This is a genomic window from Ectobacillus antri (assembly GCF_003852715.1).
In the GTDB taxonomy this organism is placed as follows: Bacteria; Bacillota; Bacilli; order Bacillales; family Bacillaceae_G; genus Ectobacillus; species Ectobacillus antri.
Map to the genome: position 1 here is coordinate 1 of NZ_RIAV01000017.1, position 57,671 is coordinate 57,671.

Here is a 57,671-nt window from a genome sequence, read left to right on the forward strand (position 1 = left end):
AGCTGGACATCAAGAAAAGCGGATGCGGCTCGCTCAGCTCCATAGGGCTGAGGTTCTCGACAAAAAAACTTGCGCCGCAGCGCAAGTTTTTATTCTTCAAATAACAATTGCTCTAGCTCATCTAATTTTTCAGCGAATACTTGAAGTGCATCTTGCATTGGCTTAGAAGATGTCATATCCACACCGGCTTTTTTCAACACTTCGATTGCATAATCAGAGCTACCCGCTTTTAAGAAGTTATCAATGTAACGTCTCACCGCAGGCTCGCCCTCTTCTAAAATCTGCTTAGATAGCGCAGTTGCCGCACTAAAGCCTGTTGCATATTGATATACATAGTAGTTGTAATAGAAATGCGGAATACGTGACCACTCAAGACCGATTTCTTCATCGATGACAAGATTATTTCCAAAGTACTTCTTATTGAGATTATAGTATAGTTCCGTTAATAAATCAGGTGTTAACGCCTCGCCTTCTTGTGCCTTCATATGAATAAGGTGCTCAAACTCAGCAAACATTGTTTGACGGAACACTGTACCGCGGAATCCTTCTAAATAATGATTTAACAAGTACAAACGTTTCTTCTTATCATCTGTCGTCTTAAGCAAGTAATCGTTTAACAACGCTTCGTTGCATGTGGATGCAACCTCGGCTACAAAAATAGAATAGTCTCCATACACGTAAGGCTGATGCTTGCGTGTGTAATAGCTGTGTACAGAATGACCGAACTCATGCGCCAATGTGAACAAGTTATTCACGTTGTCATGCCAATTCATTAAAATGTACGGATTTGTACCGTATGCACCTGAGGAATAAGCACCACTACGCTTACCTTTGTTTTCATACACATCTACCCAGCCATCGGCGTATGCTTGTTTCAAAATTTCTACATACTCGTCTCCTAATACAGCAAGAGACTTCAATAGTAATTCTTGTGCTTCTTCATACGACACTTCCATCTTAACTTCCTTAACGAGAGGCGTGTACAAATCATACATATGCAGTTCATCTACACCAAGCGCACGTTTGCGAATGTCGATATAACGATGCAAAAGGTGCAAATTATCGTTTACTGTGTCGACTAATTGGTCGTACACACTTTCCGGAATACTATTGTTCGCAAGAGCTGCTTGTCTAGCCGAACCATACTTACGAACACGCGCATAAAAGTTATTACGCTTTACAGCGCCGCTCAATGTGCTAGCTAACGTATTTCGATACTGATCATACGTATCATATACAGCTTTAAATGCATCATGACGTACACGTCGGTCTTCGCTTTCTAAAAAGCGAATATAGCGTCCATGCGTCACCTCGACCTCTTCACCGTTTTCATCCGTAATTTCTGGAAACTTCAAGTCCGCATTGTTTAACATCCCAAACGTATTGCTCGCAGTGCGTAGCGCGTCAGATGCTTGCGCTAAAATTGCTTCCTCATTTTCAGACAATACATGTGGGCGCTGACGATTAATTTCCTCTAAATAATGTGCATACAGAGCCAAGTCTTTATTCTCTGTCAAAAATGCCTGCAGCTTTTCCTCTGGCACAGCTAAAATCTCCGGCACAATATATGCCGTGCTGCTGGAAAGCTCTGTATACAAATTCGTCGCCCGGTCATTAAGAGCCTGATAAAAAGAATTCGTTGTGTCTTGATCGTATCGCATATGTGCGTATGTATATAGCTTACCGAGACGAAGCGATACCTCATCTTGATACTGAAGCATCTCAAGCAACTGTTGCGAGGATTCACCAAGCTTTCCTTTAAAATCAACAAGCTTAGGCAGCAACCCTTTTACTTGTTCAAACTCTTTTTCCCACTCTTGATCAGATGCGAAAATATCTTCAAGCTTCCACATATAAGCCTTGTCTAGTTCCTCACGGCGCGGCAACTTATTCACTGTTTTTTGCTCTGACATAATAAATCCCTCCTTTTTTCTTACCATTCGATTTTCTTTGTCTTATTCCTGCCAGACGCTTCTATTATATCCTATTTTCTTCTAGTAATGTTGTAGGAAACAAGGCAGCGGTATGTTGTATAACTGCTTTATCCATCTCGTATGCTTCCGTTTCTCCAAAAGGGAGAAGAGGCTCTCGCAGCTTTTGATATGTATACGTATCTCGCTGTGCCAACATGCCCGTTCCACAAAGAAATTGAAAATACTCCAGCAAAGCCTTCTTCGGTAAAGCAGGTGATAAATATGGCAACCGCCTTATCTTCACCATTTTCATTAGACGATTATATATATAGGATGCAGCAAACGTATCTCCTGTTGAGAAACATCCTAGCTCTTCTAATAAAATATGCGTTTGCCACAATAGTGGAGCTGTATGAAATCCTATAAGTGATGGTAGGGGAATCAAAACTTCAGGAGGAAAACAAGAAGGAGAAATTCCTTTTTTGTAGAGATACTTTAAAAAGGGAGATTGAGAATGCTTTAGATAGAGACCATGATGACGCCATATTTTCTTTTTTCGGTTCCATTCGTTTAGTAAAGTACTCACATCTAAGCGCTGTTGCAACATTACGCCAGAGAATTGTGAAGTTCGTAATGAATGAGGAATAATATGAGAGAACGCTGTAGCGGATGAAAACGGAATGAGAGGTGTACACTGCATTATAGTCATTGCTTCAGGACAAAAATAAAGAATACCGCTTTGTTGCACAGATAAGGCTTGCATATCTGATAGATGTAACCAATGGGAGCCTCGGCGTTTCAATTGATTGCCACCCCAAATCCATATTACTCGAATGCCTTGCCGCCAATACGACATTGTACGCTTTACAAGCAATTCACAAGATATCGTCGAACATTGATACTCAATTGCCATGCTAACATCTTGCTTAGAAGCCATCAAATCCGGACGCTGCGCAATATCCGGTATATATTTCTCTATTTCCACATTAAATTTTTGCCTATGCAACCATTGATAGAGCTTTTCTTTTCCTTTCAAATGATAAGCTGACTCTCTCTCGAATTCTGGACAATTGCTTGTACGAATATGCGCAAAATGGGGTTGATTGTGGCTACCTATCTTTAGACGTACAGGTTCATTACATACTGGACAGAAAAAAGTCGTTTGCTGCCGTAAAATCCGGAGCTGCGCTTTACTAGTAGCGTGCAGCACGTTATAGGTTCGTTTCTGCGCATCTATTGCGACAAACACGTTATCACACTCCTTTTCGCTTTCCTTTCGACACAATCTTTATTTATCCTCTTTGACAATAAAAAATATTCAGCCTGTCCGTACTAACAGGTTGAAGATAACGAGCATATACTAGTACATGCTTATGGAAAGGAATGAATGACTTTGCTTCAACCCCCTCGACTCAAAGCAGCGAGCCGTGTGGAAGGAACACTTCCTGCCACAACCTCCTCTGTACTTTCAATAACAGTACAGCGCTTCTTTGCTAATGTTCTTCTGAGCATCGGCACAACCAATATTAACGCTCCTAGCTTTCAAACAGATAGCGGCGCTTATCTCCCAAGTGGAGGCTTACCAAGCGTTCCTGCGAATGGATACATGAACGTGTTTGTAGGTGGCGAACTGCAGCCAGCTAGTCGTGTATCATTAACATCTATCCGTCTGACGATAGCAGGTACGTCCTTATCATTAATTGCTGTGCCGGTTTCACTTATTGTTTACACATTTACAGTTGTGTCGTCTTCTTCCGTACAAAACGATTTATCCGTACAAACAGATATTTACACGTAAGGAGTGAACACATGGGACTTCAAAAATTGAATGCTATCGCAACAAGTACAATTCAGGGTACTGTTACAGTAGCAACAACAACAACGATTATCCCCAGCGTACAAAGATTTTTTGCCTCTGTCACGCTATCGTTAGGCTCATTTACAATTGGTGCTAGCAATTTCAGGAACGATAATGGCAATACTGTTTCAGCACTGCCATCTCCCCCTACGTATGGATACTATAATGTATATATAAATGGGAATCTTCAGCCTGCTGGAAGTATCACTTTGGCAACAACAGGCCTAACGATAGCAAGCACATTATCGGCGCTTTCCTCTATTGCTATTGAGGTAGTTGATTTGTCAAACGTTACTTCCAGTTCAAACGTCTCTAATAATTTCACCGTAACAACCGATATTACATCTTAGTTATGTTTCCACTGTCGTATCAATAACTAAGCTGCCCGTATTAATAGTGGATGTAGAAATCGCGGTTGTTTGGACACTTTCAATGACCACAGGAACGCCACTCAAAACTTCAGCGCCAATACGCACATTCGTCGTTGTGAGTACCGTTAAGCTTCCTTGCTGTAACACACCGTTCACATATACATTAACAAATACATTCGTCCCAGGAACAGGCAATACAGTTGCTGGATTACCTGCATCATCCTCAAAACTTGCAACCGAAATATTTGTTTCACCCGTTGTAACCATTCCTGCATCCACAATAGCCACATACCTTGAGGCAACAGGTGTTACAGTTGTCGTTGTATCTGCTACTGCATTTCCTTGAAACGTGCTGTTCGCCTGCACAAATAACTTCACCAGTCTAGGTGGCATATGCATCCCCCTATTTTAAAATTTTCACAAACTGCAAAATAATTGGAACACCTTTAGCTGGAATATCTTCTGTACACAACAGTAACCTACCTTTTTTCACAAGGTAGTTACAAGTAGGTTGCAATACCCCATTAATAAATACATTCAGATATGATACTTCTCTAGGATCATAAATACGTTGTTCTGTGACCCCGTCACAATCTGTATATACCCTTTTTTGTCCATCTGAGTATGTGTAATAGCCCATAGTTTCCACGCAAGCTAGGGGTTTTACCTTAACCACACAATCAGGTATCACATGTGCAGGTAAAAAAGGCGGAGGAGCCAAACAACTTCTATGCCGATCCATCGTTATGCCTCCTTCTGCATTGTATTGTTACATGCAAACCAACAGATTATAACTATAAACAAAGTACTCACTTTGGAGAAAATGGTGCCTGTTCACCTATAATAATGGAGAAAGCAAGCGGTACGCTGATTCAACAATGCGCATGACAAATCGCCTGTTTTGAAAACGCGTAATATGAATGTTGCGCGAAACCGTTAAATCTGTTTCAAAGTCTGTAACAAGTTTCTGAATACTCTCTGTTCCATATAAGAAAGCATTCACTTCAAAATTTAAGTGAAAACTACGCATATCCATATTTGCAGTTCCAATAGAAGCAATACTTTTATCCACAATTACAATTTTGCTATGCAAAAACCCTTTTTCATATTCATATATCCTCACACCTGCTTCAAGTAACTCAGGAAAGTAAGAACGAGAAGCATAAAATACAGTTCGTTTATCTGGCTTTGCAGGCATTAAAAGCCGGACATCCAGACCTGCTAATGCTGCGATTTTAAGCGCCGATAAAATATCATCATCCGGAATAAAATAAGGAGTGGCGAGCCAAATCGATTCTTTTGCGGACGTAATCATCGCAAAATACAAGTGTTTAATTGTTTCCCACTTACTATCTGGTCCACCCGCTATTAATTGCACCCCACCATCCTTTCTTGGTAAACGCTCTGCTGACATGTAGATTGGATTTACTAACGTTTCTCCCGTCATATAAAACCAGTCTTGCAAAAAAATAAGCTGTAAGCTTTGCACCGCTTCTCCCTTCAGGTACAAGTGCGTATCACGCCAAAAGCCAAAATACTCATTTTTACCCAAATACTCATCACCAATATTCAGTCCACCAATAAAACCTTCATTTCCATCTACAACAATGATTTTTCGGTGATTTCGATAATTAATTTTATCGTTTAAAATAGGAACACGCACAGGAAAAAAGGGTACCATCTCAATACCTGCATCCGTCATATCCTTAATATATTTTTTCGAAAGCCGAAAACTTCCTACTGCATCATATAAAAATCGCACTTGCACGCCTTGTCTTGCTTTTTTTATTAACAGCTCCTTAATTTGCGTACCAATTCCATCATGACGTACAATATAGTACTCCATATGTATATGATGCTCTGCTTGTTCCAACGTTTCTAAAATAGCTGCAAATGTTTCCGCACCATTTGTTAATACAGTTGTCTCTGTACGAAAGGATACATGCGAAGTTCCGATGCGTTCCGCCAATTGCAACAACACACTTTGCTCTTTATGTGATTCAAGATAGGCATCTCTCTCTTGCATACTTTCCTTATAACGAGAAAACGCCTGTTCATCTAATAACCCTTTACGTGCAAAAATCCGCTTTCTGCGAAAGTTTTGTCCAAACAATAAATACGCAAAAAAACCAATAACCGGAAAAATTCCTAATACAATCAACCAAGTCAAGGTTTTCGATGGTTGTCTATTCTCAAGAAAAATGACAAAACCAATTAATACACCCGAGATTGTAAACAAAGTACTAAATATCCCAAACAAAGAAATATTTTCAATATATATATTCAGCGCTTTTTCGTGTTGAACAATAACGAAAAGGACAAACAGTATAATAAACAAAAAAACTAACTTGACAATTTTTTTCATGAAACTCCCCCCTGTTTCTATTATGCCACAAAATGACATAAGTAAGAAAACCACAAACAAAAGTTGCCTTATAAAAAGAACACACTGGCATTTTGACATAAAAAAACCGATTCCAGGAAATAGAAATCGGTTTAACTTAGCGGTGGAAAGTGCTGACGAATAGTATCTAGCGCTTGTTCCGCAATAATTTGTTTACCGTACTCTTGTACGCGATGAACGGTCATAGCAGACTCTTCTCCGTATTCCAAAATTATACTTAGAATCGTGTCCATTTCCTCTTCATCATGTAACATTTCATCAAATTCTACATATAAATAGTATCGTTCGTCAAATACATACAGTTCATTTTTCACATCAATTAGTTCCATTCGATGACTTAAGGCGATAACGTCTTCAAAGCTTGCAAATTTAACAAGAAACTCTAAAATCCCCTCTTTACTTACATAAGAAAAATCTTCTTCTTCAAGCTGTTGATCAAACAGTGCCTCCAAATTTTCATCCAATGGAATATCAATAATTTTATCTAAAAGCGGTAACTCAAGCTTCTGCCCATTTTTAGAAAGCTGCGCTTTGGTTACAACTACCTCAATTCCTTTTTCGAGAGCCTGCACTTGAATCCACAACGGACCATCAGCAAAGAAATCATCTTGATCACGCGCTTCATCCATCATCTCCCAAAATAACTGTTCACTACGCTCTCGATCTTGCCATATCTCATCTCGGCTAAAACCGCGCTCTTCAATATCTACATATGTTATATAAAACTTGACCGTATTTTCATTTACTCTTTCAATTTCCATTTCAGTCTCTCCCTTCTTATCTTATGTTGTTCTATGAAGGGACCCCTTCTAGAATGTGTCTCATTAATCATATCATGTTTAGGGAAAATCACCTAAAAATCTTGTACTCTCATTTTATGATAACAAGACGCAGAATGGAAATAAAATAACTGTTTTTATGAAAAACAATTATTTGCCTATTCGACAAACTTAGAACGATTCCGATTCTTGACAGGGTCAACCTATTATCTTATAGTGAGTAAAGTAATTGTAATCTCACAATGCTTGCACGCGGACGTCTTTCATCCGTACGCATATAGAGGAATAAACGGGGGAAATTGCTATGGAATTAGATTTTCTGATGTCCGTATTGGTCATTATCGGTATTGATATTGTCTTAGGCGGTGATAACGCCATCGTTATCGCTCTAGCTAGCCGTAACTTGCCAGTTCAACAGCGTAATACAGCTATTTTTATTGGAACAGGATTAGCAATCCTTATTCGTATTTTACTTACTATTGTCGCCGTATACTTACTGAAAATTCCATTCCTGCAGCTTGTTGGAGGTATATTGCTGTTGTTTATTGCCTATAACTTGCTGACAGATGACGGTGATGATTTATCCAATATTAAAGCAGGGGCGACTCTTGGTGCTGCCATTCGCACAATCGTTTTCGCTGACATTGTCATGGGATTTGATAATATTTTAGCGATTGCTGGTGCGGCTAATGGACACATTATATTAGTTGTACTTGGACTATTGGTCTCTGTACCTATTATTGTATGGGGCAGCAAAATTATCTTGACACTTATGGAGAGATTTTCTTCTTTAGTATATGTCGGTGCGGGTATTTTGGCATATACTGCTGGCACAATGATGCTACATGAACCAAGATTAGCAGACTTCTTTACAAAGTATCCAATTGTAGACTATGCATTACCAATTGGTATGGTTATTCTTGTACTATTAGTAGGTTACACAATGAATCAAATAAAAATGAAAAAAGCTCATCAATAAACATATTCGAAAAAAAAAGGATTTTTTCCTTGTGAGGAGAAATCATATCGTATAAAAAAATCGGACAAGAGGATGTCCGATTTTTTTATATCTATTTAATTTACAAGCTTTTGTGCTTCACGCAATTGGAATGTACGAACAGTACGAGGTAAGAAACGACGAATTTCATCTTCGTTATATCCCACTTGCAGACGCTTTTCATCAATAATAATTGGACGGCGTAAAATGCCAGGGTGATCTTGAATTAGCTTATACAAATCTTGAAGCGGCATAGATTCTACTTGCACATCAAGCTCTTGAAAAATTTTAGAACGAGTTGAAATGATTTCATCAGTTCCGCTTTCTGTCATACGAAGAATTTCTTTAATTTCGTCAACCTTTAATGGCTCCGAAAAAATATTTCTCTCTGTATAAGGAATATGGTTTTCCTCTAACCATGATTTTGCCTTCCTACAAGACGTACAACTTGGCGAACTATATAACGTTACCATCATGCACTCACTCTCCTTTGTCGAGTATAGAATTGCCATTCTAACGTAATGAACACCTAAGTGAAACTCATTTTCAAATTACAATTACTTTAAATAAGTAACTCAATACTCATTATACAACAAGTTAATCAGGAAATATATATTAATTTCTTTAAAAATACAGGAAAAAACTTATACAAAATTTGTACAAAACGTAAGATATTTAAAAACATCGTTGTTAATTGTCGATATTTTAAAAAATTTAATCTTCTATTTACAAATTAACTCAATTAAAATAATAAATAAACCTATATGGGATAGGAGGGTATGAATGATTACTTATATGATAGACTTTATAGTAGTAGCAATTCTTGTAATTGGGCTGACGGCAACAATTGGTATCTTAACGAACGGCATTGGCGAAGCAATTGGTACAAAGAATAAAAAGAAATTTGTAAATAAAAGCGCATCAATCCAAACAAATTGGAAGATGGTGGGCGGAAACGGCATTTACAAGAAAAAAACATATTAAAAAGCCACCAAAATTTGGTGGCTCTTTCTTATTGATACAATTCTTTATATCTCTTATATTCTGCTTCAGAGCACAATACAAAGTGCCCAGGACGAATTTCACGCATAACCGGCTCTTCTCCACCGTAGTTGTGCTGAGAAGGATCATATACAATACGCTTACGATTACGCTCATAATCTGGATCCGGAAGTGGAATCGCAGAAAGAAGAGATTTTGTATATGGGTGAATTGGGTGTTCATACAACTCTTCACTTGTCGCCAACTCAACGATTTTACCGTGATACATAACACCAATGCGATCGCTGATATATTTAACCATGGACAAATCGTGGGCGATAAATAGGTATGTTAGTCCCTTTTCTTTTTGCAATTTTTTCAGTAGATTAACAACCTGCGCTTGGATGGAAACGTCCAATGCGGAAATTGGCTCGTCGGCGATGATGAACTCTGGTTCAACAGCTAGCGCACGTGCGATACCGATACGCTGTCTTTGACCACCGGAGAACTCATGCGGATAACGGCTTGCATGCTCACGGTTTAGACCTACTGTTTCCAACAGCTCGTAAACGCGGCGCATACGATCTTCTTTGTTTTTGGCAAGACCATGAATGTCAATGCCTTCTGCAATAATATCAGCAACTGTCATACGCGGATTTAAAGATGCATACGGATCTTGGAAGATCATTTGCATTTTACGATTGAACTTCTTCAAATCTGCCTTAGATTTTTTGCCGTGAACATTTTCACCGTCAAATAATACTTCACCAGCAGTTGCATCATACAAACGAATGATAGTACGACCTGTTGTAGATTTACCGGAACCGGATTCCCCTACAAGACCGAACGTTTCACCCTTGTAGATATCGAACGTAACATCGTCAATTGCTTTGACAACGCCGCCGCCTACTTTAAAGTATTGCTTTACGTTCTTAACTTCAATCAATTTTTCGCGATTGTTAGACATTACGCTCCCCCTCCTTCATTTGACGAATACGGCTTTGTACAATTTCAGGAGGCGCAACGTGCGGTGCATCTTCATGAAGCAACCAAGTTGCCGCATAATGTGTATCGCTAACTTTAAACATCGGCGGCTCCATTTCAAAATCAATCTTGAGTGCCTGTGGGTTACGTGCAGCAAATGCATCACCTTTTGGCGGCTTAATCAAGTCAGGTGGTGAACCAGGAATTGCATATAACTCTTCATCTTTACCATCAAGACTTGGCATAGAAGCTAACAGCCCCCATGTATATGGATGCTTTGGATTGTAGAAAATCTCATCGACCGTACCGATTTCTACAATTTTTCCTGCGTACATAACTGCAACCCGGTCAGCAACGTTCGCTACTACACCAAGGTCATGTGTGATAAAAATGATGGCAGCTTCTGTTTTTTGCTGAATATCCTTCATTAGCTCTAGAATTTGCGCTTGGATTGTTACATCTAGTGCAGTTGTTGGCTCATCAGCAATTAACAGCTTTGGATTACATGCAAGTGCAATCGCAATTACAACACGCTGTCTCATACCACCAGAGAATTGGTGCGGATATTGTTTTAGACGTGCTTCAGGGTTTGGAATACCAACCAAGTCAAGAAGTTCAAGCGCTACCTTACGAGCATCCGCTTTGCTCATATTTTGATGCTTGATTAAACCTTCCATGATCTGATTTCCGATTGTCATCGTTGGATTTAGGGATGTCATCGGATCTTGGAAAATCATCGACACTTCTTTCCCACGAATTTGTTGCATTTCTTTTTCACTTAGCTTTGCCAAATCACGACCGTCAAACAAAATTTCACCATGCTTGATGCGTCCTGGTGGGTTAGGGATTAACCCCATTAACGCTTTAGATGTTACTGATTTACCTGAACCGGATTCTCCTACAATTGCAAGCGTTTCTCCTTTTTTCAGGTCAAAGCTGACACCGCGCACTGCGAATACTTCGCCGGCATGCGTATCAAAGGAGACATGCAGATCTTTTACTTCTAATAATTTTTCCATTCCACTCTCTCCTTTCTATTTTACTTACGCATTTTCGGATCTAGAGCATCGCGCAATCCGTCTGCCAACAAGTTTAAGCTCAAGATCAATAAGCTGATTACAATTGCCGGAACGAACATAACGTGTGGATATGTTTGAATGGATTTGTAACCATCGTTTACAAGAGATCCAAGAGATGCGAACGGCGGACGAATACCAAGACCGATGAAGCTTAGAAACGCTTCTGCGAAAATCGCACCTGGAATCGTAAACATCGCCATAACGATAATTGGACCCATTACGTTTGGAATTAAATGTTTTGCAATTAATTTACCGTTAGATGCACCCAATGTGCGGGAAGCCAACACGTATTCTTGCCCTTTTAGCTTCAATACTTGACCACGTACGATACGTGACATACTAATCCAGCCGGTAATAACGAGAGCAAGTGAAATCGAGATAACACCTGGCTCCAAAATGATAACGAACAAAATGACTATAATTAGGAACGGAATACCGTTCAAAATTTCAGCAAAGCGCTGCATGATATTATCAACTCGACCGCCATAAAAACCGGAGATCCCCCCATAGGTGACACCGATAATCATATCAATGGCTGCTGCCAATAAACCGATATATAGAGAAACACGAGTTCCTTCCCATGTTCTTGTCCATAAATCACGTCCAAGATCATCTGTTCCAAACCAGAAGTATTCTTTAATACCACGCTTTTCGTATTGGTCTACCCCATACTGATCTACACCGTCAAGTCCAAGAAACGCAACATGCTCAAGAACAGGTACTTTAGGAGGTAATTTAGCACGGTTCAAATCTTGATCCTTGTATGAGTACTTGCTCATCATTGGACCAAATGCTGCAAAAAACACAACAAGTAAAAATACGATTAAACCGGCAGTTGCACCTTTATTTTTAAACAAACGTCTTCTAACATCTTGCCAATAAGTTAAGCTTGGACGAACAATTTTTTCATGGTCACCCGCTTCTCTGTTTGCGGGTTGAAACAAATCCGGAGACAGGTTTTGTAAATCTTTCATTATTTCTTACCTCCCGCTAAACGAATGCGTGGATCAACAATTCCATACAACAAGTCCACGATGAAAATAACGATGATGAACAACGCACTATAGAAGATGGTCGTTCCCATGATAACTGAGTAGTCGTTCAATGTAATAGAGTTAACGAACTGCTCACCAAGACCTGGTACGGAGAAAATACGCTCAATAACAAGTGTTCCTGTCATCAAGTTAACTGCCATTGGCCCTAAGATTGTAATAACTGGAATTAAAGCATTACGCAATGCGTGCTTAATTACGATTCCTGTTTGACTTACACCCTTTGCTTTTGCCATTAAGATGTAGTCCGAATTCATAACTTCAAGAAGCTCTGTACGCGCGAAGCGAGCGATATTTGCTGTTACCGCAACGGATAGTGCAATCGTTGGTAAGATTGTGTAAGAAAAACCTTTCCAGAATGCAACTGGTAGCCAGCCCAGTTTTACCCCTACATAGTACTGCAATAGTGCAGCGAACACAAAGGATGGAACTGAGATACCTAGCACAGATACAACTGTCGCACCATAATCAGCCCATGTATTATTTCTTAATGCGGCAATAATACCAAGCAATAGTCCAAAGAATGTACCTAGAATTAGGGCTTGCAAACCTAGCTGTGCAGAAGGCCCGATACGAGTGCTAATCATTTCTGTTACAGGACGATTGTCGTATTTAAAAGATATGCCTAAATCACCTTGCACCAAATTCGCCATATAACGTGCATATTGCACAGGTACAGGGTCATTTAGTCCATATTTTTCCAAGATAATTGTTTTTTGCTCCGGTGTCAGCTTTTCTTGGTTTTGCAATGGAGAACCCGGAAGCAGCTTCATTAAGAAGAATGTGAATGTTGTAATCAAAAACAGAGTAATAATCATGTAAATAAAACGTTGTAAAGTATAACGTCCCACACCAGCACCCCCTCATATTTTACGAAATGTTCAAATAATTCACCTTTAGAAAATACCCTTCCCTTATAAGTAGGAAAAGAAGAGTACATGCCCTTGGCATATACTCTTTTTGAACATGCGTTCCGTATTTTCTTATTTTTCGATGTAAGCCCACTTAAAGCTAAACTCGCCGCCAAACTTATGATCGATCACATTCTTTACATACTCTTTTTGAACGAACGCTTTACCACGTTGATATACAGGTGCGATAGCTGCGTCTTCAAATAAAATTTTCTCTGCTTTTACTAGGTTGTCCCAGCGCGCTTTTAAATCGGACATATCCGTTTTAGCCTTCTCGATCAACGCATCGTATTCTGCATTAGAGTAACCCATTTGGTTGTGAGAACCGTTTGTCACAAACATATCCATGAATGTCATTGGATCTGGATAATCCGGTCCCCAACCAGCAAAGGAAAGATCGTATTGACCATCAGATTCAAGCTTTAGCTTTTGTGCAAAAGGTTGTTGCTTAATCGTTATTGTTAAACCAGGTAAATTCTTCTCAAGCTGCTCTTTCAGGTATTCGCCAATTTTTTTGGCATTCTCATTATCAAAGTTTAGCAACTCTAGTTGAACTGTGTCAACACCAACTTCTTTTTTACCATTTTCCCACAGTTTTTGCGCTTCTTTAACATTAGTTTTTGCAAACTTACCGCTTGTTTCACGGAAGTCTTTTTTATCAGGGCCGGAAACAAAGTCTTTTGGTACCAATCCGTATGCACCGATAGAACCATTATTTAGCAATACGTTTGCAATTCCTTCTTTGTCGTATGCCATTGAAATTGCTTTGCGAATATCTTTATTCGCAAGAGCTTTATTCTTCTGGTTCAAACGCATAAAGAATAGTGTTGGATCTTGTGTTGTTTTGAATTCTGGATTGCTTTTGTACTTATCCACAAATTCAGCTGACAAACGAGCACGGTCAACTGCATTTGTCTCGTACAAGTTAACTTCTGTTGCCGTATCTTTTACAATGTTGAAGTTGATTTCCTCAAGCTTAACTGTTTTGTTATCCCAGTAAGTCGGATTCTTCTTCATTTGGAAGCTTTGCTCATGCTTCCAATCACTTAGAACAAACGGACCATTGTAAAGTGTAGTATTTGCTTCCAGACCAAATTTTGTGCCTTGTTCTTTTACATACTTCTCATTTTGCGGATAGAACGTTGGGAACGCCGTTAAGCTTACGAAATAAGGAATTGCTGTTTCTAATTCAACTTCTAACGTATAATCATCAACAGCTTTTACGCCAAGTTGATCTGCAGGCAATTCTCCTTTGTTTACCTTTTCAGCATTCTTAATGTCAAACATAATGTAAGCGTATTCAGCTTTTGTTGCTGGATCTAACGCGCGCTTCCAAGCAAATACAAAATCCTTTGCCGTTACAGGATCGCCGTTGGACCACTTTGCATCCTTACGTAACTTGAATACGTATTTTTTGCCGTCATCTTTCTTTTCGTAAGACTCGGCTACACCAGGTACTTCCTTGTCATTTTTACCAAGTGTGTAAAGACCTTCCATTGTGTTATTCATTACGTTAAAAGATACTGCGTCTGTCGCCAATGCTGTATCCATGGAAGGAATCTCGGATGTTTCAACCAAGTTCAATACTTGCTTGTCCGTCCCTTTTTTTGTTTCTGTTGTTTTTGACTGTTTTTCTCCGCCGCATGCACCAAGCAACATACTTGCTGCTATCGTGGACGCAAGAACTGCTGTTTGTTTCTTTTTCATCTTGTTGTAACCTCCTCGCGTTGTTTCAGAAACACTCTCGCTGCCTTCGCAATCACTGTTACTCGTCGCTATAAATAAAAAAAGTGCGAACTTATCGGCAATAGTGATTACGAAAACAGCGCACAGATGTTTATTACTGATTTGTTTCATAAGGCTGACGAAATTTGTCGTCTGGTCTCTACATGTTCAATTATACATATAATCCGACAATTGTGAATATGCTTTTTATACTTTTTATTAAAATTCTTAAGATATAATGTGTTTTTTAGATTTTTTGTAAATATTTGTGTTGATTTTCTCATAAACCTTATACTTTCACCCTTAAGTTTCGCTGTTGCGTCTATAAAATGATATAGTATAATGAACTACAACATACATTTTTCGGAGGTAAACACTTTGAAACGCACCTATTCTCTGTTTGGCTGGCTGATAGGAAGCAGCCTACTTGTGGTAAGTATACTTGCTTTTTTGGCAGGTAACCATGATTTCTTGTTGAATTTTGTCGATTTTTCTTTTCTTGTTGCATTGCCTTTTTTAATCGTAGGTGGATTTATGTTTATCATTGAACGAGGCGCTTTTAATGTGACACGCTATGCATTTCGCAAAGTATTTAAAACGACCCAAAAAGAATCTGCCTTTATTGAAGATGAAGAAGGACCTCTTGATAATAAAGATATTTTATATCGAACCTACTCATTCAAGCCGACCTATCCTATTCTGTTAACGGGCGTAGCCTTGGCGATTTTATCCACTCTTCTCAGCTTTCTTTTTTTCGTATAAATATAACGTGTCTGTCTGAGAATCTTCTTCCTAATTTCTTTATCAGTTGCATTGTTTTCTGTGAATTTGCTATAATGTACGCTATACAATACATTGCGTTGATAAAGAGTAGTACATGTCGAGGCAGTTTCAGAGAGCTTGTGGTGGGTGAGAACAAGTACTTGCGCGATATGGAATGGACTTTTGAGCACCAAACCGAACAGTGCAGTAGGCTTTGGCGTTCTCCGGCGTTATCGGAGTAAGAGATTTCGCATATGCGAAATAATTAGGGTGGTACCGCGGTCCATTCGTCCCTAGATTAAGGGATGGATGGGCCTTTTTATTATGTTTAGGAGGTTTTTTTATGGCAGTTATTTTTTCAGGCATTCAGCCGAGCGGAACGATTACAATCGGTAATTATTTAGGAGCGATGAAACAGTTTACAGAGCTACAAAATGAACATGATTGTTATTTCTGTATTGTAAACCAGCATGCAATTACAGTAGCACAAGATCCTGTGGCGCTACGTAAAAACATTCGCAGCCTTGCAGCATTGTATCTGGCGTGCGGCATTGATCCGGATAAATCCACGCTATTTGTACAATCTGAAGTTCCTGCGCACGCGCAGCTTGGATGGATTATGCAATGCGTATCCTATATCGGCGAGCTAGAGCGGATGACACAATTTAAGGATAAATCAAAAGGAAAAGACGCTGTATCTGCAGCTTTGCTTACTTATCCGCCGCTTATGGCAGCCGATATTTTACTGTATGGCACAGAAATTGTACCAGTTGGTGATGATCAAAAGCAGCATATTGAGCTAACACGCGACTTAGCAGAGCGCTTTAATAATCGTTACCGCGAAGTATTTACCATTCCTGAAATTCGAATTCCTAAAGTTGGCGCTCGTGTAATGTCATTAACAGAACCGACAAAGAAAATGAGCAAATCTGATCCAAATGTAAAGTCTATGATTAGTTTGCTTGATGAGCCGAAGATGATTGAAAAGAAAATCAAAAGTGCAGTTACTGATTCAGATGGTATTGTGAAATACGATAAAGAAAACAAACCAGGTATTTCAAACTTACTCACGATTTACTCATCTTTCGCAGGAAAAACGATTGAGGAATTAGAAACGCAATACGAAGGTAAGGGCTACGGAGAATTCAAAGCGGATTTAGCGCAAGTTGTCATCGATGCATTAAAACCAATTCAAGATCGCTACCATGAACTAATTAACTCTCCTGAGTTGGATGATATTTTAGAACAGGGTGCGGAAAAAGCAAACCGCGTTGCGATGAAGCAATTACGCAAAGTAGAAAACGCAATGGGACTCAGCAGAAAACGCAGGTAACAAGAAAAGCGGAAGCGCCCTGTTTAGGGGCAGAAGCGGAGGTTCCTTCCCCTGTAAAGGCGCTTTTTGCCTTGCAAGGGGGAGGGTTATCCGCTGGCAGCACCTGGGCGCTGGAGCTAGACACAAGAAAAGCGGAGCTGGCTCGTTTAGGCGCAAAAGCAGAGGTTCTCCGATCGAAAAGGCGCTTTTTGCCTTTATGGGCGGAGGTTCTCTGATGGCAGCGCCTAGCCAGCATAGCTAGACACAAGAAAAGCGGAAGCGCCCTGCTTAGGGGCAGAAGCGGAATAAAAAGCTGTTCCGGAAATGCCGGAACAGCTTTTTAATTTACTTTTTCCTCTTTTTCAATCTCCCACAACTTCTCGAAAAAGGGTTGTCCTTTAACAAGGCGTTCACATAGGCTTTCATGCTTATCTGTCCAGCCGTACTTCGTTTCTTCATATAAGCGCGTCCAGATGTCATCAAAGGCTAAGTTTTGCACATCATTGTAAGCGCTTGGCTCCCATTCTGTATACCAATAGCGTATTTCCGATGTGTTCTTCGCTGTTCGCAATTGATCTAGTGCCATGAATAATAGCTGTTTGAGCTGTCTCTCTTTTCTTGTTAGTCCGTTCATTATGTAAGGAGAGGGCGATAAAATATGATGTTCCTTCTTGTCTGCTGTAGCTCGCAATTCATAGCTATGCGTTTGCGCATTTTCGATCATTTCATACACCATTTGTTCTTGGCGCGGAATAAGCCTACTTTTGCGAATCGGTACATTATAACCGATTGTATCGACTGCCAGAATGCCTTTACCATCAGAAACAACAAAGCAATAATCTAATTGAATTCGCTCGTGATTTTTACGGATATACGCCTTTTGGTGTATGTCCTCGAGCAAGCGCGGCGGAAGCTCTGAAAGCTCATTCTCAATGTAATGATACAAAACAGAGTCAACTTTCAAAAGTGGCACTTGATCTAGCAATTCAATCGTGTCATCCTTGCGCCACTCATAGAAATGACATACATTATAACCATTTTCTTCACCTTCAAACCAGTTTACCCATACATCATGCAGATACAACATGTCTTACCCCTCACTTCACAACTGTTTGTAGATATCAGTATGGTCACGCGCCGGTAAGTTTATTCCACGAATGGGAATATATTCTGATATTGTATAAATTCTGCATTACTTTTCGTTTTCATTCTGAAATTCCTCATATTCGTATCAAATAATCTGACAGCAATTTAATCTTTGGTAGAAAATCCCTCCGCATATTGTAAAATTTTGCGTGAATCGATACCAAGTAAACGTGCTGTATTCAGCTTATGATGTGCAAGACAATCCTGTACGATATGGTAACCTACACAGTACCCTAGTAACCTTGGATAACGTCCAAGTCCGTTGACAAGTTCTTCGTGTAACTTCGTACCTTTTCTTACGTCTATATGTCCTTTTATATAACGATGCCACAAGCGGATAGCTTCTTCCTTTGTATAATACGAAACCCATGCTGCATGCATCTCAGGTGTATGACGCGCAGCTACCGCCGCTTCTGCTAATCCCTCCAATACCATTGTATCTAACAACGTATACTTCTCTTCTTCTTTATAAAATGCCGCCAGCCGGCATACGTGATGATATTCATGAGTCAACATTGCCCGAAGCTCATCTGTACTGTTATTACTGGAAACAAATAAAAAGATGCAAGTCCGAAATGCTAAACCTGATTTTCCATTGTATTGCCGCTGTATATACCGATTAAAACGGTCTGCTGGTAAAATATATACGGGCACATCTGGACCTTTTAGCCAGCGGCGCAGCGCTGCAAATTCAGATTGCAGAATATGCCATACTTCTTTACGCTCACGAAGCTCATTTCTTCTTCCTTTGACTGGCCGGTACATACCCCGAGATTGTAGAAAATGATAAATATCCATTGGCTTTAACGGCATATATTCTGTGAAATGGCGACAAATTTCCTCTGGCTTTTCATAATGTTCTTCTAGCCAACTATACGTGTCTATAATTGCCATAACAGTCCCTCCTCCTTTCTCTTTTATACATATGAAAGAATGTGAGGGATTACTCTATAAGTACAAGCAGAAAATTAATATTGTTTTTAATGCAGCTACCATTCGCTCCTAAAGATGAATATTGCGCTTATGGTCTGTTACTGATAAAACAAATAAGGATGTCCTCTTAGGGACATCCTTATTTGTTTTATGCTTCGTATTTTTTGAATACTAATGCGGCATTATGACCGCCAAAACCTAGAGAGTTGCTAAGAACCGCTCGCACCTCTTGTCTTCTTGCTACATTTGGTACATAGTCCAAGTCACATTCCGGATCTGGTGTTTCATAGTTGATAGTAGGTGGTATAATGCCATCTTCAATGGCTTTAACGGAGAAGATAGCCTCAACAGCACCTGCTGCTCCTAGTAAGTGACCTGTCATAGACTTCGTTGAACTCACCGCTACCTTGTATGCATGTTCGCCAAATACTTCTTTAATAGCCATTGTTTCATACTTTTCATTGGCTTCTGTACTTGTACCATGTGCATTGATATAATCCACATCCTCTGGTTGCAAACCTGCATCCGCCAGAGCTTGACGCATCGCACGAACGCCGCCTTCTCCGCCCGGTGCCGGAAGTGTAATATGAAACGCATCTCCTGTCGCTCCATAACCTGCAATTTCCGCGTAAATATGCGCGCCTCGTGCAAGTGCGTGCTCAAGCTCTTCTAACACCAAAATACCTGCGCCTTCCCCCATAACAAAACCGCTACGGTTTTTATCAAACGGGCGACATGCCGTATTCGGATCATCATGAAATGTCAGCGCCTTCGCTGAGCTAAAGCCCGCAAATGCCATATGCGTAAGCGGCGCTTCTGTTCCTCCAGTTATCATCGCCACTGCATCACCGCGCTGAATGACTTTAAAGGCATCACCAATAGAGTTCGCACCAGATGCACAAGCAGTAACCGAGCAAGAGTTGATTCCCTTTGCCCCTAAAGCGATGGACACTTGTCCTGCAGCCATATCTGGAATCATCATTGGTACAAAGAATGGACTAACGCGGCGCGGTCCTTTTTCAAGAAAGATACGGTACTGCTCCTCATATGTCTCCATACCGCCAATTCCAGAACCAATCCAAACACCAATGCGCGGTGCGTTTTCATCTGTAATTTCCAATTTTGCATCCTGTACAGCCATTTTTGCAGCCGCAACTGCATATTGTGTAAAGCGATCCATACGGCGCGCTTCTTTCTTATCAATGTATTCTTCCGGGTTAAAATCATGGATTTCCGCAGCGACTTTAGCGGGATACATCTCTTTATCTAACCTCGTTAAATAGCCAATTCCTGATTTACCTTGTATAATATTTTCCCAAGATGTTTGCGCATCCTTACCAACTGGTGTAAGCGCACCTAATCCTGTTACTACAACTCGCTTCTTTTCCATATTCAGCTCTCCTTTACTTTATTTGCCCCAACGAAGAGCCACAGCTCCCCATGTTAAACCGCCGCCAAAACCGACGAGTACAATCAAATCATCGTCTTTAATTTTACCATTATTCAGCTCTTCCACGAGCGCAATGGGAATAGACGATGCTGACGTATTACCAAATTTCGCAATCGTTTTACTCATTTTTTCATCAGGCAAATCTAAACGTTGTCTCGCTGCCTCCATAATGCGAATATTCGCTTGATGTGGAATAAGGAAATCAACATCTTCTTTTGTTAGCCCTGCCTTTTCAAGAACGCGCACAGATGAATCGCCCATCTGACGCACGGCAAATTTAAATACTTCTCTACCATTCATCATAACATATTCATCCTGATACAGATGCATCCCTCCAGAGCCATCAGCACCAAGTTCGAATGATAAAATACCACGCCCTTCAGAAACAGGACCCATTACCGCAGCTCCGGCACCATCTCCAAATAACACAGCGGTATTTCGATCCTTCCAATCTACTATTTTTGAAAGCTTATCGCTCCCCACAACTAATACATATTTATATGTGCCCGTTTTAATAAACTGCTGTGCTGTAATCATACCATACATAAAACCAGCACATGCTGCGCTCACATCCATCGCAGCTGCCTGTTTTGCACCCAGTTCCTCTTGAATCATACATGCGACTGTCGGAAATGGATAATCGGGCGTTACGGTAGCCACTAAAATTAATTCAATTTGCTCCGCACTAATTCCTGCATCACGTATGGCTTCACGCGCTGCTTCGACTGCCATGTGTGATGTATTTACTGCATCATCCGCGATACGACGTTCTTCGATGCCTGTGCGTGTACGAACCCATTCATCTGAAGTATCGACAATTTTCTCCAGATCTGCATTGGTGACAATCCGTTCCGGTACATACCTTCCTACACCTAAAATACCTGCGTTCATCCGGAATCCCTCCATTTTATATCAATTATTATGACTTGGTACTAATTTTAGCGTATGCTCTGCAATTTGTCTATATGCAAATAGAAAAGCGGAGCCAACCGTTCAGGCACAGAAGCTAAGGTTCTCACCAAAAAAAATCCTTTTTTGGATTAAATAGAACTGGGAACACATAAAAAGCATAATCATCTCATTTAGCTACTACAGCTAAACAACACCCAAAAAACTCATACTTTTTTAACTGCAAAAAAGCCGGCATATGCCAGCTTAGTTTTGTGCGTCCTGTTTTCCCAATTCGTACGCCTCATTCATTACTTTAATAAGCAGATCCATAACGGGTTGCGCCATGGACATATCAAGCTCCACTCCACTTTTTTCGAGTAAAGCTTTTGCTTCTGGCAAATATTGAAAGGCGATTTGCATAAACTGCATGCTTCTTTGTTGATCCATATGTATGCTCCTTTTCCTTATAATGCACATTCATTATAGCAAATAGGAGCATAAAAAGAGAAGCGACTTACACATTGTACAAGCTCTCATATATTTTCACATGCCGTTTTTGTAGTTCCAACCCTTCTTGCAGCGTTCTCTTTGCTCGAAGTGGATATGACGAACCAGTTTTTTTGACTATACGCTTACTTATTGTCATAATGTTACGATTTCCATTCAACAGTTCTATCCCTCTGTCCCAGGTGTTTGCCTCGCCACTCTCCACATAGTACATACCGAGAACATTGTTTTTTCCAAGCTCATATAAGCACGTTACTACATCTTCTACGTATACGGCATCTGTGTTATTTTCAGAAACGGTCACAATAGGCTCTCGTTTTGAAATAGCAGCGACAATCAGCTGTTGATACACCATGAACTGAGGTTGCCACGGACCGTATACAGCTGGTACACGAAGCACCGACGAAAACTCATATGATTGCACCTCTGTTTCGACCTGCATCATGGTATCACTCGGGCTGATACTTGATATCAAAATGAGCTGTAGCCCATATTTCCTACAAATTCCAATGACTCTTTGCAAATGCACAATTGTATCTTGAGAAAGCTGTGCTTCATTTGGGTCACACAAACAAAAATATACCGTTTGCGTATGATTTGCTTCTACCTCTTCTCTCTCGCCCAAGCTATGATAAGAAAATCCTGCATGTCGACCAATAAGCAACAACTTTTCTTCACTGATACGCGTTGCTGCAAGCAAATCCTCTGTGTCAAACGCCAAAACTTCTACCCCTTCTTTTAACAGTGTTTGAACAAGATGATAACCGATAAATGATAACGCACCTATGACGACTGCACCTTTCATTATCATCCCTCCTCTGAACTACTAATCCTTTATAGGGTTTCATGCTTTTTAAAAAATTGAATGATAGATCGCGCTGTTTTATATTTATGCTCTTTCAGATGAAACGATAAGGCAATTGGATTTCCACTTTTAGCGCGCATCTGCTCAAACTCTCTATATATTGCTTTTCGCTCTTTCTTTTCATGAATAGGAATCAACATTTTAACAGGCACTGATGAATGATAATTACGAAACGAGTGCTTTTTAATATGAGTCAATATATTCTCTTCTTTCATTTCATATGAGTACGTTAGCTCCTTAACAAGTCGACCATAAAAAAATTTATGTTCCTTTTCCGCATGGAGATGAGCAGGTAAATCTAGGCAAGGATTAAACATAACCGCTGAGCGCACCGGCATATCTTGCATCATATCAAGCGCAATAAGAGCGCCCATCCCTTCTGCTATCATATGAATTTTATCGTTTAAAATTTCCTTTTTCATCACAACATGATACAAACGCTTTGCAAGTCGCATCGCTTTTTCTGCTCCCCAATGCCGCCCATACAAATTAGATGTGAAAAGGGTATAGCCCATATTGCGCAGTTCTTCAAGAAGACGCGATCGGCCGCTATGCTGCAACCACAAACTTGTACCACTCTCAACAAAATGATGATAATCGCCCAATATCATAATTCCAAAACCGTTTGGCTTTTCGGGCAGATGAATAACACATGGCTCTTGTTCCAAATAAAAAAATCGTTCTGTGACACACATATCTCCCCCGCCTTACTGTTAAAATACATTCTTCTATACTGTATGTAGCGAAGTTTCATTTGCCCTAACGTTAAAAATATTTTCTATGCTAACGGTTTCTTTATGATACAATAAGAATGAATTGAACAATAGGAGTGTGAATCACATGCAATTTATCACGGCGTTCCTGTGGTCATTTTTCTTAATGCAAATGGCCAGCTACGTAATCTCCTCCATGACAGACAGTACATATGACTTTATACAAGCTACAATCTTGTCTGTTGTTGTGGGTGTAATTGTTGTTGCGATGACCGCTTTAATTCCAAATGAGCCGGTAGAGCATCACTAAGAGCGACCTTGCGCGGGATTGAACTGCACCTCGATTGTTAGACGTGTCTAACAACCGGAGGTGCAGTTCAAAACCCATGCTTTTTCATCATACTGTTTTTACAACCAATTCTCCGTTTTCTACCTCAATAGAAACAGTACTGTTGTCAGAAATAGTACCTGCAATAAGAGCGCGTGCTAACTTCGTTTCAATTTGACGCTGCATATAACGCTTCAATGGTCTTGCCCCGTATGCCGGATCAAATCCCGCATTCGCCACAAATGCTTTTGCCTCTTCACTCAAATGAAGTACAATGTTTCGTACATGCAAGCGTTCCTGTAGTTCACTTGTAATTTTATCTACAATACGCGTAATTTCCTTCGTTGTTAACGGCTTAAATAAAATAATTTCATCTACGCGATTTAAAAACTCCGGACGGAAATGATTGCGCAATTGTCCCATGACATTTTCACGCGTATCTTCTCGAATAAGACCTTTTTCATCTAATCCTTCAAGTAAATAATGCGAGCCAATATTAGATGTCATGATAATGACCGTATTTTTAAAATCAACGGTTCGGCCTTGCGAGTCAGTTACCCTTCCGTCATCTAGCATCTGAAGTAAAATATTGAATACCTCCGGATGCGCCTTTTCAATTTCATCCAACAAAATAACAGAATACGGCTTGCGGCGTACGGCTTCAGTCAATTGACCACCTTCTTCATACCCAACATATCCTGGAGGAGCTCCGATAAGCCTTGATACCGCATGCTTTTCCATATACTCTGACATATCAATACGAATGATTTGCTCTTCGCTATCAAACAGCGATTGTGCGAGTGCTTTAGCAAGTTCCGTTTTACCAACACCGGTAGGTCCAAGGAAAATAAAGGAGCCGATTGGACGATTTGGATCTTTAATACCGGCACGCGCGCGCAGTACCGCATCAGAAACAAGCGCAACTGCTTCTTCTTGTCCGACAACACGCTCAGATAAGATGTTCTCTAAGCGCAGCAATTTTTCTCGTTCACCTTCTACTAGCTTCGTTACTGGTATGCCTGTCCATCTTGATACAATGGTCGCAATTTCCTCTTCCGTTACCTCTTCCCGAAGCAAGCGATTTTCCATTTGCTTTTGATTTGCTTCTGCTTCTGCTAAATAAAGCTCTTTCTCAAGGGCCGGAATACGTCCGTGGCGAAGCTCAGCAGCTTTATTTAAATCATAGTTACTTTCTGCTTCTTCCAACTCGCGGCGCAACTTCTCTAACTGTTCACGCATATTGCGAACGGCTTGAATTCCTTCTTTTTCAAGTTGCCACTGCGCGCGCATCGCATGTGCTTTTTCCTTTAGTTCGGCAAGCTCGCGCTGCAGCGTCTCCAGACGGTTTTTACTAGCAGCATCCGTTTCCTTACCAAGTGCTGCTTCCTCAATTTCCAGCTGCATCATACGGCGCGTAACCTCGTCTAACTCTGTTGGAAGTGAATCAATTTCAGTTCGAATGGTCGCACAGGCTTCATCCACTAAATCAATAGCTTTATCGGGCAAAAAGCGATCAGAAATATAACGGTCGGACAATGTGGCAGCCGCAACCAAGGCACGATCATGAATATTTACGCCATGATGAATTTCAAATCGTTCCTTTAAACCGCGTAAGATGGAAATCGTATCCTCCACAGTTGGTTCTTCGACCTGCACCTGTTGAAAGCGGCGTTCCAGTGCAGGATCTTTTTCAATATATTTACGGTATTCATCTAACGTTGTTGCACCGATACAATGTAATTCCCCGCGCGCTAACATCGGCTTTAGCATGTTTCCGGCATCCATCGCACCTTCCGTTTTACCGGCACCAACAATAGTATGCAGTTCGTCAATGAACAATAAAATGCGGCCTTCACTTTTCTTCACTTCGTGTAAAACAGCTTGCAATCGTTCTTCAAACTCCCCGCGAAACTTTGCACCTGCCACAAGTGCGCTCATATCAAGTGCAAATACTGTCTTATCTTTAAGTCCTTCTGGTACGTCTTTCCGTACAATGCGCTGTGCTAATCCCTCTACAATAGCCGTTTTACCAACACCTGGTTCACCGATAAGAACTGGATTATTTTTCGTTTTTCTTGATAAAATACGAATGACGCGGCGAATTTCATGATCGCGTCCAATCACAGGATCAATTTTCCCTTGCCGTACTTCTTGTACGAGGTCACGCCCATATTTTTGTAATACTTCATATGTTGCTTCCGGATGTTGGCTGGTCACGCGTTGATTCCCCCTTATTTCCATTAGTACATGTAGCATCCGATCTTTTGTTAGACCGTGCTTTGTTAATAGTTCGCGCATGCTACCGTCTGTGCTTGCAAGCAGAATATGCTCTACTGACATATACTCATCATGCAGCTGCTTGCGCTCTTCTTCAGCTTTCGTAAACATCTGACCAAGAGCTGCTGAAACATATTTACCATGTTCTACACCCGTCACACGAGGCTTCTTATCGAGTTGTATCTCCAAATCTTTTTTCATGTGTCCAGAATTGATCTGCAGCTTTTGCAGAATGCGCTGTGCCACACCGCCTTTTTGTTCAAACAAAGCCAACAGCATATGAACGACATCGATTTCCTGATGCTGATAATTATTTGCAATCGTCTGTGCTTGTCCTACTGCTTCCCGGAGCTTTTCTGTCATTCGATTAACATCCATATCACCATCTCCTTTGACCTTTTTTGACCTTTATTTATTATTATATGTACCAAAAGAAATTAAGCAAGTGCTAGAATCTTTAGATTAGAAAAAAGCTCACGCTTTAAAAAATAGTAATTTGAGATGTGCTGTACTTGTCTACATACAAAAAGCGCAGGAAAATCCTGCGCTTAGGTAATTATGGTTTTCGTTTATATGTCCACTGACGATTATGGTTAGATGTTTGTGGAAATGCATCTCCCGCGTTTAGCTTAACCATTTTCGGATGCTTCACCATGCTGCCCGTTTCGCCGATTTCCACGTATGTTCCGTCATTGGGCGCCTTTTGTCCTGGACGGAATCGATGATTTTGACCCATGTGCATCTCTCCTTATGGGGAAGTTGTTACGCATTTATTATGTCCTTGATGGGCAGGTTTATGCTCTTTAAAAACAGATACAGAAACGAAATTTTGCTACTGTCACAAAAAAACTGGCCACTTCGGCCAGCTAACAAGGAGAGTCAAACAACTTATACGAGAAGATTACATACATTATTATAAGCGCTTTCTTTTCTTTATGAAACCCTTTTCACAAATTGTACATATTTTTCTGATTTTACAAAAATTCACCTATGTTTCCCTTGACTTTTTCAATCATGAGTAGACAACCTTATGGAAAAGAGCGTAAGATGGAATTGTAAAAATATTTCAGATAAAAGGTGAAACTATGCGAAACCAACATCTTATTGCAGTAGATTTAGACGGTACTTTGCTGAAGGACAATAAAACCATTTCGGCTCGAACGAAAAGCGCCCTGCAAAAGGCGCGCGCTCAGGGACATTTGGTGGCGATTTCAACAGGCCGTCCTTACCGGGCAAGCAGTTTGTATTATCAAGAACTGCAGCTTGATACACCTATTGTTAACTTCAATGGTGCATACGTTCATCACCCGTTAGACGCATCATGGGGTAGCTATCACACACCACTTGAATTGCAAACTGCAAAAGCAATTGTGGAAGCTTGTGCATCGTTTGGCATTAAAAATATCTATGCTGAAGTTATTGATGATGTATATGTAAAACAAATTGATGAAGGCATGAAACATATTTTCCAATTTGGTTCTCCCAAAGTGTATACAGGCGACCTGTTACATATTTTAAACCATGATCCAACATGCTTGCTTATTGATGCGGATGAGCATATGGTAGAAGAAATTCGAGCGCATCTAACAGATGTGCATGCAGAAGTTATTGATCATCGCCGCTGGGCCGCACCATGGCATATTATTGAAATTGTCAAAACCGGCATGAACAAAGCTGTTGGTCTTAAAATGCTAACGGATTACTACAACATCTCTCCTGAACATGTTATTGCTTTTGGAGATGAAGACAACGATTTTGAAATGATTGAATTTGCCGGACGCGGCGTCGCCATGGGCAATGCCATTGATGAACTGAAAAGCTTGGCCAATGATGTGACGCTAACAAATGAAGAAGACGGCATTGCTTTGTATTTAGAAGATTTGCTTGGCTTATAATTTCCATTCATAGCTCTCCTCCTTTAACACATACTACAAAAGACACCACAAGTGTCAGCCAATGTAGAGGGGGAATATATGATGGGCAAAAAGAACAAATCAAAACGTTTCGTACAACAAGGATCTGATGCTGTTATGAAACATGATGAGAAAATCCCGTATCATTTAACCCTGGCCGAGGCCGAAGCACAAAAAGAACGCAATAACTCTTCTTTAGGAGGGATATAATGGGTAACATGCTATTTCAACAAGCACGAGATGCAGTGACCCAAGCCGTTCAGTGCACCGGGGCCGAACAACCGCAGATGGTAGAGAAGGCAAAAAATGCTCTCTCATCCGCCTATGCAAATTCTTCTACAGCGGAAAAAGCACAGCTGCGTGAAATGCAGCAGCAATTACAAGATTTACAATAGTAAAAAGGAGAGTCGCCTGACTCTCCTTTATTCTTTTCGAAACAACCCTAGCACAGTCTCCGTATGTACAACATTCGTAAATGCCTTCGGGTCCACCTCATGGATAATGCGCTGTAAATCATATAACTCATAGCGTGTTATCACAATCATCAGCATTTCTTTGTTTTCATTTGTAAACGCACCTGTTGCAGGAAGGCTTGTAATGCCCCGCACAAGGTGGGCATGAATGGCTTTACGCAGCTCTGGTCCATGCTTCGTTACAATAAATGTTGTCAGCTTAACGTGCCGTGTGTGAATCGCATCGATTAAGCGCGTCGAAGCATATAAAGACACAAGGGTATATAATGCTTTTTCCCAGCCGTACAAATAACCTGCTGTTAAAATAATAAACGCATTAAATGTAAAAAAGTATGTACCCAATGGCTTATCTTTAATACGAGACAAAATCATCGCGATAATGTCCAGTCCACCTGTTGAAGCGCCCCATTTTAATGTTAAACCAATACCAATTGCCGCAATCACACCACCAAATACCGCATTTAATATAATATCAGTCGATACAGTTTTAATAGGAATAATTTCTAAAAAAAGTGTGGTAAACGCAATGCTAATAAAGCTAAAGATTGTAAACGACCGCCCTACCTTCAACCACGCTAAAATAACAACGGGTATATTAAATGCGATATATAAAATACCGGTAGAAATACTAACTGGCGTAAAATCCCCAAGTACGCGCGACAACAGCTGCGCCAATCCCGCAAACCCACTGGCATATACGTTTGCTGGAATTAAAAACAAATTCATAGCAACTGCATTTAAAACGCCGCCAAGCATCACAATAAACAACTTCTTCACTAACTCTGTATAAGGTAATTTCAGGTCCAAAACACTCGCTCCTTCCTCATACATAGTCTGTACGGAAACGGGAAAGCTAAACCCATAACCTACAAGGAGGCATTTCTATGTCTAACACAAGCGACAACGATAAAAAAGCAAAAGACAACAACGCAAAGCGTCGCCAAAAAAACCTAGAGCGCGCTAAAAACGCCACGAACGGCAAGCACTCCTACTCAGAAAAAACAGATCATTTATAAGAAAAGCGGAAGCGGCTCGTTTAGGTGCCGAATCAGAGGTTCTCTGACCAAAAAGGCGCTTTCTGCCTTTATGGGCGGAGGTTCTCTGATGGTAGCACCTAGCCGCTGAAGCTGGATCACCAAGAAAAGCGGAAGCGGCTCGTTCAGCTCCATAGGGCTGAGGTTCCTGGCACAAAAAGGCGCTTTTTGCCTTTATGAGCCAGGGTTCTCGGACCGGAGGAGCTAGCCGCTGGAGCTGGATCAAGAAAAGCGGAGCCGACCGCTTAGGCACAGAACCTAAGGTTCTCAGCCCTAAAAGGCGTTCTTTGCCTTTTTGTGGGTGAGGTTCTTAGGTGGCAGGGCCTGGGAGGCGCAGCTGGACACTAGAAAAGCGGAAGCGGCTCGTTCAGGTGCCGAATCATGACCAAAAAGCCGCTTTCTGCCTTTATGGGCGGAGGTTCTCTGATGGTAGCACCTAGCCGCTGAAGCTGGATCAAGAAAAGCGGAGCCGACCGCTTAGGTATAGAACCTAAGGTTCTCGGACCAAAAGCACGGGTGTACACCCGTGCTTTTTAGCGTTTAAAATATGTCCAACCTTCTTCTTGATAGATCTTTTCTTCCTTCATTAACTTACCAAGCGCGCGCTTAAACGCAGCCTTGCTAATTGAAAAGCGCTCCTGAATGTCAACAGGGTCACTTTTGTCCCAAAATGGCATGGCACCTCCTCGGCTTTCCATGTACTCATAAATCATCTGTGCATCTGCGTCCATACCTTCCTGCTTACGAGGCAGCAGCGATACATTAATCGTCCCATCTTCTTTGACATTAATAATGCGGCCAGACACTCGCTGTCCCATACGCGGCTCTTCCTTGCGCTCCGTGCGATGAATAAAGCCGATAAAGTGCTCGTCCGTAAAAATAGCCGAGCCTTCATGCATTGTTTTATAAATACGACCGCTCACATTTTTATTTTGCATAGACGGCGTTGCCTCCACCATCATATCTTCAATTTCATCATCTGTGGCACGAAGGGCAATTAAATTTCCGCGCCCCGTTACTTTTAGGCGGCAATATACTTCATCGCCCTCATCTGGCCAAACACCACGATAGCCCGGAAGTTCGTCATGGGGCATTAAAATATCCTTAGATACGCCAATATCAACAAATACACCCTTGCGCGGCAATACCTTCACAACTGTTGCCCAGTTGTAATTCTCTGTGGTCACAAGCGGCGTTTTCATCGTTGCCGTTAAACGACCTTGGTGGTCAAAATATAAAAACACATCAATGGAATCGCCTTCCTCAATCTCTCCCACTACTTCATTTCTATGTAAAAATACTTCTTCCGTATCATAACCAACCATATAACCGATTTCCGTTTCACGAAGAACCGTTACCATTTGTACATTTCCTGGTTGTAACATTTCCATTCCTCTCTTCCGTTTACAAAATTGTATAAAGCACGCTTTACCTCACAAAGAAGCTACTTTTAACTTTATGTGCCAAACGACTTTCCATTATAACATGATTCTTCCTTCATTTGTCGAAATCCCCAAATTTCCTTATAATAAAGCTAGACAAGTTTTATGGAGGTGTCTTTATGTCAAAAGAAAGCTCATTTGATATTGTGTCCAAAATTGAAATGCCTGAAGTAACAAATGCGGTAAATCTTGCTTTAAAAGAGATTCAAACACGTTATGACTTTAAAGGAAGTAAAAGCAACATTACTGTTGAAAAGGATGGCCTTGTGCTTGTATCAGACGATGACTACAAACTAAGCCAGCTAAAAGACGTCCTAATCAGCAAGCTAGTCAAACGCGGTATTCCTATTAAGAACCTAGAGTACGGTAAGCTTGAAAATGCCTCAGGCGGAACTGTACGTCAGCATGCATCTATTAAACAAGGCATTGACCGCGATGATGCAAAGAAAATTAACAACATTATCAAAGATTTGAAGCTAAAAGTAAAAAGTCAAATTCAAGAAGATCAAATTCGCGTAACAGGAAAAAATCGCGATGATTTGCAGGCTGTTATCGCCGCTGTACGTCAAGCTGACTTATCGGTAGATGTGCAGTTTATCAACTACCGCTAAAAAAACGCCGAGAAACTCGGCGTTTTTTATAATTCGTCTACTAACTTCTCCGCTACTTTTCGGTATAGATTGCTCATATTGACAAGAGAAGCAATGAGGAGAATTCGTTCTTCCTGCGATCGCAGTTTTTCGTTTTCAGCAAGTACTTCTGTTTGAAATCGTTCTACATTACCGGCAAGAAGCTCCGAATATTGACTATAAAAGGCAGCCAAATCAAGCGTGCCATCTACCATTTCTTGTTGCAAATAATCTAGCAGTTTTTTTATATCTTGTATAGATAATACTCCTTTAAGCTGATAAATCAGACTAATCATCATTAAATGTTCGCGGCTGTATTTCTTATTTTTAATAGGAGGCAACAACTTTCCTTTTGCATAGTTATTAATCATCGTTTTTGTTAGAACTTTATCATCTTTATCCCGTGTTGTTTCTCCATACACATTCTCAAACAGTTGAATGACTTGATCCATATATAAATCTATATTTGGCATATCTGAGAGCGTAAGCTGCTTCCCTAGCTGTAGCTCTGCTATAATTTGTTCTATATCCTTCACGATCCAAACTCCTTTTTTACAACAATAATATGTATTTTCATTATAGCATACACACAACCGATATTAAACGTTGACCACATAACGTATTATATGTATCATAATAAGTAGTATTAAAAACTACATAAAGTAGTCATAGGAGGTTTATGATATGAAAACGTACATTCGCGAACCTATTAACGGCTTAACTCATCTAGCCGGAGCCATTTTGTCGTTTATCGCTCTTTTGGCTATGGTCATTAAAGCATCAGCAGAAAGTTCTCCGCTGGCAGTTGCCGCCGTCATCGTATTCGGCGTCAGCATGATTTTATTGTATGCGGCCTCAGCGACCTATCATATGGTGATTGCCAAAGACCATGTTATTTCTTTTTTAAGACGACTTGATCATTCTATGATTTTTATTTTAATTGCTGGTTCTTATACGCCCTTTTGCCTGGTAACCTTGCGCGGCTTCACCGGCTGGACCTTATTTGCAGCTGTTGTTGCAATAGCTGTATGTGGTATTGTGTTTAAAATGATTTGGTTTCATTGCCCGAGATGGCTGTCCACTGTTTTGTACATTGCCATGGGCTGGATGATTGTATTCGCCGCTTCTCCACTTGCAAAATCACTTCATCCACAAGGACTATTTTGGCTCATTCTCGGCGGTATGCTTTATACAATCGGTGGTATCATTTACGGCATGAAGCCTAAGCTACTGGCGTTTAAATATATGGGCTATCATGAAATTTTCCATATTTTCATTATGCTTGGTAGCTTCGCTCATTTCTTATGCGTATTCCTATATGTTATTTAAGCGCGGGCTCTCACAAAAGATGAGAGCTTTTTTTCCGTTCACATGACAAACCTTACAAAGATAGAAAAAAGATCTTCTCTCTATTTTATGTACTCTTCCCAAGCATAAGAGCTGTTTTTCTATCTGTACTTCGTATAGTATAATCTTGTATAAAAAAGAACGGATGATTCTATGTTTATCCCAAGGAGGAAGCATGCTTCAAAAATTTGGTTTTTCTCAATATGAAAGTAAAGTATACGAAACACTCAGCGCTGGAGATGAGCCTATGGATGCGACGACAATTGTTAAATATTCCGGTGTTCCAAAGGCAAAGATATATGAAGTTTTATCTCGTATGATCGATAAGGGGCTTATTATGGACACTGTATCAGAAAAGAAAAAGCTATATGCTGCTTTGCCAATACATATTGTCATTGAAAAACTGACACAGGATTTCCAAACAAACATTACTGAGCTTAAAAATCGTAAATCTCAAAAAAACTTTGGAGACGATCGTGTGTGGAGCTTAAAGGTTCGCTCTTCTATTGATGCAGGTTGTAAAATGCTGATTGAAGAAGCAAGTGAATCCATTTACATCTCGGCATGGCATGATGATTTGGCTCCTTATATTCCACTTCTTGAAGAAAAGGAACGACAAGGTGTAGCTATTGAGGGCTTAGTGATTGGCCGCATAGAAACAAACTTATCTCATCTGCATAGCCTGATTCCGTCTGAAGAACACAAGGTTTTAGAGAGATTTCAGCTTGTCGTAGCTGACCACAAGGAAGTTCTTTTCGCTGGCGTAGAGGGAGGAAATTGGCAAGCCATGCGAACAATGGCGCAACCCTTCGTAAAGTTTTTCATCGACTTCTTCTACCACGATGTTGCTTTAGTCCGGATTACTGACAAATATTTAGATCAGCTCAATCACGATGAAGAGATTAGACGGTTATTGTTGCGGTTAAAATACTAAGGTCGGAAACAGTTTCACGTACCAATCAAACCTAGCAAGAGCATGTAAGCCCTGTCTCACGCAGTGGCTTATTTGCTGTTTTTTTAAAAAATTTCTTGCTGTTTCACTCTTTAAAGGTTACTATTTTAGTAGTAACTTTTAAGAAGGAGGACGTCTTCATGAACATGCGCGTGTATATTCTGGCGGCGGCCGCCTTTATCGTCGGAACAGTTGAATTTATCATTGGCGGCATTTTAAAACTGGTTGCTGATGATCTAGATGTTTCAATTGGAGCGGCCGGACAGCTGATTTCGGTGTTTTCATTGTTTTTCGCCTTTTCAGCCCCTGTTTTGCTAAACATAACCGCAAAAATGGAGCGCAAACGACTCTATATATGGACGATGTTTGTATTCTTACTAGGCAATATCCTTGCGGCAATGAGTGCTGATTATACAATGCTCATGATTGCAAGAATTCTAACAGCCATCACCGGCTCATTGCTGATTGTACTTACGATTACAATTGCATCTGGCATTGTAGCACCTGCGTATCAAGGTCGTGCAATTGGCACAGTCTTTATGGGCATTAGTGCCTCACTTGTGCTTGGAGTTCCGTTCGGTATGGTAATTGGTAATGCTTTTGGTTGGCGTACAACATTTATTGTCATGTCTGTTCTGACGGTTGTAGCCATAATTTGTATCTATAAACTACTTGATCCAATCGAACCAAAACCTGTCGTACCCATTCGAAAACAAATCCAAGCGTTACGCAGCAGTAAAATTCTGAGTGCACAGTTCATCACATTTTTTATGCTAACCGGACATTTAACGCTATACGCGTATTTAACACCGTTCCTGCAGGATGCACTAGGACTAGCGCCAAGTATTGTTACTGCTGTATATTTTATATTTGGCACAGCAGCGGTTATAGGAGGCGGCTTAGGAGGATGGTTATCAGATAAATGGGGACCACAGCGCTCCATTCTCACGATCATCTCATTGTTTGCGATTGTTCTAACTATTTTTCCGCTTGCGACCAAGCTACCTTTGTATGTATTTTTAATCATTCTTGTGATTTGGAGCGCACTAAGCTGGGCGATTGCACCTGCTCAGCAAACTTATCTTATTGAAAGCGCACCAGAAACAGCCGACATCCAGATGGGATTGAATACGTCCGCAAGTCATTTTGGGATTGCACTGGGTTCCCTGATTGGGGGCATTGTTATCGAAAAAAGCTCTGTCCTATATAATGCCTGGGCTGGCGTTGTATTTATCCTACTGGCACTTACATGTGCGATTTTCTCCGTCACCAGACGAAGTGAAATCATAGAAACAAATCTAACTAAATCGTAAAGAGAGGTGAATGCCGCTGCGGCATTACCGTAGCGGCCCTACATGAGTGTACATATTGAAGCAAAACAAGGTGAAATTGCAGAACGCATCCTTCTTCCAGGAGACCCACTTCGTGCAAAATACATCGCAGAAACATTTTTAGAAGATGTAACTTGCTATAACAATGTGCGCGGTATGCTTGGCTTTACAGGCACATACAAAGGCGTGCGTGTATCTGTACAAGGAACAGGTATGGGTGTACCATCTATCTCCATCTATGTAAACGAATTAATGCGCGAATACGGCGTTAAAACATTGATTCGCGTTGGTACATGCGGTGGTATTCAAAAAGATGTTAATGTGCGCGACGTAATCATCGCAATGACAGCCTGCACAGACTCTAACATGAACCGCCTGACATTCCCAGGCTTTGACTTTGCACCTTGTGCAAACTTCGACCTACTGAAAAAAGCTTACGAAGCCGGAGTAGAACAGAACCTGAAGGTACGCGTTGGTAACGTATTAACAGCAGATGTATTTTACCGCGAAAGCATGGACATGGTGAAAAAACTAGGTGAATACGGCGTACTTGCAGTAGAAATGGAAACAACAGCACTTTACACACTTGCAGCTAAATATAATGCAAAGGCACTATCTATTCTAACAGTGAGCGATCACATCTTCACTGGTGAAGAAACAACAGCAGAAGAGCGCCAAACAACATTCAATGATATGATTATCATGGCATTGGAAGCAGCAATTAAAGAATAATAAGACAAGCATCCGTCCAGGCGGATGCTTCTTCTTTTACTCTCTCGGGGTCTGCAAGGCGTTCTTGCGGGACACCTCACCTCTCTTTTCACTTCTCTCGTGCTCCGCGAGACGCTCTTGCGGGACACCTCACCTCCCTTTTACTCTCTCTCGTGCTCCGCGAGACGCTCTTGCGGGACACCTCACCTCTCTTTTCACTTCTCTCGTGCTCCGCGAGACGCTCTTGTGGGACACCTCACCTCTCTTTTACTCTCTCTCGTGCTCCGCGAGACGCTCTTGTGGGACACCTCACCTCCCTTTTACCCTCTCTCGTGCTCCGCGAGACGCTCTTGCGGGACACCTCACCTCCCTTTTACCCTCTCTCGTGCTCCGCGAGACGCTCTTGCGGGACACCTCACCTCTCTTTTCACTTCTCTCGTGCTCCGCGAGACGCTCTTGCGGGACACCTCACCTCTCTTTTACCTTCTCTCGTGCTCCGCGAGACGCTCTTGCGATGCACCTCACCTCTCTTTTACCCTCTCTCGTGCTCCGCGAGACGCTCTTGTGGGACACCTCACCTCTCTTTTACCCTCTCTCGTGCTCCGCGAGACGCTCTTGCGGTGCACCTCACCTCTCTTTTATCCTCTCTCGTGCTCCATCGGTACGTTTTGACTGCTTTTGCTGTAAATTTGTACGATGCCTTGACTACCTTGGATGCGATGCTACCGCCCGAGATGAAGCTTGAGGCGATGATTGCCGCTGCACCGGCTTTTTGATACCATTTCGTATTCGCGCTTGTCAGCATGCGGATCTCATCTCCTGCCACATAGTTTTAGGTAGCTTTAGCCGCTGTTCCTAAGTCATCATAATATGTCCCGTTTCAACTTTAACAAATAAAAAAACTCCTCATACAAGGAGTTTCTTCATTAAAACGTTATCTCTTCACATTCACCGAAACCGTACCGCCTGCTGGCAATGTGATTTCTTCGTTATAGACGCGAATTTGTAGGTCTGCGCCTTCAAATTGTGTGAAGGTTACTTGTTCTTTTGTTACAGCCGCTTTAAAGTTGTGGCCTCTGTATACGATATTGAAGGAATAGCTGTCCCAAGCGCTAGGGATGAATGGGCTAAAGGAAAGCGCTTCGTTGCTTGTGCGCATGCCCGCAAATCCTTGCACAATTGCCAGCCAAGAGCCAGTCATACTTGTAATATGAAGACCATCTTCTGTATCGTTGTTGTAGTTATCCAAATCTAAGCGTGCTGTGCGGTTGTACATTTCATACGCCTTCTCTTCCATTCCAAGCTCCGCTGCCAAAATAGAGTGGATACATGGTGATAGGCTGGATTCATGAACCGTCATTGGCTCATAAAATGCAAAGTTACGTTGCTTTTCTTCCATTGTAAAACGATCGTTAAAGAAGTAAATCCCTTGCAGTACATCCGCTTGCTTAATAAAGCAGCTACGCAAAATTTTATCCCATGACCATTTTTGATTTAATGGACGATCTTCCGCTGCGAGCGTATCAACTGTGCGCAGATCCTTATCCAAAAATGTATCGTGCTGCACAAATACGCCTAGCTCCTCGTCATACGGATAATACATCTTTTCAATAATATCTTGCCATTTTGCTAGCTCTTCATCTGTAATTTGCAAATCAGAAACACGCTCAGCATGACCGTTTTCTTGCAGGTACTTCACTGTCTCTAATGTGTATTCGAGTGTCCAAGCCGCAATTGTGTTTGTATACCAGTTGTTGTTAACATTGTTTTCGTACTCGTTTGGGCCTGTAACACCATGCATCATATAGACGTCTTTTTTCGCATGATAATGGACGCGATCTGCCCAGAAGCGAGAAATGCCTGTTAATACATCGATGCCATACTCCTGTAAGTAGGCTTTATCCCCTGTGTAATTCACATAGTTATAAATAGCATAAGCAATGGCGCCATTACGGTGAATTTCTTCAAATGTAATTTCCCATTCGTTATGGCACTCAATACCCGTGAACGTTACCATTGGATACAGTGCACCCGCAAGCCCTTGCTTGCCTGCATTCACATATGCTTCCGGCAATTGGTTGTGACGATAAATGACTAAATTGCGTGCCACTTCTGGCTTCGCTGTCGAAAGATATAACGGAATTGCGTACGCTTCTGTATCCCAGTACGTAGCACCGCCATATTTTTCACCTGTAAAGCCTTTTGGTCCAATATTTAATCTTGCATCTTCACCGTAGTAAGTGGAGAATAATTGGAACAGGTTAAAACGGATACCTTGTTGTGCTTCAGTGTCACCGTTAATTTCCACATCAGCAATTTCCCAGCGGCTTAACCACCCTTCTTTATGCGCAGCAATAATAGTTTCGTAGCCCTTTGCTAGATTACGTGCCAATACTTCTTTTCCTTTCCCCACAAGCTCGGCGCGGTCATAATCACGATCTGTTGTGACAGCTACATACTTATAAAGTGTCACTTCTTCGCCTTGCTTCGCTGCTACTTCAATTGTATTGTCGACATATTCTTCTTTGCTTGCCTGTTGGACGCTAGTTACGTTTCCAGCTACTTCTATCTTCATTGTCGCCGCAACTTCAAATGTTGGTGTCCCAAATGGATTGTCTTTTGTACGCATAACAATAGAACCTTCATATTCTGTAACCTCTTGGCTCACATGTACCCAGAAGTCTTCATCGTAGTTGGAATCTTCATTGCGTACATCGCCGTCTAAGTAAGGAACAAATGTGATGGTACCATCGTAGTTTAATGGTTTTGCGGTATATTTCATAACGCCAAGCTCACTATCTGCGATAGATAAGAAACGAACTACTTCAAACGCTGTTTCTTTGCCGTCTTGTTCGATTGTAAAACGACGCGTTAAGACACCGTGCTGCATATCAAGCTCACGATAGAACCCTTTTACGTTTGCCGTATATAAATCGACTTCTTGTCCTTCAATCAATACGCGAATACCGATGAAGTTTACAGAGTTGATTACTTTTCCGAAGTAATCTGGATAGCCATTTTTCCACCAGCCAACGCGTGTTTTATCCGGGAACCAAACACCTGCGATATAAGAACCTCGATGAAAATCGCCGCTGTATGTTTCTTCAAAGTTACCGCGCATTCCCATGTGACCGTTGCCAAGACTGTTCATACTCTCCGCCAAACGGAATTCTTCTTTATGTAGCTCTGTTTCAATGATTTTCCATGGATCTACTTGAAATAAACGCTTCATAGTTATCACCTTTTCCTTTTTTGTTAGTGCAATCGTTTGCATTTATTATATGAAGAATCAGCTATGTTATAGACATAGCTGATCATCGTTCATTTGTTTACAAGATTGTCTTTTGATAATCTTATACGGCACGACAATATTTCTTGATGATTGTTCCGGCATTTCAATTTTTTCAATTAAGCTTTTCACAGCTTCGTAACCAAGCTGGAAAATGCGAACATCCACAGATGTCAACGGTGGACAAGCGATTTCGGAAAAGATTACATTATTAAAACTCACGACAGAGACATCATCCGGTACGTGATACCCTTTTTCCGACAGCGTGCTCAGTACACCCATTGCCATTAAATCATCAGTTACGACAATTGCCGTTGGAGGCTGTTCATAAGACATGAGCCTTTCGACGGCAAGCTGTCCTCCTTCACGAAGAAAATCCATGTAAAATACATACTCGTCCGGCAAACGTAAATTCGCAAGCTTAATGGCTTCTCTAAAGCCGGCAAGACGCTCTTTCGTTACCATTAAATCAGGGCTTCCGCCAATGAAGGCGATATGTTCATGTCCGAGAGAAATCAGGTATTCTGTGACTTCTCGACCAGCCATATAGTTATCGTTATCAATATACGTAATCTCTTCGCTAGAGTGATGAGGTTTCCCAATCAAGACAAATGGAAACTGTTGCTCAATCAAGTATTGAATGACCAAGTCGTTCATGCGAGAATAAAGTACGACAATTCCATCCACTCGCTTGCCCTGTACCATCTTCACCACACCTTCAAAGATTTCCTGTTCGGTTTCCCCCGTATTCATGTACAAAGAGTAATCCTTGATATGTGCATAGGAACTGATGCCACGCATCACTTCCGGAAAGAACGGATTTTGAAACGATTTATTGGCCGAACTCGGCATGATAAGTCCAATTGCCTGCGTTGTTTGATTTGCCAAACTTCTGGCGTTGACGTTTGGATGGTAACCGAGCTCATCCATAATTTTACGAACGCGCTTTTTGGTTTTCTCGCTAATGCGAGGACTGTTGGCGATAACACGTGATACTGTGGAAGGTGCAACATTAGCTTTTTTTGCAACATCTTTAATGGTAACAACCATTCACACCATCCTCCTTATGAACCGTTTTCATTATATCATCAAATAAATGAAAGCTGACGCTTTCTGAATGAATTTTTTATGAAGCGCGCTTTGTACCCCTTCTTTTTGCTAATAACAAAAATGTAATGAACAAAATAATAACAGCAGCAATGGAACCAATAAACCCTATATTTAAGCCACTTTTTTCGGCAAGTGCATATACGTTTGCTTGTTCTCGATCAATTACAAGCTTATAACCGTTGTCATCTCGAACAAGATCATCCTGCAAAAGACCTCGAAGCTCCTTATTTCCTTCTAACTGCTCATGTGTAAGCTCTACGGTTTGCGTTTTATCTGTATTATTGATGGCAGTAATAATGACTTCATCTTTATATACTCGCTTAAATACACTCATGCCGTTTTCATCATACAGCATTTCAAAGGTGCCGCGGCGTAGTGCCGGTAAGTCATTACGTAGCTCACCCAGCTTGCTAATGTATTTGAGAAAGTCTTCATCTGTTTTAAAATCCATCAGTCTTCGATTATCCGGATCTTCACCACCATCAAGCGCAATTTCTGTTCCATAGTACATAATCGGGATTCCAGGTGAGGTAAATAAATACGTAAGCGCCAAACGTAAACGTGTCGGCGGATGCTGTTTGTTCTCCTTCGCCACCCTTGTAAAGCGTTTTAAATCATGGTTATCAAGGTATGTGCCAAGCAAGTAGGGATTTTGATAAAAACGCTCATCACGTTTCCACTGGTTAAACAATCGCTCTGCCGATACATTCGGTTTACTGAAGGCTGTTGTAATCTCCCTTTGATAAGGGAAATTCAAAAAAGCATCAATCCCAGTTGCCTCATACTCTGCGATATACGTGGGATCGTTATGATATACTTCTCCAATCAGAAAGAAGTCTTTTTTAAACGCTTTCACTTCTTTGCTGAAATCATTCCAGAATGCTTTTGGTACGTGCTTAACGGCATCAAGACGAAATCCATCTACATCTGTTTGCTTAATCCACCATTTAGCATTATCAATCAGAAACTTTTTCACATCAGGGTTCTCTACATTTAAATCCGGCAAGCCTGCCAACCATCCATTTTCTACTGAGGTTTGATCCTCACCTAAAATCGGTACATTTTCATGAAACCAATCCATCTTAGCAGGATCCTTTAACCACGGATGCTTATAGCCTGTATGGTTGCCGACAAAATCAAGAAGTACCTTCATGTCACGCTTATGAGCCTCTTTCACAAGCCGCTTCATATCTTTCATGGAACCAAAATGCTCTTCTACCTTAAAATAATCGTTTGTCCAATAACCATGGTATCCGCCTTGTTCGTTATCGATAACAGGTGTTAACCAAATCGCTGTAAACCCCATTTTTTGAATATAATCGAGACGCTTAATGATTCCTTCTAAGTCGCCGCCGTTATATTCTTTTAAATTCTCCGGGTCTACGTTAAAATCATTTTTTGGCTCCCCATTGTTGAATCGATCAACCATGATGAAATAAATCGATTCATCTTGCCAGCCTTTTTCTTCTTTTTCAGCAGCCGAAATTGGCTGAACATAAAAAATAAGAAACGGGATTAGCAATAGTGATATCACTTTTTTGCACATCTCCGCTCCTCCTTCCCTTCCCATTCTTATCCTTTCGTACCGCCGGCAGTTAGACCGGAAATAAAGTACTTTTGAAGCGACAAGAATAGTATAGCAATTGGAATTGCGATTAGAACAGACCCTGCGGCGAATTTTGTAAATTCGTTACCGAATTGCTTCGCTACTAAGTCATACAATCCAACAGCCAATGTATATTTTTCTTCAGATCGAATTAAGATTTTCGCGATAATGAAGTCAGTAAACGGTCCAATAAAATTAAATAGCGCTACAACCGCGATAATTGGTTTTGCAAGCGGCATGATAATTTGAATGAAAATACGGAAATGACCTGCACCGTCCATGCGCGCTGACTCATCCAGCTCCTTTGGAATTGTATCCAAGTAACCCTTCATCAACCATGTGTTCATTGGAATGGCACCGCCAACATAAATCAAAATCAATGAAAGGTGTGTATCAATTAGCCCTGTTAATTGCGCTAAAATGAACAACGCAATTAACGCTGAAAAGTTTGGAATCATTTGTAATACAAGGAATGTTACCAAACCATTTTTACGACCAACAAAGCGATACCGTGAGAATGCATAAGCCGTAAAGCTAATTGCCAATACAGAAAAGAACATTGTTGCTAAACAAATCTTCAATGTATTCCAGTACCAAAGCAAATAATTGCTTTGGGTTGTATCAAACAGCTCCTTATAATGAACCAAAGATGCGTTCTTCGGAATCATAGTCGAGCCTGACAAGCTATCACCCGGGTTAAAAGATGAACCGATGATCCATACAACCGGATATAAAACGATAGCGGACATAATTAAAATAACGATGTACGATAAAGTGAGCCGAATCGCTCTTTCTAGTTTTAGGTTCATATCACATCATATCCTCTTCTTGGAATGATTTTGTTCTCTTGAATTGCCATAATGCTACTGTAATAACAACTATGGATAGCAGCAATGTGATGGCAGCAGCTTTCCCGTACTGTGAAGATGTCATTGTTAAGCTGTAAATCCAAGAAATCAAAATATCTGTTGAGCCGGCGTTTTGTCCTGGTACTGCTGGTCCCCCGCCATTAAACAGGTAAATCAAGTTAAAGTTATTAAAGTTAAACGTGTATTGCGTAATTAAAATTGGAGCTGTTGCGTACAACACAAGTGGCAATGTAATTTTTGTGAACTTCTGCCAAATTGTTGCGCCGTCAATTGTCGCAGCTTCATATAAGTCAGCTGGAATAGACTGCAAAATACCAGTAACCATCGCGAAGATAAACGGAAATCCAAGCCAAGTTTGCAATAAAATAATTGCCGTTCTTGTCCAGAATGGATCTGTCATCCACTGTTTGGGATCGATTCCAAACATCGCTAAAATCTGGTTGTTAATTGCACCAAAAGATTCATTAAACATCCCTGCAAATACAAGAATAGATACGAAAGCAGGTACGGCCCAAGGTAAAATGAAAATCGTACGGATAATTGCCTTTCCTTTTAGGTCAGGTTGGTTAACAATGATTGCAAGGAAAATACCAAGTCCCACTTGTAGTGTTGTTGCGGTAAACGTCCAAACAATTGTCCAGCCTAATACGCTAAGGAATGTATCTCTCCACATTGGTAATGTGAACAACTCAACGAAGTTTTGGAATCCTATCCAATCAACAAGCTTCGCTGGTGGCGAGTGATACAAGTCGTAGTTTGTAAAACCGAGCAAAATAACGAATAAAATTGGGAAGATAACAACGAATACCAGTAAAACAAAACCTGGTGTAATCATTAAGTATGGAAATCCATTGTCAATCAAGTTGCGATATTGCTCTTTTACCGAGTTAAGTGGAATACCCAAATCGCGTTTTTTACCATTTACATACGCATCTCTCAAGTTAAATCCATAAATCACTAACCCAAATCCTACAACAATAATTGCCAAGATACCTTCTACTAATAAAAAAATGGAGTGATCACGTGGCACTTCTTCGCCAAGTGTAACAAGTCCCCATAACCCCATGTTTAACAAATCTCTAAATGCAATAAAAAAAGCTCCCGTTAAAACAAATAAAACAATACCCTTTAAAATTTGGCGGTTATACATTTGTCCAAATCCTGGAATAATAGATAACCATGTTGCCGTTTTTGCGTGCTTTGTACTTTGTGCAGGTTGTACAATATGTTCCATGTTTCTGGGTTCCCCCTTCTCTACTCATTACCCTTTATGAATAGGAGGTTGTACCCCAGTTCGGGGCACAACCTTATTGAGTGTTATATTATTTCTTCTTGTGGTTCGTTTTGATGTTTGTATCAATTTGTTTCACAGCTTCGTCTAAAGCTTTCTTAGAATCAGACTTGCCAGTTACGATTGTTTGTAATGCACTTGCAGCTGGTGCCCATACTTCACCCATTTCAGGAATGTTTGGCATTGGAATTGCAGATTGAGATTGCTCAGCAACTGCTTTTGCACCTTCATCAGTAAATGTGTCGATCAGAGACTTTACTGGCGGAATTTCTTTTGTTTGCTCGTAACGTACTTTAGAGTTTTCTTCGTTTGTTACAAACTCAAGGAACTTTGTAGCCAATTCTTGTTTCTTAGAGTAAGAAGAGATGTGATAGCCTTTTACGCCCAAGAATGTTTTTACGCGCTCACCGTTTGGAAGTGTTGGCATTGGAGCTACACCGTAGTCGATACCTGCTGTTTTATAACCTTGAAATGCCCATGGTCCGTTCATAACAGCAGCAGCTTTGCTTTCATTAAATAAAGCATCCATCGCAGCGCCACCATTTTCACCGATAATACCTTTTGGGAATAGGTTTTCTTTGTACCATTTTGCAATATAGTCAGCACCTTTTACAGCACCGTCGTTGTTTAAACCAAGTTTCGTTGGATCTAGATTACCAGCTTCACCGCCGAATACGAAGCCACCCATACCGCTAAGTATACCGTTCGCGAAGTAGAAGTTATCCCAAAGAGCCAAGAAACCGTATTTTCCGTCTTTTGTAAAACCTTTAGAGAATGTGTAAAGCTCATCCATTGTCTTAGGAGCTTGTGGCATCAATTTTTTGTTATAAATGAATACAGGTGTTTCAATTGCTTTTGGTAAACCATACAACTTACCTTGGAAACTTTCTGCATTAATTGCAACGTCTGTGAATGTGCTAGCTTTGTCAGTTTTAATTTCAGCAAGCAAGCCTTCTGTTACAGCGCCACCAATTTGGTCATGCGGTAAAGTAATGATATCAGGACCTGTTCCAGCTGGACCGTCAAGACGAAGCTGCTTTAATTGGTCTGTTGTGTTAAGCTCTTTAATCTTAACTTTAACTCCATTTTCTTTTTCAAACTTTGCAACAGCATCTTTAATACCGTTTAATTTGTCTTTGTCTTCCCAAACAACAAGTGTTTTATCGTCTACTTTCTTGTTGTCTGTTGTTTTTTTGCTATCCTCTTTTGGTCCGCATGCTGCTAACATACCAACAGCTAACGCAGGAACAGTCAATAAAGATAACGCTTTCACTTTCTTCATCAGGAAAACCCCCTAGATTAAATTAAAAATAGTTCAAACGTTTGCAGTAACTTTGCTAGCGTTTGCAAAATTAGTGAAAACGTTTGCGCTTGTCATGCTCTTATTATACAACTATGAATCTTTTTTATTCAATACATTTTTAAAATTTTATACAAGAATTTTGTCGATAGTTCAAATACACTACCAAAAGATGCGATTATACATGCTTTTCTAATATAAGAAATCTCACAATTGACTTTACAGACAACAAATAATAATCTAAAAAACAAAAGGGCAATCGATTGCCTGAACCAACGAGGAGGAATTTATTTTGCTAAAAGAAGCCATTTTTCACAGTCCGAAAAGCAATTACGCATACGCTTACAATGAAAAAACATTGCACATTCGATTGCGCACTAAAAAGCAGGATGTAGCGTCTGTTGATTTAATTCACGGCGATCCGTACAAATGGGACGGTGGTTCCTGGAATTATGAAACAAAACCTATGAAAAAAATCGCTTCTACAGAGTTATTTGATTACTGGTTTACAAGTCTTGAACCAGACTTCCGTCGTTTGCGCTACGGCTTTCATTTAACCGGCGATGAAACCATTGTATATACAGAAAAAGGATTTTATCCAGAAATCATTACACACGACACAGCTGATTACTTCTGTTTCCCATACTTAAATTCAGAAGATGTATTTGCGCCTCCTGCTTGGGTACGCGATACAGTATGGTACCAAATTTTCCCGGAGCGCTTTGCAAACGGTAACAAAGCAAACGATCCTGAAGGTGCTCTTCCATGGGGCAGCGCTGAACCAACACCTACGAACTTTTTCGGCGGCGACTTTGAAGGCGTAATTGAACATATTGATCATTTAGTAGAGCTTGGTATTACAGGCATCTACTTCACACCTATTTTCAAGGCGACAACAAATCATAAATACGATACGATTGACTACATGGAAATCGATCCCCAATTTGGCGATAAAGAAACGTTTAAGCGCCTGGTACAGGTTTGCCATGAAAACGGTATCAAGGTTATGTTGGACGCCGTATTTAACCATAGCGGCTTCTACTTCCCGCAGTTTCAAGACGTACTTGAAAAAGGAGAACAATCCAAGTATAAAGATTGGTTCTACATTTGGGATTATCCGGTACAAACAGAGCCAATGCCAAACTACGACACATTCGCCTTTACACATATGATGCCAAAGTTGAACACGGCCCATCCAGCAGTGCGTGAGTATTTGTTGGAAGTTGGTCGCTATTGGATTCGAGAATTCGATATCGATGGCTGGCGTCTTGACGTTGCCAACGAGGTCGGTCACGACTTCTGGCGCGAGTTCCGCAAGGAAGTAAAAGCCATTAAACCAGACGTATACATTCTTGGAGAGATTTGGCATCAATCAATGGCTTGGCTACAAGGTGACCAATTTGATGCGGTTATGAATTATCCGTATTCACATGCAGCTATTCAATACTTCGCAAAAGAAGAAATTAGCACACGTGACTTTATGTATAAAACGGCTGAAGCGCTGATGATGTATCCAGAAAACGCCACAGAGGTAGCATTCAACCTGCTTGGTAGTCATGACACACCGCGCATTTTAACCGTATGTAAAGACAACAAGGAAAAACTGAAGCAATTATTCACATTCCTACTTTCTTCTCCTGGTACACCTTGTATTTACTACGGTGACGAAATCGGCATGAACGGCGAGCAAGATCCTGGCTGCCGCAAATGTATGGAATGGGATACAACAAAGCAAGATCGCGAGTTGTTCGACTTCATTGCAACTTTAATTCGTTTACGTAAAGAAATCCCAGCTTTCGGTAACCACGGTACATTTCAGTTTATCAGCGATGAAAACGATAAGCATGTTATGTATACAAAAACATTTGAAAATGAAACACTTTTATTCGCTTTTAATAATTCTGCTGAGGTAGTTACAGTTCCGATTCCATTTGATTTAAAAGGAAGAAAAGTAACACATCTATTAACAGGTGATGAGTTTGCTTACGAAGCTGAAAAAGTGGAAGTAACATTACCGGCACACGGATATGTAGCATTAAAGTTATAAGATAAAAAGGCTTTGCGCATGCGCAAAGTCTTTTTACATACCTTCACGACGCACCATTCTTCTGTACGTGAGTGGACTTACACCTTCTTTCTTTCGAAACAATCTCGAAAAATAACCTTCATCCATAAACCCCACATCCTTTGCGATAACCTTAATTTTATCGTTCGTTACGACCAAGCGTTTTTTCGCTTCACTAAGGCGAATTTCATTTAAGTATTGCAGCGGGCTAATACCCATTTGTTTTTGCATGCAACGGGTAATGTAGTCTACATTATATAAAATATGCCGTGCCATATCCGTCATCTTCACATCTTCGTGATAATGCATGCGCAAATAAGCCACAGCTTGCTCACTTACCTTTTCCGCAGCGCTCGGAATACCAAGTGCCTCTTTCTGCAAAAATAATAAGAACTGATACAAGCGTACTGGTTGTTGCAATTTACTTTCTACAGAGTCTCCCCCATTGACTAGGTCCTCCAATAAGCGCTCTGCCATTTCTTTGTTTTGCACACTGCCGCATCGTGGAATTTGTAGTGTGAATTTTGCAGGTTCCGTAAAAGTTTCTTCCCTGTTCAATAAATCGGACCACGATAAATGCTCAGTTTCCTGACAATTAAATAATCCTTCCAGCACAAAATGAAACCAATAAATACTCGTATCCTCTGTGCAATTTCGATAACCACCATGTTCAAAACCCGGAATTAATAAAATATATTCCCCAGCCTTCACTTCGTACTCTATATCTGCTTCACGCATATATAAGGTACCACTTTGCACATAAATACAATCAAATACTGTATACGTACGACGAAAATGCTTTCTTCCCTTTCGAAACACTCCTTTACCCGCTTTAATAAAGACCGGCAATGGCGGAATTGCCATGCTTAATACTTTCATTTGACACCTCATAAAAGTCGTTTTTATCCTATTTATCTCGTTTCATTCTCTTTTTATTATTATATTCGGACTGTAAACTTAGTAAAGTAAAATGTCGCTTTTTACAAAGGAGTTGTCCTATGACTAAGAAAAAACAGCTTTCATTATTTGTCATTACATGGCCTATCTTTATTGAAGTCTTATTATATATGCTTATGGGTAATGCAGATACATTAATGCTGAGCCAATACTCAGATGAATCCGTCGCAGCCGTCGGAGTTGCCAATCAAGTGCTGAACATCGTAATTGTAATGTTCGGTTTTGTCACAGCCGGCACTGCTGTGTTAATTGCACAGCATATCGGCGCTAAAGAAGAGATTACCGCAAAAGAAGTTGCCGTCGTTTCCTTAGCAGCAAATGCTGCCTTTGGATTTCTTATCAGCCTTGTAGTGTTTATATTTACAACACCCATTCTACAGGCAATGGGTCTTAACGCCGACCTCATGCCACGTGCAGAAGCATTTATGCAAATCGTCGGAAGCTTCAGCTTCGTGCAAGCACTGATTATGACAGTCGGTGCCGTCCTTCGTAGCAATGGTTATACACGTGATACGATGTTCGTAACTATCGCTATGAATATTTTAAATGTGATTGGTAATTATTTTGTTATTTTTGGTCCATTCGGCTTCCCTATTCTTGGTGAAGCTGGCGTTGCGTGGTCTACAACAATCAGCCGTATCATCGGGTTAGGGATTGTAACGTATCTGTTATTTCGTCGCGTCGGCAATCTCTTTCGTGCCGTTTCGCTTTTTTCATTGCCTACACAGCACCTGCGTAACCTTTTAAAGATTGGTGTACCTGCGGCAGGCGAACACGTTTCGTACAACACATCACAAATCTTAATTACCTATTTTATTACGATGCTAGGTACACAAGCCTTAACCACCAAGGTATATGCTCAAAACATCACCATGTTTATTTTCTTATTTGGCGTGGCAATTGCACAAGGCTTACAAATTATCGTCGGGCAGCATGTCGGTGCAAGACGTATGGAAGAAGCATACAAAAGTTGTTTGCATGCGCTACGTATCACCCTCATTATCGTGATGGTGACAGCTGCCTTATTCTCTGCTTTCCGTGAACAATTATTTTCACTCTTTACCCAAAACCAGAGCATTATTACAACAGGCAGCACGTTAATTTTACTTACTTTAATCTTAGAACCAGGCCGCGCCTTTAACCTAATCATCATCAGCGCTCTTCGCGCTGCTGGTGACGTAAAGTTTCCTGTTTACATGGGTATTGCATCCATGTGGGGCATTAGCGTTCCAATTGCGTATATTTTGGGCATTCATTTTGAACTCGGCCTTGTTGGTGTCTGGATTGCATTTATTGCCGATGAATGGCTTCGCGGCATTTGTATGCTAATTCGTTGGCGTTCTCGCATCTGGCAAACAAAATCATTCGTAAATACCTCGCAAACTGCCTCCTAACAAACTTATATTTATATAGAGAAAGAGGGCGTCTTTTTTGACGCCCTCTTTCTTATAGTTGAAGTCGTGTAACTCCGCCATACAACCTACAAAAGCAGATTAAACTACCCACTTCGGAATCCTTACATTTATGTTAGGTTTTTTTACATATGGCAACGTTTTCAGCAAAACTAATCTTAAATTACGCGTTTTTTTCAAAATTAATTGATAATTTTATCTTGCAAACTCAAATCCATTTGAATATGATACTAAATATAACATATAGTGTTAGAAAAACTAACACAAGAGGTGCCAGTGACTTTGTATGTGAGTATAAATCTAACAGAAACGGGGGATTTTCAAATGGATGGTATTAATATGGGCGATACGGTGTTTCTCTTTTTAGCTACAGTTATGGTTATGTTAATGACACCGGGATTGGCATTATTTTATGGCGGGATGGTAAAAAGTAAAAATGTTCTTAGCACGACAATGCATAGCTACACAGCCATGGCAATTGTATCTATACAATGGATTTTAATCGGCTACTCCCTTTCTTTTGGACCTGATTGGAACGGATTTATCGGCAATTTAGATTGGGCTTTGTTAAAAGATGTGACATTTACACCGAACGAGGATTACAGTGCAACCTTGCCTCATAATCTGTTTATGATGTTTCAACTGATGTTTGCCATTTTAACACCAGCACTCATTTCCGGTGCATTTGCAGAACGCATGAAGTTTTCCGCATTTGTCGTTTTCATCTTAGCATGGACCACACTCGTCTACGATCCAGTGGCACACTGGGTATGGGGTGTTGGAGGATGGTTAAGAGAACTCGGTGCTCTTGATTTTGCAGGCGGCAACGTCGTTCATATCACATCCGGCGTATCCGGCCTTGTTCTTGCTATCTATTTAGGCAAGCGCAAAGATGCACACTCTTCCGCACCTCATCATTTGCCTTTTACCGTACTCGGTGCAGGATTATTATGGTTTGGGTGGTTTGGCTTTAACGTCGGAAGTGCTTTAACTTTAAATGAAGTGGCTATAACTGCTTTCATCAATACAAACACAGCCGCAGCAATGGCAGCAATCGGTTGGGTTGTCTGCGAATGGATTTTCACTAAGAAGCCTACCGTACTCGGCGCAGTGAGCGGTGCTGTATCCGGTCTTGTCGCAATTACACCGGCATGCGGATTTGTTACACCACTTTCTTCTATTATTATAGGTTTACTAGGCGGTGCCATTTGCTACTTTGCAGTCTTTTATATGAAGAGAAAACTCGGCTATGACGATGCTCTAGATGCATTTGGTTGCCATGGCGTCGGCGGTACGTGGGGCGGCATTGCTACGGGTCTATTTGCAACAACAAGCGTAAATGAAGCTGGGGCAAACGGTTTGTTTTACGGAAATGCTGCCCTTCTTGGAAAGCAAGCAATTGCAATCGGTGCTACCTATGTCTTCGCTGCTGTTGCTACCTTCTTAATTATCAAAGGAATCAGCCTCTTTATGTCCGTTCGCGCAAACGAAGAAGAAGAAGCACTCGGTCTAGATATCGCCTTACACGGTGAAAAAGCATATCACGAAAGCTTATAAAAGAGGGTGACGAGATGAACGAAAAGTTGACAAAAATTGAGATTATTACACGCCCAACGAAGTTTGAGGAATTTAAGCAAGAGCTTGCTAAAATTGGAGTAAGTGGCATTACTGTTTCCAATGTACTTGGTTGCGGTCTACAGAAGGGCTTTACCGAGGTGTATCGTGGTGTAACACGTCAAATCAGCATGCATGAGCGCATTAAAATTGAAATCGTTGTATGCAAGGTTCCAGTACAGGACGTTGTGGATACCGCCAAGCGCGTCCTAAAAACCGGGAAGCCCGGCGATGGAAAAATCTTTATCTATGAGATTGCAAACGCAATAAAAATTCGCACTGGGGAAGAAGGCTGTCAAGCTCTTCAAAATGATGAAGCTTGATAAATAAAGAAGTAAAATAAAGAGAGTTAATTTCATCAAAGCGAGTCCTCTATTCATAAGGGCTCGCTTTTTAGCGTATATATCGAATAAGCTTGTTTATTTTATTGTTCTTTCATATAAAAAACCTATACAAAATTTGAAAAAAACCTATAAATGCATTTATAATAAAATGGGTGATTTAAATATGTGGGAAAATACATTATTTCGTTTTTTCTTAGTATGGTATGCTTGCGGCGTTATTCTACTAAGCTTTAATATATTACCACCTTGGCTTGAGTGGGCAAATACCGTCTTTTTAATAACTGCCGGCACGCTTGGTGTCATTTATTTTTGTAAATGCTACGGAAATAAACACGGATTGTTTATTTCCATGGTTGTATTTGTTGTTTCCATGACCAGTGAATACCTTGGAACGACATACGGCTGGATTTTTGGTAAATATATTTATAATGCAGATTTTGGCATTAAACTGTTTGATGTCCCAATTACAATCGGCTTTGCTTGGCTACTCGTAATGAGTTCATCACATGCATTTTTACAAACCTTTCAACTTCCGACTGTACTTTCGGTTATATATGGTGGACTCATTGCTGTTGTGATGGATCTTATTATTGATCCTGTTGCGTACGTTGTGAAATCGTACTGGGTTTGGCAAGAAAGCGGTCCTTATTACGACATTCCAACTCAAAACTTTTTCGGATGGTTTTTTGTTGCAGCTGCTTTGCATATCTTTCTTTTATTCTATCAAAAACCTAAGCAAAACCATACATGGGCAAAACGCATTATACTTGTATATGTATTGATTATTTCTATGTTCTTATTACTCGCTTTATTAGCGAAGCTATACCTCGCTGTTTTTGTTACACTTATTGGCAGCGCCCTAATTTTGTTCCATTACTATAAGAAACGGAGCGTGAGCGTATGATTCCCGCGGCGAAGCAGCCATGGTTTCAGTCTATCTTTCAGAGTATTACTCGCCGTTTACTAACAAAACACTTTCATTCTATCTCTATTTCAAAACATTCCTTAAAAAGCCCTCCTTCCCACGCCTTGTTTATTCTCAATCATAGTTCGTGGTGGGATGGACTTGTATCTTTTTATTTGGACCGACTACTGTTCGGAAAAAGCGGATACTTTATGATGCATGAAAGTGGCATGAAGCGCTATCCGTATTTTCGCTACTTAGGAGCATTTTCTATTAATCGGGATAATCCAAAAGACATTCTCCGATCTCTTCAATACGGAGCCTCTTGTCTTTCAGAAGGTGACAATGTCTGGATGTTTCCGCAAGGCGATGAGCGGCACTTAGAAACACGTCCACTTGGATTTATGTCAGGCTTCCTGTATATTGCAGAAAAGCAACCCCATGCACCTATTGTACCAATTTGTTATTATTATTCGTTTGGACATCACCAAAAGCCAGAATTATATATTTCGTTAGGCGAGCCTCTCATCTATTCAAATATAATTGGTACAACTCGGGCAGAGAAAGCAGTGGAAATAGAACAAATATGTACAAAGCAGTTAGACGAACTAAAAAAACTCGTTGTCTCAGAAGCGTATGATTCGTTTATACCGCTTGAAAAGTGGAGGTGGCCGGAATGAGCTTAACCTCCTTTTTTACCCTTACAAGTTTACTTTTTTTAGTATGGACTCTTATAAACGCTAGGTTTTTACCTCGTTTACGAAATGGGTCATTGAATAGAACACCACTTGTGTCTATCTTGGTTCCGATGCGAAACGAAGAACAAAATGTGAGAGATTTGTTATTATCCATCCAATCTCTCTCCTATCCAAACTTTGAATGTATCATTATTAATGACAAATCTACAGACCAAACATGGGAGCTGCTGCAGCAATATACGCAAGGTGATAGTCGCTTCCGTATTCTGCAAGGACGCACACTCCCTGAACGTTGGGTAGGAAAGGTTCATGCCTGCCATCAATTAAGCGAAGTGGCCCAAGGAGATTACTTTCTGTTTCTAGATGCTGATGCTAGGCTCACACCAGATACATTAGAAGCATCGTTATCTTTAATGGATCAGCATAAAGCAAAACTACTTACAGGGTTCCCTGCTTTTCCAGTAGAAACATTGCTTAGTAAGCTGCTTGTTCCATTGCAGCATTTTATTATTTACTTTCATTTGCCAATTGTTTTTGCCAATTATACCTTACGAGCAGACACAACAGCTGCTCACGGTGCATTTATGCTATTTGAGAGAGATGCCTATCTGCACATCGGCGGTCATCGCTCGGTTCAATCTTCTCTCGTGGAGGATGTGCATATTGCTAGGAAAATGAAAGAAGCTGGCTTTCGAGTCATACTAGCAAATATTACATCATACGTTTCCTGTTTTATGTATGATTCAAACCAAGCTACGTGGGCAGGATTTACAAAAAATATTTTTGTTGGACTGGGAAGATCTGTTCCCCTTGTTCTGTTTCTATCTTTGTTTTATACGATATTTTACATCTTCCCTTTCATTTTATTAGTAAAAGGCATCTATATGCCCTCTCTCTTTTTATTATTACAACGACTATATATTGATAAAAACACACAGCAAAAAGCATATGTAAGTCTTCTGCAACCGTTCGCTTTACTTACATTAATTATATTGATGTTTTATTCAATGAGTCTTTCACTTCGAAAGAAACGCTATGAGTGGAAAGGACGAACTTATTTATGAAACGTGCAGTCATTATCGGCGGCGGACTGGGAGGATTGTCTGCCGCAATTACCCTAGGAAACAACGGTTATGATGTGACCGTACTCGAAAAAAATAACCACTTCGGTGGCAAGCTTATGCCGGTTCAGCTTGGGAGTCATTATTTTGATTTTGGTCCGAATACAATTACAATGCCCCATATTTTTCAGGAGGTCATCGAACAAACTGGCGAAAAAGCTACGGATTACTTTCAATATATAAAATTAGATACACACACGCGAAACTTTTTCTCAGACGGTACTATCTTTGACTTATCTGGAAATAAAGGCATCATGGTTAATCAATTTTCCAAACTTGATCCAAATGCTCGCTATGAAGCATTTTTAACCGAAATAGAGCGATTGTATGAGCTTTCTGCTGTGCACTTTTTGCCGCGGACATTCACATCGTGGCGCGATTATTTATCACCATCTTTAACAAAGGCCTTACTGCAGGTTCGTCCTCTGCAATCATTAGATCACTTTTTCCGCATGTATTTTCATCATCCAAATATCTTGCAGGCTTTTAATCGCTACGCCACCTATATTGGATCGTCGCCGTATGCGGCACCTGCTACGTTTGCGATGATTGCACACCTAGAGCTTACACAAGGCGTGTATTATGTAAAAGGTGGCAATACCAAAATTGCAGAAGCCTTCGTTAAAGTAGCACAAAAACTAGGCATTAAGCTACACACCGCGACAGAAGTAACATCGATTCTTACCGAAAATAAACAAGTAAAAGGCGTTGTTGCAAACGGCGAACATATAGATGCCGATGTTGTTATTATGAATGCCGACTTATTACAGGCATATCCGTCACTTGTCGCGGAGCAGGAGCGCCCAAGCTTTTCTAATAAAAAAGTCGCTACGTATGAGCCCTCTATTTCTGCATTTGTTATTTTAGCAGGGCTGAATACGCGACATAAAAATTTATTACATCACAATGTGTTTTTCTCTTCCGACTATAAACAAGAGTTTGCGCAATTGTTTATGAATAAACAATATGCCTCTGATCCGACAATTTATATTTGTAACTCTTCGCATACAGATCCTGATGTTTCACCTGAAGGTGATAACTTCTTTATCTTAGTTAACGCACCGTCTACAGAAAATAAAGAAAACCATCCACCTGCTAAGGAGTACAAAGAACATATTTACAATATACTAGAACAAAAAGGGCTATCAATACGTTCTCATCTTATAAACGAACGTATTATTACGCCTACTGATATTGAAGAAACCTTCAGTGCGTATAAAGGAGCTTTATATGGTATCTCTGCCAACAAAAGACAAAATGCCTTTTTACGTCCTTTCAATCAATCAAAAGACATTCATAACCTTTATTTCGTCGGTGGTACAACCCATCCTGGAGGCGGTTCTCCTATGGTTACCATCAGCGGCATGAATGTGGCACGCGAGATTGTAAAACAACAAAAAACCCTGTAATACAGGGTTTTTTGTTCTTATCTTTCGTGTATATAAGTTTCCGTTATATAAACCCTAGAGTGTTAGGACACGCTGCTAGTGTAAATGGTCTCACTCGACAGGGGCGTTTCTTAGGTATTAATAGTTGCTACGCTCCCCGTTCAATTAAATAACTTCCTTCACTTTACTTTTTAACAAATGCATAATCTCCTGCTTATGTTCATCAGATACATAATGCTTTGCATCAAACACACGATAATTTTGTTTTCTGATTTCAAATAAGATCGCACGGTATAAACGGGCAGCGCCTTCTACCGGCAAGCGTGAGGCTAATGGATACAGATGCATGGTACTAAACGCTGTTTCATACAACAATTCTGCGCGCTTTGCCAGGTCTTCCCACATGGCAATGAACGCTTCATTTACTATACCTCTAGATAAATCCTCTTTTGTATACTGATATGTGTGCATTACCTCAGCCGGTAGGTAAATACGACCGCGCTCGAAATCTTCCGCAATATCTCGTAAAATATTTGTGATTTGCATCGCTAATCCAAGCGCAATGCCACCTTCTTTTAATTCATTAGCATTCTTCGGTGCCAAAATTGGAAGAAGCATTAACCCAACCGTGCTAGCGACATGGTAGCTATAATGTAGCAATTCATCATATGTTTTATATTCCATCTGAATAAGGTCCATGCGCTGCCCTTCAATCATCTCCCAAAATGGTTTTACTTCCATACGAAAGCGTTCAAACACATCCTCAAGTGCCACCCAAAGAAAATCTGTACGGTCAATATGTCCTTGTAGAAAACGCCTAAACGTTTCTTCAAATTTTGTTAGCTCTACCAGTACATTGCTTCCTTCATCTACGATATCATCCACACGGCGGCAAAATGTATATACGGCCCATACCGCATTACGTTTTTCGCGCGGCAGGAACGAAAATGCTTTATAAAACGTTTGGGAATTTTTCATAATAACCTGCTGGCATTCATTATACGCCTTTTCTAATGAAATCAATTTGCTCCACTCCTTTGTTTAATATCGCATCTGCTGCTAATTTTGCTCCCTGCATCACAATTGGAATTCCACCACCAGGGTGAATGGAGGCACCGACGGCATATAAGTTTGCAATGTCCAGCGGCTTTACTTGCGGACGAAACGCGCCAGATTGAAATAAAATCGGTGCAATTCCAAAACTTCCTCCTGCAAACAACCCTTCTCGCTCTGCATCATTTGGTGTTTTCACATGCATCCATTCTATATGTTTACGCAAGCTCGGAAATCCGTTCTCTTCCATTCTAGTAATAATGTCTTCTACAAAAACTTCTTCCTTACTCCAATCAATATCACCGGAAGGAACAGGTACCAAGGTATATAAAACGCTTTTTCCCGCCGGCGCTAATGAGTCATCAATAGCTGAAGGGTAAAATGTGTAAAATGATGGGTCCTCAGGTACTTCTTTGGTTTGGAAGACCTGCTTCATATGCAAATCCATATCATCACTTAAGAAAAATTGATGAATTTGACTGTCATATTTCTTATTTAAACCAAAATATAGCAACACACAGCCTGAAGATGGTGTATAATTCTTCATCTGCGCTTCTTTACCAAGAAGCGGAAGCATCGT

The 57,671-nt window shown here is 40.6% G+C and carries 57 protein-coding genes and 1 other annotated feature (1 of these 58 running past the window's edge); of the genes, 24 read left to right on the forward strand and 33 right to left on the reverse strand.

Features of this window, described 5'->3' with window-relative positions; translation table 11 throughout:
- Positions 1 to 89 precede the first annotated feature (89 nt).
- Positions 90 to 1,913 carry an oligoendopeptidase F gene (pepF, locus tag EEJ45_RS13495; RefSeq protein ID WP_124565337.1) on the reverse strand — a complete coding sequence of 608 codons (1,824 nt, stop codon included), beginning with the start codon at positions 1,911 to 1,913 and terminating at the stop codon, positions 90 to 92.
- A 64-nt stretch (positions 1,914 to 1,977) separates the two neighbouring features.
- Positions 1,978 to 3,162: a competence protein CoiA gene (locus tag EEJ45_RS13500; protein ID WP_164464288.1), complete on the reverse strand. Its 1,185-nt coding sequence runs from the start codon at positions 3,160 to 3,162 to the stop codon at positions 1,978 to 1,980.
- Between the two features lie 138 nt (positions 3,163 to 3,300).
- Here EEJ45_RS13500 and EEJ45_RS13505 point away from each other — a divergent pair, with 138 nt between their 5' ends.
- Both EEJ45_RS13505 and EEJ45_RS13510 read left to right on the forward strand, forming a co-directional pair.
- On the forward strand, positions 3,301 to 3,711 hold the full coding sequence (locus tag EEJ45_RS13505) for a hypothetical protein (protein WP_124565339.1): 411 nt from the start codon (positions 3,301 to 3,303) through the stop codon (positions 3,709 to 3,711).
- Positions 3,712 to 3,722: 11 nt separating this feature from the next.
- A complete protein-coding gene (locus tag EEJ45_RS13510; protein WP_124565340.1) occupies positions 3,723 to 4,121 on the forward strand; it encodes a DUF4183 domain-containing protein in 399 nt (132 codons plus the stop codon).
- Here EEJ45_RS13510 and EEJ45_RS13515 read toward each other — a convergent pair whose 3' ends face one another.
- The 4 genes from EEJ45_RS13515 to mecA form a co-directional block, all read right to left on the reverse strand.
- Positions 4,122 to 4,535: a DUF4183 domain-containing protein gene (locus EEJ45_RS13515; protein WP_164464289.1), complete on the reverse strand. Its 414-nt coding sequence runs from the start codon at positions 4,533 to 4,535 to the stop codon at positions 4,122 to 4,124.
- Positions 4,536 to 4,545: 10 nt separating this feature from the next.
- Complete coding sequence (locus tag EEJ45_RS13520) at positions 4,546 to 4,884, reverse strand: DUF4183 domain-containing protein (RefSeq protein WP_245999911.1); 339 nt, start codon at positions 4,882 to 4,884, stop codon at positions 4,546 to 4,548.
- Between the two features lie 96 nt (positions 4,885 to 4,980).
- Positions 4,981 to 6,507 (reverse strand): cardiolipin synthase, encoded by a 1,527-nt coding sequence (gene cls / locus EEJ45_RS13525; RefSeq protein ID WP_124565342.1) that lies wholly within the window; start codon positions 6,505 to 6,507, stop codon positions 4,981 to 4,983.
- 131 nt (positions 6,508 to 6,638) lie between these two features.
- On the reverse strand, positions 6,639 to 7,307 hold the full coding sequence (gene mecA, locus EEJ45_RS13530; RefSeq protein WP_124565343.1) for an adaptor protein MecA: 669 nt from the start codon (positions 7,305 to 7,307) through the stop codon (positions 6,639 to 6,641).
- 322 nt (positions 7,308 to 7,629) lie between these two features.
- Here mecA and EEJ45_RS13535 point away from each other — a divergent pair, with 322 nt between their 5' ends.
- Positions 7,630 to 8,304 (forward strand): TerC family protein, encoded by a 675-nt coding sequence (locus tag EEJ45_RS13535; RefSeq protein WP_124565344.1) that lies wholly within the window; start codon positions 7,630 to 7,632, stop codon positions 8,302 to 8,304.
- A gap of 95 nt (positions 8,305 to 8,399) precedes the next feature.
- On the opposite strand, the gene spxA is transcribed toward EEJ45_RS13535, so the two are convergent.
- The gene (gene spxA / locus EEJ45_RS13540) at positions 8,400 to 8,795 is read right to left on the reverse strand and encodes a transcriptional regulator SpxA (RefSeq protein ID WP_124565400.1); all 396 of its coding nucleotides are present in this window, start codon (positions 8,793 to 8,795) and stop codon (positions 8,400 to 8,402) included.
- A gap of 310 nt (positions 8,796 to 9,105) precedes the next feature.
- Between spxA and EEJ45_RS13545 the strand changes: the two genes are divergently transcribed.
- Positions 9,106 to 9,306 (forward strand): hypothetical protein, encoded by a 201-nt coding sequence (locus EEJ45_RS13545; RefSeq protein WP_124565345.1) that lies wholly within the window; start codon positions 9,106 to 9,108, stop codon positions 9,304 to 9,306.
- Positions 9,307 to 9,334: 28 nt separating this feature from the next.
- On the opposite strand, the gene EEJ45_RS13550 is transcribed toward EEJ45_RS13545, so the two are convergent.
- The 5 genes from EEJ45_RS13550 to EEJ45_RS13570 all read right to left on the reverse strand — a co-directional run bounded on the left by EEJ45_RS13550 (position 9,335) and on the right by EEJ45_RS13570 (position 15,036).
- Positions 9,335 to 10,270 carry an ABC transporter ATP-binding protein gene (locus tag EEJ45_RS13550; protein WP_124565346.1) on the reverse strand — a complete coding sequence of 312 codons (936 nt, stop codon included), beginning with the start codon at positions 10,268 to 10,270 and terminating at the stop codon, positions 9,335 to 9,337.
- Complete coding sequence (locus EEJ45_RS13555; RefSeq protein WP_124565347.1) at positions 10,263 to 11,306, reverse strand: ABC transporter ATP-binding protein; 1,044 nt, start codon at positions 11,304 to 11,306, stop codon at positions 10,263 to 10,265. The genes EEJ45_RS13550 and EEJ45_RS13555 overlap by 8 nt, the downstream gene beginning before the upstream one ends.
- A gap of 20 nt (positions 11,307 to 11,326) precedes the next feature.
- The gene (opp3C, locus tag EEJ45_RS13560) at positions 11,327 to 12,343 is read right to left on the reverse strand and encodes an oligopeptide ABC transporter permease (RefSeq protein ID WP_124565348.1); all 1,017 of its coding nucleotides are present in this window, start codon (positions 12,341 to 12,343) and stop codon (positions 11,327 to 11,329) included.
- On the reverse strand, positions 12,340 to 13,269 hold the full coding sequence (gene opp3b / locus EEJ45_RS13565) for an oligopeptide ABC transporter permease (protein ID WP_124565349.1): 930 nt from the start codon (positions 13,267 to 13,269) through the stop codon (positions 12,340 to 12,342). The genes opp3C and opp3b overlap by 4 nt, the downstream gene beginning before the upstream one ends.
- A gap of 132 nt (positions 13,270 to 13,401) precedes the next feature.
- The gene (locus tag EEJ45_RS13570; protein ID WP_124565350.1) at positions 13,402 to 15,036 is read right to left on the reverse strand and encodes a peptide ABC transporter substrate-binding protein; all 1,635 of its coding nucleotides are present in this window, start codon (positions 15,034 to 15,036) and stop codon (positions 13,402 to 13,404) included.
- 396 nt (positions 15,037 to 15,432) lie between these two features.
- Between EEJ45_RS13570 and EEJ45_RS13575 the strand changes: the two genes are divergently transcribed.
- Positions 15,433 to 15,816: a DUF3899 domain-containing protein gene (locus tag EEJ45_RS13575; protein WP_245999913.1), complete on the forward strand. Its 384-nt coding sequence runs from the start codon at positions 15,433 to 15,435 to the stop codon at positions 15,814 to 15,816.
- A gap of 89 nt (positions 15,817 to 15,905) precedes the next feature.
- Positions 15,906 to 16,114: a binding site (T-box leader), on the forward strand.
- A 45-nt stretch (positions 16,115 to 16,159) separates the two neighbouring features.
- Entirely contained in the window at positions 16,160 to 17,149 is a 990-nt protein-coding gene (gene trpS, locus EEJ45_RS13580) for a tryptophan--tRNA ligase (protein ID WP_124565352.1), read from the forward strand.
- Between the two features lie 319 nt (positions 17,150 to 17,468).
- On the opposite strand, the gene EEJ45_RS13585 is transcribed toward trpS, so the two are convergent.
- The 7 genes from EEJ45_RS13585 to EEJ45_RS13615 all read right to left on the reverse strand — a co-directional run bounded on the left by EEJ45_RS13585 (position 17,469) and on the right by EEJ45_RS13615 (position 23,615).
- Positions 17,469 to 18,215, reverse strand: coding sequence for a YjbA family protein (locus EEJ45_RS13585; RefSeq protein ID WP_124565353.1), 747 nt, complete (start codon positions 18,213 to 18,215; stop codon positions 17,469 to 17,471).
- Positions 18,216 to 18,379: 164 nt separating this feature from the next.
- Complete coding sequence (locus tag EEJ45_RS13590; RefSeq protein WP_124565354.1) at positions 18,380 to 19,168, reverse strand: DUF2268 domain-containing putative Zn-dependent protease; 789 nt, start codon at positions 19,166 to 19,168, stop codon at positions 18,380 to 18,382.
- Positions 19,169 to 19,355: 187 nt separating this feature from the next.
- A complete protein-coding gene (gene fabF / locus EEJ45_RS13595; RefSeq protein ID WP_124565355.1) occupies positions 19,356 to 20,597 on the reverse strand; it encodes a beta-ketoacyl-ACP synthase II in 1,242 nt (413 codons plus the stop codon).
- A gap of 18 nt (positions 20,598 to 20,615) precedes the next feature.
- Positions 20,616 to 21,548 (reverse strand): beta-ketoacyl-ACP synthase III, encoded by a 933-nt coding sequence (locus tag EEJ45_RS13600; RefSeq protein WP_124565356.1) that lies wholly within the window; start codon positions 21,546 to 21,548, stop codon positions 20,616 to 20,618.
- Positions 21,549 to 21,812: 264 nt separating this feature from the next.
- Positions 21,813 to 21,995 (reverse strand): ComZ family protein, encoded by a 183-nt coding sequence (locus EEJ45_RS13605; RefSeq protein ID WP_124565357.1) that lies wholly within the window; start codon positions 21,993 to 21,995, stop codon positions 21,813 to 21,815.
- Positions 21,996 to 22,062: 67 nt separating this feature from the next.
- Positions 22,063 to 22,860: an NAD-dependent epimerase/dehydratase family protein gene (locus tag EEJ45_RS13610; protein ID WP_124565358.1), complete on the reverse strand. Its 798-nt coding sequence runs from the start codon at positions 22,858 to 22,860 to the stop codon at positions 22,063 to 22,065.
- A gap of 29 nt (positions 22,861 to 22,889) precedes the next feature.
- The gene (locus EEJ45_RS13615; RefSeq protein WP_124565359.1) at positions 22,890 to 23,615 is read right to left on the reverse strand and encodes an alpha/beta fold hydrolase; all 726 of its coding nucleotides are present in this window, start codon (positions 23,613 to 23,615) and stop codon (positions 22,890 to 22,892) included.
- Positions 23,616 to 23,760: 145 nt separating this feature from the next.
- Here EEJ45_RS13615 and EEJ45_RS13620 point away from each other — a divergent pair, with 145 nt between their 5' ends.
- Complete coding sequence (locus tag EEJ45_RS13620; protein WP_124565360.1) at positions 23,761 to 23,943, forward strand: YjzD family protein; 183 nt, start codon at positions 23,761 to 23,763, stop codon at positions 23,941 to 23,943.
- 87 nt (positions 23,944 to 24,030) lie between these two features.
- On the opposite strand, the gene clpB is transcribed toward EEJ45_RS13620, so the two are convergent.
- Both clpB and EEJ45_RS13630 read right to left on the reverse strand, forming a co-directional pair.
- Positions 24,031 to 26,616: an ATP-dependent chaperone ClpB gene (gene clpB / locus EEJ45_RS13625; RefSeq protein ID WP_124565361.1), complete on the reverse strand. Its 2,586-nt coding sequence runs from the start codon at positions 26,614 to 26,616 to the stop codon at positions 24,031 to 24,033.
- Positions 26,617 to 26,794: 178 nt separating this feature from the next.
- Positions 26,795 to 26,974, reverse strand: a complete 180-nt coding sequence (locus tag EEJ45_RS13630; RefSeq protein ID WP_124565362.1) for a YjzC family protein — start codon at positions 26,972 to 26,974, stop codon at positions 26,795 to 26,797.
- 349 nt (positions 26,975 to 27,323) lie between these two features.
- Between EEJ45_RS13630 and EEJ45_RS13635 the strand changes: the two genes are divergently transcribed.
- The 3 genes from EEJ45_RS13635 (at position 27,324) to EEJ45_RS13645 (ending at position 28,546) form a co-directional block, all read left to right on the forward strand.
- Complete coding sequence (locus EEJ45_RS13635) at positions 27,324 to 28,133, forward strand: Cof-type HAD-IIB family hydrolase (RefSeq protein ID WP_124565363.1); 810 nt, start codon at positions 27,324 to 27,326, stop codon at positions 28,131 to 28,133.
- 81 nt (positions 28,134 to 28,214) lie between these two features.
- Positions 28,215 to 28,361, forward strand: a complete 147-nt coding sequence (locus tag EEJ45_RS13640; RefSeq protein WP_124565401.1) for a competence protein — start codon at positions 28,215 to 28,217, stop codon at positions 28,359 to 28,361.
- A complete protein-coding gene (locus EEJ45_RS13645; RefSeq protein ID WP_124565364.1) occupies positions 28,361 to 28,546 on the forward strand; it encodes a DUF3813 domain-containing protein in 186 nt (61 codons plus the stop codon). The genes EEJ45_RS13640 and EEJ45_RS13645 overlap by 1 nt, the downstream gene beginning before the upstream one ends.
- A 27-nt stretch (positions 28,547 to 28,573) precedes the next feature.
- Here EEJ45_RS13645 and EEJ45_RS13650 read toward each other — a convergent pair whose 3' ends face one another.
- Complete coding sequence (locus tag EEJ45_RS13650; RefSeq protein ID WP_124565365.1) at positions 28,574 to 29,431, reverse strand: YitT family protein; 858 nt, start codon at positions 29,429 to 29,431, stop codon at positions 28,574 to 28,576.
- 77 nt (positions 29,432 to 29,508) lie between these two features.
- On the opposite strand from EEJ45_RS13650, the gene EEJ45_RS13655 reads away from it, so the two are divergent.
- Positions 29,509 to 29,640, forward strand: a complete 132-nt coding sequence (locus tag EEJ45_RS13655; protein ID WP_124565366.1) for a DUF3941 domain-containing protein — start codon at positions 29,509 to 29,511, stop codon at positions 29,638 to 29,640.
- Positions 29,641 to 30,191: 551 nt separating this feature from the next.
- Here the strand turns inward: EEJ45_RS13655 and EEJ45_RS13660 are convergent.
- Positions 30,192 to 31,043: a CvfB family protein gene (locus EEJ45_RS13660; RefSeq protein WP_245999920.1), complete on the reverse strand. Its 852-nt coding sequence runs from the start codon at positions 31,041 to 31,043 to the stop codon at positions 30,192 to 30,194.
- A 176-nt stretch (positions 31,044 to 31,219) separates the two neighbouring features.
- Here EEJ45_RS13660 and EEJ45_RS13665 point away from each other — a divergent pair, with 176 nt between their 5' ends.
- A complete protein-coding gene (locus tag EEJ45_RS13665; RefSeq protein ID WP_124565368.1) occupies positions 31,220 to 31,711 on the forward strand; it encodes a YajQ family cyclic di-GMP-binding protein in 492 nt (163 codons plus the stop codon).
- 26 nt (positions 31,712 to 31,737) lie between these two features.
- Here the strand turns inward: EEJ45_RS13665 and EEJ45_RS13670 are convergent, their stop codons facing one another.
- Positions 31,738 to 32,265 (reverse strand): DUF1836 domain-containing protein, encoded by a 528-nt coding sequence (locus EEJ45_RS13670; RefSeq protein ID WP_124565369.1) that lies wholly within the window; start codon positions 32,263 to 32,265, stop codon positions 31,738 to 31,740.
- A 148-nt stretch (positions 32,266 to 32,413) separates the two neighbouring features.
- Between EEJ45_RS13670 and trhA the strand changes: the two genes are divergently transcribed.
- The 4 genes from trhA to deoD all read left to right on the forward strand — a co-directional run bounded on the left by trhA (position 32,414) and on the right by deoD (position 36,091).
- The gene (gene trhA / locus EEJ45_RS13675) at positions 32,414 to 33,058 is read left to right on the forward strand and encodes a PAQR family membrane homeostasis protein TrhA (RefSeq protein WP_124565370.1); all 645 of its coding nucleotides are present in this window, start codon (positions 32,414 to 32,416) and stop codon (positions 33,056 to 33,058) included.
- Between the two features lie 193 nt (positions 33,059 to 33,251).
- Entirely contained in the window at positions 33,252 to 34,010 is a 759-nt protein-coding gene (locus EEJ45_RS13680; protein ID WP_124565371.1) for a TrmB family transcriptional regulator, read from the forward strand.
- Positions 34,011 to 34,168: 158 nt separating this feature from the next.
- Positions 34,169 to 35,341 (forward strand): MFS transporter, encoded by a 1,173-nt coding sequence (locus EEJ45_RS13685; RefSeq protein WP_124565372.1) that lies wholly within the window; start codon positions 34,169 to 34,171, stop codon positions 35,339 to 35,341.
- 42 nt (positions 35,342 to 35,383) lie between these two features.
- Complete coding sequence (deoD, locus tag EEJ45_RS13690; protein WP_124565373.1) at positions 35,384 to 36,091, forward strand: purine-nucleoside phosphorylase; 708 nt, start codon at positions 35,384 to 35,386, stop codon at positions 36,089 to 36,091.
- A 913-nt stretch (positions 36,092 to 37,004) separates the two neighbouring features.
- On the opposite strand, the gene EEJ45_RS13695 is transcribed toward deoD, so the two are convergent.
- From EEJ45_RS13695 to EEJ45_RS13720, 6 genes are all read right to left on the reverse strand, one after another.
- Complete coding sequence (locus EEJ45_RS13695; RefSeq protein ID WP_380018297.1) at positions 37,005 to 39,302, reverse strand: glycoside hydrolase family 65 protein; 2,298 nt, start codon at positions 39,300 to 39,302, stop codon at positions 37,005 to 37,007.
- A gap of 66 nt (positions 39,303 to 39,368) precedes the next feature.
- Positions 39,369 to 40,409: a LacI family DNA-binding transcriptional regulator gene (locus EEJ45_RS13700; RefSeq protein ID WP_124565374.1), complete on the reverse strand. Its 1,041-nt coding sequence runs from the start codon at positions 40,407 to 40,409 to the stop codon at positions 39,369 to 39,371.
- A 76-nt stretch (positions 40,410 to 40,485) separates the two neighbouring features.
- Positions 40,486 to 42,015: an alpha-amylase family glycosyl hydrolase gene (locus EEJ45_RS13705; RefSeq protein WP_124565375.1), complete on the reverse strand. Its 1,530-nt coding sequence runs from the start codon at positions 42,013 to 42,015 to the stop codon at positions 40,486 to 40,488.
- Positions 42,016 to 42,041: 26 nt separating this feature from the next.
- Positions 42,042 to 42,884, reverse strand: a complete 843-nt coding sequence (locus EEJ45_RS13710; RefSeq protein WP_124565376.1) for a sugar ABC transporter permease — start codon at positions 42,882 to 42,884, stop codon at positions 42,042 to 42,044.
- A gap of 1 nt (position 42,885) precedes the next feature.
- A complete protein-coding gene (locus tag EEJ45_RS13715; RefSeq protein ID WP_124565377.1) occupies positions 42,886 to 44,178 on the reverse strand; it encodes a sugar ABC transporter permease in 1,293 nt (430 codons plus the stop codon).
- 88 nt (positions 44,179 to 44,266) lie between these two features.
- Positions 44,267 to 45,517 (reverse strand): extracellular solute-binding protein, encoded by a 1,251-nt coding sequence (locus tag EEJ45_RS13720; RefSeq protein ID WP_124565378.1) that lies wholly within the window; start codon positions 45,515 to 45,517, stop codon positions 44,267 to 44,269.
- 310 nt (positions 45,518 to 45,827) lie between these two features.
- Here EEJ45_RS13720 and EEJ45_RS13725 point away from each other — a divergent pair, with 310 nt between their 5' ends.
- The gene (locus tag EEJ45_RS13725; RefSeq protein ID WP_124565379.1) at positions 45,828 to 47,582 is read left to right on the forward strand and encodes an alpha-glycosidase; all 1,755 of its coding nucleotides are present in this window, start codon (positions 45,828 to 45,830) and stop codon (positions 47,580 to 47,582) included.
- Positions 47,583 to 47,615: 33 nt separating this feature from the next.
- Here EEJ45_RS13725 and EEJ45_RS13730 read toward each other — a convergent pair whose 3' ends face one another.
- On the reverse strand, positions 47,616 to 48,479 hold the full coding sequence (locus EEJ45_RS13730) for an AraC family transcriptional regulator (protein WP_164464291.1): 864 nt from the start codon (positions 48,477 to 48,479) through the stop codon (positions 47,616 to 47,618).
- 119 nt (positions 48,480 to 48,598) lie between these two features.
- On the opposite strand from EEJ45_RS13730, the gene EEJ45_RS13735 reads away from it, so the two are divergent.
- The 7 genes from EEJ45_RS13735 (at position 48,599) to EEJ45_RS13765 (ending at position 56,059) form a co-directional block, all read left to right on the forward strand.
- On the forward strand, positions 48,599 to 49,951 hold the full coding sequence (locus EEJ45_RS13735; protein ID WP_124565381.1) for an MATE family efflux transporter: 1,353 nt from the start codon (positions 48,599 to 48,601) through the stop codon (positions 49,949 to 49,951).
- 351 nt (positions 49,952 to 50,302) lie between these two features.
- Positions 50,303 to 51,526 (forward strand): ammonium transporter, encoded by a 1,224-nt coding sequence (locus tag EEJ45_RS13740; RefSeq protein ID WP_124565403.1) that lies wholly within the window; start codon positions 50,303 to 50,305, stop codon positions 51,524 to 51,526.
- Between the two features lie 14 nt (positions 51,527 to 51,540).
- The gene (locus tag EEJ45_RS13745) at positions 51,541 to 51,906 is read left to right on the forward strand and encodes a P-II family nitrogen regulator (protein ID WP_124565382.1); all 366 of its coding nucleotides are present in this window, start codon (positions 51,541 to 51,543) and stop codon (positions 51,904 to 51,906) included.
- Positions 51,907 to 52,090: 184 nt separating this feature from the next.
- The gene (locus tag EEJ45_RS13750; RefSeq protein WP_124565383.1) at positions 52,091 to 52,831 is read left to right on the forward strand and encodes a carotenoid biosynthesis protein; all 741 of its coding nucleotides are present in this window, start codon (positions 52,091 to 52,093) and stop codon (positions 52,829 to 52,831) included.
- Positions 52,828 to 53,511: a lysophospholipid acyltransferase family protein gene (locus tag EEJ45_RS13755; RefSeq protein ID WP_124565384.1), complete on the forward strand. Its 684-nt coding sequence runs from the start codon at positions 52,828 to 52,830 to the stop codon at positions 53,509 to 53,511. Before EEJ45_RS13750 ends, EEJ45_RS13755 begins: the two co-directional genes overlap by 4 nt.
- Positions 53,508 to 54,593: a glycosyltransferase family 2 protein gene (locus EEJ45_RS13760; RefSeq protein WP_124565385.1), complete on the forward strand. Its 1,086-nt coding sequence runs from the start codon at positions 53,508 to 53,510 to the stop codon at positions 54,591 to 54,593. The genes EEJ45_RS13755 and EEJ45_RS13760 overlap by 4 nt, the downstream gene beginning before the upstream one ends.
- Positions 54,590 to 56,059 (forward strand): phytoene desaturase family protein, encoded by a 1,470-nt coding sequence (locus tag EEJ45_RS13765; RefSeq protein ID WP_124565386.1) that lies wholly within the window; start codon positions 54,590 to 54,592, stop codon positions 56,057 to 56,059. Before EEJ45_RS13760 ends, EEJ45_RS13765 begins: the two co-directional genes overlap by 4 nt.
- A 144-nt stretch (positions 56,060 to 56,203) precedes the next feature.
- On the opposite strand, the gene EEJ45_RS13770 is transcribed toward EEJ45_RS13765, so the two are convergent.
- Together EEJ45_RS13770 and EEJ45_RS13775 are read right to left on the reverse strand one after the other, a co-directional pair.
- Positions 56,204 to 57,061, reverse strand: coding sequence for a phytoene/squalene synthase family protein (locus tag EEJ45_RS13770; protein WP_187695360.1), 858 nt, complete (start codon positions 57,059 to 57,061; stop codon positions 56,204 to 56,206).
- Positions 57,036 to 57,671 carry the end of a phytoene desaturase family protein gene (locus EEJ45_RS13775; protein ID WP_124565387.1) on the reverse strand. The gene runs 831 nt beyond the window's last position, so only the last 636 of its 1,467 coding nucleotides appear in the window; its start codon lies beyond the right edge, outside the window; it ends in the stop codon at positions 57,036 to 57,038. Before EEJ45_RS13775 ends, EEJ45_RS13770 begins: the two co-directional genes overlap by 26 nt.

What these genes read in the sequence shown, in the direction of transcription:
- EEJ45_RS13620 (WP_124565360.1), top strand. Translation starts at nt 23,761, where the DNA reads ATGCAATTTATCACGGCGTTCCTGTGGTCATTTTTCTTAATGCAAATG.
- mecA (WP_124565343.1), bottom strand. Translation starts at nt 7,307, where the DNA reads ATGGAAATTGAAAGAGTAAATGAAAATACGGTCAAGTTTTATATAACA.
- EEJ45_RS13510 (WP_124565340.1), top strand. Translation starts at nt 3,723, where the DNA reads ATGGGACTTCAAAAATTGAATGCTATCGCAACAAGTACAATTCAGGGT.
- cls (WP_124565342.1), bottom strand. Translation starts at nt 6,507, where the DNA reads ATGAAAAAAATTGTCAAGTTAGTTTTTTTGTTTATTATACTGTTTGTC.
- EEJ45_RS13635 (WP_124565363.1), top strand. Translation starts at nt 27,324, where the DNA reads ATGCGAAACCAACATCTTATTGCAGTAGATTTAGACGGTACTTTGCTG.
- EEJ45_RS13600 (WP_124565356.1), bottom strand. Translation starts at nt 21,548, where the DNA reads ATGAACGCAGGTATTTTAGGTGTAGGAAGGTATGTACCGGAACGGATT.
- EEJ45_RS13645 (WP_124565364.1), top strand. Translation starts at nt 28,361, where the DNA reads ATGGGTAACATGCTATTTCAACAAGCACGAGATGCAGTGACCCAAGCC.
- EEJ45_RS13615 (WP_124565359.1), bottom strand. Translation starts at nt 23,615, where the DNA reads ATGTGTGTCACAGAACGATTTTTTTATTTGGAACAAGAGCCATGTGTT.
- EEJ45_RS13735 (WP_124565381.1), top strand. Translation starts at nt 48,599, where the DNA reads ATGACTAAGAAAAAACAGCTTTCATTATTTGTCATTACATGGCCTATC.
- EEJ45_RS13765 (WP_124565386.1), top strand. Translation starts at nt 54,590, where the DNA reads ATGAAACGTGCAGTCATTATCGGCGGCGGACTGGGAGGATTGTCTGCC.
- EEJ45_RS13755 (WP_124565384.1), top strand. Translation starts at nt 52,828, where the DNA reads ATGATTCCCGCGGCGAAGCAGCCATGGTTTCAGTCTATCTTTCAGAGT.
- fabF (WP_124565355.1), bottom strand. Translation starts at nt 20,597, where the DNA reads ATGGAAAAGAAGCGAGTTGTAGTAACAGGATTAGGTGCGCTTACACCA.
- pepF (WP_124565337.1), bottom strand. Translation starts at nt 1,913, where the DNA reads ATGTCAGAGCAAAAAACAGTGAATAAGTTGCCGCGCCGTGAGGAACTA.
- EEJ45_RS13555 (WP_124565347.1), bottom strand. Translation starts at nt 11,306, where the DNA reads ATGGAAAAATTATTAGAAGTAAAAGATCTGCATGTCTCCTTTGATACG.
- EEJ45_RS13730 (WP_164464291.1), bottom strand. Translation starts at nt 48,479, where the DNA reads ATGAAAGTATTAAGCATGGCAATTCCGCCATTGCCGGTCTTTATTAAA.
- EEJ45_RS13585 (WP_124565353.1), bottom strand. Translation starts at nt 18,215, where the DNA reads ATGTTGTATCTGCATGATGTATGGGTAAACTGGTTTGAAGGTGAAGAA.
- EEJ45_RS13665 (WP_124565368.1), top strand. Translation starts at nt 31,220, where the DNA reads ATGTCAAAAGAAAGCTCATTTGATATTGTGTCCAAAATTGAAATGCCT.
- clpB (WP_124565361.1), bottom strand. Translation starts at nt 26,616, where the DNA reads ATGGATGTTAATCGAATGACAGAAAAGCTCCGGGAAGCAGTAGGACAA.
- EEJ45_RS13715 (WP_124565377.1), bottom strand. Translation starts at nt 44,178, where the DNA reads ATGGAACATATTGTACAACCTGCACAAAGTACAAAGCACGCAAAAACG.
- EEJ45_RS13605 (WP_124565357.1), bottom strand. Translation starts at nt 21,995, where the DNA reads ATGGATCAACAAAGAAGCATGCAGTTTATGCAAATCGCCTTTCAATAT.
- EEJ45_RS13660 (WP_245999920.1), bottom strand. Translation starts at nt 31,043, where the DNA reads ATGTTACAACCAGGAAATGTACAAATGGTAACGGTTCTTCGTGAAACG.
- EEJ45_RS13520 (WP_245999911.1), bottom strand. Translation starts at nt 4,884, where the DNA reads ATGGATCGGCATAGAAGTTGTTTGGCTCCTCCGCCTTTTTTACCTGCA.
- EEJ45_RS13550 (WP_124565346.1), bottom strand. Translation starts at nt 10,270, where the DNA reads ATGTCTAACAATCGCGAAAAATTGATTGAAGTTAAGAACGTAAAGCAA.
- EEJ45_RS13630 (WP_124565362.1), bottom strand. Translation starts at nt 26,974, where the DNA reads ATGGGTCAAAATCATCGATTCCGTCCAGGACAAAAGGCGCCCAATGAC.
- spxA (WP_124565400.1), bottom strand. Translation starts at nt 8,795, where the DNA reads ATGGTAACGTTATATAGTTCGCCAAGTTGTACGTCTTGTAGGAAGGCA.
- EEJ45_RS13695 (WP_380018297.1), bottom strand. Translation starts at nt 39,302, where the DNA reads ATGAAGCGTTTATTTCAAGTAGATCCATGGAAAATCATTGAAACAGAG.
- trpS (WP_124565352.1), top strand. Translation starts at nt 16,160, where the DNA reads ATGGCAGTTATTTTTTCAGGCATTCAGCCGAGCGGAACGATTACAATC.
- EEJ45_RS13515 (WP_164464289.1), bottom strand. Translation starts at nt 4,535, where the DNA reads ATGCCACCTAGACTGGTGAAGTTATTTGTGCAGGCGAACAGCACGTTT.
- EEJ45_RS13680 (WP_124565371.1), top strand. Translation starts at nt 33,252, where the DNA reads ATGCTTCAAAAATTTGGTTTTTCTCAATATGAAAGTAAAGTATACGAA.
- EEJ45_RS13760 (WP_124565385.1), top strand. Translation starts at nt 53,508, where the DNA reads ATGAGCTTAACCTCCTTTTTTACCCTTACAAGTTTACTTTTTTTAGTA.
- EEJ45_RS13545 (WP_124565345.1), top strand. Translation starts at nt 9,106, where the DNA reads ATGATTACTTATATGATAGACTTTATAGTAGTAGCAATTCTTGTAATT.
- EEJ45_RS13505 (WP_124565339.1), top strand. Translation starts at nt 3,301, where the DNA reads ATGACTTTGCTTCAACCCCCTCGACTCAAAGCAGCGAGCCGTGTGGAA.
- EEJ45_RS13745 (WP_124565382.1), top strand. Translation starts at nt 51,541, where the DNA reads ATGAACGAAAAGTTGACAAAAATTGAGATTATTACACGCCCAACGAAG.
- EEJ45_RS13610 (WP_124565358.1), bottom strand. Translation starts at nt 22,860, where the DNA reads ATGAAAGGTGCAGTCGTCATAGGTGCGTTATCATTTATCGGTTATCAT.
- EEJ45_RS13710 (WP_124565376.1), bottom strand. Translation starts at nt 42,884, where the DNA reads ATGAACCTAAAACTAGAAAGAGCGATTCGGCTCACTTTATCGTACATC.
- trhA (WP_124565370.1), top strand. Translation starts at nt 32,414, where the DNA reads ATGAAAACGTACATTCGCGAACCTATTAACGGCTTAACTCATCTAGCC.
- EEJ45_RS13700 (WP_124565374.1), bottom strand. Translation starts at nt 40,409, where the DNA reads ATGGTTGTTACCATTAAAGATGTTGCAAAAAAAGCTAATGTTGCACCT.
- EEJ45_RS13750 (WP_124565383.1), top strand. Translation starts at nt 52,091, where the DNA reads ATGTGGGAAAATACATTATTTCGTTTTTTCTTAGTATGGTATGCTTGC.
- deoD (WP_124565373.1), top strand. Translation starts at nt 35,384, where the DNA reads ATGAGTGTACATATTGAAGCAAAACAAGGTGAAATTGCAGAACGCATC.
- EEJ45_RS13640 (WP_124565401.1), top strand. Translation starts at nt 28,215, where the DNA reads ATGGGCAAAAAGAACAAATCAAAACGTTTCGTACAACAAGGATCTGAT.
- EEJ45_RS13535 (WP_124565344.1), top strand. Translation starts at nt 7,630, where the DNA reads ATGGAATTAGATTTTCTGATGTCCGTATTGGTCATTATCGGTATTGAT.
- EEJ45_RS13655 (WP_124565366.1), top strand. Translation starts at nt 29,509, where the DNA reads ATGTCTAACACAAGCGACAACGATAAAAAAGCAAAAGACAACAACGCA.
- EEJ45_RS13590 (WP_124565354.1), bottom strand. Translation starts at nt 19,168, where the DNA reads ATGGCAATTATAGACACGTATAGTTGGCTAGAAGAACATTATGAAAAG.
- EEJ45_RS13720 (WP_124565378.1), bottom strand. Translation starts at nt 45,517, where the DNA reads ATGAAGAAAGTGAAAGCGTTATCTTTATTGACTGTTCCTGCGTTAGCT.
- EEJ45_RS13570 (WP_124565350.1), bottom strand. Translation starts at nt 15,036, where the DNA reads ATGAAAAAGAAACAAACAGCAGTTCTTGCGTCCACGATAGCAGCAAGT.
- EEJ45_RS13685 (WP_124565372.1), top strand. Translation starts at nt 34,169, where the DNA reads ATGAACATGCGCGTGTATATTCTGGCGGCGGCCGCCTTTATCGTCGGA.
- EEJ45_RS13705 (WP_124565375.1), bottom strand. Translation starts at nt 42,015, where the DNA reads ATGTGCAAAAAAGTGATATCACTATTGCTAATCCCGTTTCTTATTTTT.